The organism is Demequina aestuarii (genome assembly GCF_000975095.1).
Classification (GTDB): Bacteria; Actinomycetota; Actinomycetes; order Actinomycetales; family Demequinaceae; genus Demequina; species Demequina aestuarii.
In genome coordinates this window covers 108,287-162,498 of record NZ_BBRD01000001.1, presented here as the reverse complement: position 1 = coordinate 162,498, position 54,212 = coordinate 108,287, and the positions used below count along the sequence as shown (strand labels likewise).

Sequence of the window (54,212 nt, the reverse complement as noted above, 5' to 3'; positions counted from 1 at the left end):
GCATCCACGACGCCGCCCGCGTCGGCGAGCTGAAAGGCTCCGTGGGTCTCGACGCCTTCCTCAGCCTCGAGGACACCTACGAGGAGGAGGAACTGTTCGACAACCCGGTGTACGTGGCTGTCAACGACGGCGCCGTCGTCGGCTTCATCGCCGCCTCCAGCCACGAGATCACCTGGCTCTACGTCGACCCCGCCTTGCAGCGCTCCGGGATCGGCAGCGCACTCGTGGCGCACGTGCTCGCGCTTGGCGGCGACCGGATCGAACTCGAGGTGCTCGACGGGAATGTCGCCCGCGACTTCTACGAGCGCATGGGGTTCGTGCACGCTGGCACGACCACCGGCAAGCTTGCCGGCAACGCGAACTTCACCGCCACCGGTCACACGCTGGTCTGGCACCGGCCAGCGACCGTGGCACAGTAGCCGACGGAGGCACGGAGGTCCCGCGGACTCGAGGCGGCCAGGGCCCGCATCGGCCCTCTCCGAGCACCGCGGCCGGCTGCATGAGCGAGGGGAGCTCGTCGTCACCTCTGGCGCACCAGGAGATCGCCGACCTCGCACTCGAGCGCGTCGCAGATGGCCGCGAGCGTCGAGTACCGGATCGCCCGAGCGCGGTCGTTCTTCAGCACGGAGAGGTTGACGACGGACACGCCCACGCGCGCGCTGAGGTCGGTCAGGGTCATGCCCCGATCCTCGAGCAGTTCGTCGAGGCGACAGTGGATGCCCGTGCCCTCGGCCTCCGGCTCGGCGGGACTCATACGAGTCCCTCCGTCTCCCGCTGGAGTCGCTCTCCGACCTGCAGGGCCGCACCGATCCCGGCGATCACGAGGATGGCGAGCGCCGGCGCGAGGTCCACCTCGAACGTCACCGACTCATAGGTGTAGTCACTGATCGCCGACATCGCGCCGTTGGTGGACATGTTGGAGAGGATCTGGGAACCGACCCACCCGACCGTCACCACTGTCGCGCCAGCGATCGCGAGCCTCGACGCGCCGGACGTGAAGGCCCGCCCCCGGGCGAGACGCAAGAAGAACATCGCCGCGATCACGAGCCCCACGGAGATCACTGCGGCGAGCCAGAGCGGCTCCGCCCAGAGCGCGAAGAGCGTCGCGGGCGCGGGGTCGGCGACCACGACGGTCGCGACGTCGATGCTCCCGTCGATGGGTGCCCCGTCGGGGCCGAGCGGCAGCGCTGCGGTCTCTCCGCTGAGCGGCACTGTCACCGGAATGTCGTGGCCCGAGGCGACCTCGCGCACGCGATCGACCGCAGCGGCGATCGCGATGCCGGCACCGACCATCACCATGACGACAGACAGATACATGCCGATGCGGTCCGACCGATCGAGCTGAGTGCGTTCGTCCATGTTCTTCTCCATGATGGTGTTCTCCATATCGATCTTCGTTGTTATCGACAAACGATACGCAACGATAGTCGATATGGCAAGCGGGTCCCTCGGTGCCGCTCGCGCATCGGCCGTCTGTCACGGGCAGGTCACAGCCGTCACGCCGGTGGCGAACATGGGCATGAGGACGCTCATGGCCTCGTTAGCCTGGACGCAACGCCACAGGAGACTGCGGCGAACCCGGCCCTGCCGGACGATACGAGGAGGATGACATGTTCGAACGGTTCACCGATCGAGCCCGACGCGTGGTGGTGCTCGCCCAAGAAGAGGCGCGCATGCTCAACCACAACTACATCGGGACGGAGCACATCCTGCTCGGCCTCGTCCGCGAGGGCGAGGGCGTCGCCGCCAAGGCCCTCGAGGCCATGGACATCTCCCTGAACGGCGTGCGCGAGCAGGTCCAGGAGATCATCGGCGAGGGCTCGCACGCCCCCTCCGGCCACATCCCCTTCACGCCGCGCGCCAAGAAGGTGCTCGAGCTGTCGCTCCGCGAGGCGCTTCAGCTGGGTCACAACTACATCGGCACCGAGCACATCCTGCTCGGCCTGATTCGCGAGGGCGAAGGCGTCGCAGCCCAGGTGCTCGGCAAGCTCGGCGCCGACCTCGGCGGCGTGCGCCAGCAGGTCATCCAGCTGCTGAGCGGCTACGAGGGCAAGGAGCCCGCGACCGCCGGTTCCGGCGGGCCTCAGGAGGGCACCCCCTCCGGCTCGACCGTGCTCGACCAGTTCGGCCGCAACTACACGCAGGCCGCGCGCGAAGGAAAGCTCGACCCCGTCGTGGGCCGCGAGCTCATCCAGGAGCGGGTGATGCAGGTGCTCTCGCGCCGCACCAAGAACAACCCCGTCCTCATCGGCGAGCCCGGCGTCGGCAAGACCGCCGTCGTCGAGGGCCTCGCTCAGGCGATCGTGCGCGGCGACGTGCCCGAGACGCTCAAGGACAAGCACCTCTACACGCTCGACCTCGGCTCGCTCGTGGCCGGCTCGCGCTACCGCGGTGACTTCGAGGAGCGCCTCAAGAAGGTGCTCAAGGAGATCCGCACCCGCGGCGACATCATCCTGTTCATCGACGAGATCCACACGCTCGTCGGCGCAGGCGCCGCCGAGGGCGCGATCGACGCGGCGAGCATCCTCAAGCCGATGCTCGCACGCGGCGAGCTGCAGACCATCGGCGCGACCACCCTCGACGAGTACCGCAAGCACGTCGAGAAGGACCCCGCTCTCGAGCGCCGCTTCCAGCCCATCCAGGTGCCGGAGCCGGAGCTGTCGCACGCCATCGAGATCCTCAAGGGACTGCGCGACCGCTACGAGGCTTTCCACCGCGTCACCATCACCGACGAGGCCATCGTGGCCGCGGCGACGATGGCGGACCGGTACATCTCCGACCGATTCCTGCCCGACAAGGCGATCGACCTGATCGACGAGGCGGGAGCGCGCCTGCGCATCCGTCGCATGACGAGCCCGCCCGAACTGCGCGAGCTGGACGACAAGATCGCGAATGTGCGTCGCGACAAGGAGTCGGCCATCGACGAGCAGGACTTCGAGAAGGCCGCGAATCTGCGCGACGTCGAGCGCCGCATGTCCGAGGAGCGGGCCGAGAAGGAGGAGGCCTGGAAGTCGGGCGACCTCGATGTCGCCGCCGTCGTGGACGAGGACCTGATCGCCGAAGTGCTCGCGATGTCGACCGGCGTGCCGGTCACCCGCGTCTCCTCGGACGAGTCCTCGCGACTCCTCCACATGGAGTCGGAGCTGCACAAGCGCATCATCGGTCAGGAGCAGGCGATCAAGGTGCTGTCGCAGTCGATCCGTCGCACCCGCGCCGGCCTCAAGGACCCCAAGCGTCCCGGTGGCTCGTTCATCTTCGCCGGCCCCACGGGAGTCGGCAAGACCGAGCTCGCCAAGGCGCTCTCCGAGTTCCTGTTCGGCGACGAAGAGGCGCTGATCTCTCTCGACATGTCCGAGTACGGCGAGAAGCACACGGTGGCTCGCCTGTTCGGTGCCCCTCCCGGCTACGTCGGCTTCGAAGAGGGTGGCCAGCTCACCGAGAAGGTGCGCCGCAAGCCGTTCTCCGTGGTGCTGTTCGACGAGGTCGAGAAGGCCCACCCGGACATCTTCAACTCACTTCTTCAGATCCTTGAGGACGGCAAGCTGACGGATGCCCAGGGCCGTGAGGTCAACTTCAAGAACACCATCATCATCATGACCACGAACCTCGGTGCCGACACGATCTCGCGCCGTCAGGCCACCGGGTTCTCGGTGCAGGCGGAGTCCGGCCACACCTATGACGAGATGGTGAAGCTCGTCAACGGCAAGCTCAAGGAGCACTTCAAGCCCGAGTTCCTCAACCGCGTCGACAACGTGGTGGTCTTCCCGCAGCTCACGCAGGACGAGATCGTGGAGATCGTGGACCTCATGGTCGCCCGTCTCGACGAGCGCATGAAGGACAAGGACATGGGCATCGAGCTCACGACCGCAGCCAAGCGACTGCTGGCCGAGAAGGGATACGACCCCGTGCTGGGTGCGCGACCACTGCGCCGCGCCCTGCAGCGCGAGATCGAGGACCCGTTGAGCGAGAAGATCCTGTTCGGTGAGGTCACGTCCGGTCAGATCATTCGCGTCGACGCCGAGGGCGAAGGCATCCTCGGGGAGTTCACGTTCGAGGGCATCGACCGCGACGCCATCGTCGGAGAGCCCATCGCGGCCGACCCCGAGGTCAAGGTCGGCGGCGGCTCGGATGAGGGCACCGACGTGAACAAGGGTGACGACGAGCCCCCCACCCAGCACGCCCCGGGCGAGTAGCCCGCACGCGCACGTCACGAAGGCCCGGCTCTCCTGGTGGGAGCCGGGCCTTCGTGCGTTCGGCGGGCGCCCCCGCGTGCTGGAGGGACATGGGTGCAGGTTCCAGCGGATTCTCGACGCTCATGTCCCTCCAGCGCGCAGGGGGTGCCGCGCAGACCACGCCCGCCCGCGCATCGGGCCTAGGCTGGCCCCATGACCCATGACCCGTACCTCGCCGACGCCACCCGCTACGACTCTATGCAGTACCGCCGCGCCGGGAAGTCTGGACTACGACTGCCCGGCGTGAGCCTGGGACTGTGGCACAACTTCGGGGGCGCCAACAACGTGGACACCATGCGCGAGACGATGCGCACGGCCTTCGACCTGGGCGTCACGCACTATGACCTCGCCAACAACTACGGTCCGCCGCCCGGAAGCGCCGAGGAGAACTTCGGGCGCATCTTCGCGCAGGACCTGGCGCCCTACCGCGACGAGATCCTGGTGTCCACCAAGGCGGGCTACGACATGTGGCCGGGGCCGTACGGCGACTTCGGCTCGCGCAAGTACCTGCTGGCCTCGCTCGACCAGTCGCTGAAGCGCATGGGCCTCGACTATGTGGACGTGTTCTACCACCACCGCCCGGACCCGGACACTCCCCTCGAGGAGTCGATGATGGCGCTGGACCACGCGGTGCGCTCCGGCAAGGCGCTCTACGCGGGCATCTCCAACTACGGGCCGGATGCTACGCGCGCCGCGATCGACATCCTGCGCGACCTCGGCACCCCGCTGCTGATCCACCAGTTCTCGTACTCGATGTACGAGCGCGGCCCCGAGGAGGAGCTCATCGGCGCGCTCGAGTCGGAAGGCGTGGGGTCCATCGTGTTCTCGCCGCTCGCGCAGGGTCTGCTCACGGACCGCTACCTGAAGGGCGTTCCGGAGGGTTCGCGGGTCACGCACTCGCAGTTCCTCAACGAGAACCAGCTGTCGCAGACCTATCTGGACCGCACGCGGGCGCTGAACGAGATCGCCGCCGGGCGCGGGCAGTCTCTTGCGCAGCTCGCGATCCAGTGGGTGCTGCGGGGCGATCACATCACCTCCGCGCTGGTGGGCGCCTCAAGCGCTCAGCAGCTCCGGAACACGGTCGCCTCACTCGACTTCCCGTCGCTCACGGACGACGAGATCGCGGCGATCGAGCCGCACGCCGTGCACGGCACGCACCGCGGCGCATAGCCAGGCGAGTCCTGGCCTTCCTCCCTTGAAGGGGGCGGGCAAGGGGCAGATGCGCTGGCCGGTTCACAGCGCGTAGGCGCCTCGGTCCTCCGAGACCAGGGTCACCAGGCCGTCGACGACGAGCGACTCGAGGCAGCGATCGAGCTGGCCAGGTGCCACGTCCTCGAGCGACGCGTGGCCGGTCACCGTGACCGGGCCCTGCGCGGCGCGCAGGAGAGCCAGCACGCGACCGCGCACCTGGCGGTCGGTGCCATGCCACGCCTGGGTGCGGCGCGGCGCCTGGTCGAGGCCCGGCGCTCCGGCCGCCACCCACGCGCACGATGGCGCGAGCACGCACGCCTCGCAACGCGGGGCGCGAGCCGTGCAGACCAGTGCGCCAAGCTCCATGGCCCCCGCGTTCCACAGCGCCGATGCGCGAGCGCCCTCCGGCACCAGGCTCGCGGCATGGTCACGCTCGGGGCGAGTGAGGTGCGCGGCCGGCAGCGGCCGAGCATGCCACGCTCGACCGATCACCCGGCGCACGTTGGTGTCCAACACGACGTCGTGCTCCCCGAATGCGAACGCCCTGACGGCTGCGGCGGTGTACTCGCCGATGCCGGGGAGGGCACGCAGCTCGGCGGTGGTGCGAGGCACCTCGCCAGCGTGGTCAGCGACCAGGGCGATCGCACAGTCCCGCAGCCTCATCGCGCGGCGCGGATACCCGAGCCGGCCCCACGCTCGGACCGCCTCCGCTTGGGGCGTCGCCGCGAGGTCCGCCGGGGTGGGCCAGCGCTCCATCCACTCGCGCCACACCGGATCCACACGCACGACGGGCGTCTGTTGGAGCATCACCTCGGACACGAGCACTCCCCACGGAGAGCACTCGGGGGATCGCCACGGCAGGTCGCGCGCCTCCTGCCCGAACCACTCGACGACGGCACCCACCATCGCGGTGTCGGACAGATGCGGCATGGCTCCATTGTTCCAGCGCCCGGCGGGGCTACCGTCGTTCAGAGGAAGGAGCCTCACATGGACGGAATGCGCAGACCCGTCGGAGACCAGCCACCTGCCGTCTACTGGCGTCGAAGGCTCGTGGTCGTCGCCGCTGCGGCCGCGCTGGTGCTCTTGCTATGGTTCCTGATCTCCGCGACCTTGGCCGGCAGTGGTGACGGCGAGGAGCCGGACACGGGGTCCAGCACCCCGACCTCCCCGGAGGCCCAGGCCGTCGACCCCGACGACCCGAGCCGCGAGTGCACGTCGGATGACCTGACGCTCACCCTGGCCGCGTCTCCGCCGGAGGTGACCGTGGGGTCCATGCCCGCGTTCGACGTGGGTGTCGAGCACACAGGCGCGACCGCCTGCATGCTGTCGACGGCCACCGCAGGCACGGATGTGACCATCCGCTCGGGAGAGCAGATCTACTACTCGACCACCTGGTGCTCCGACGACCCCGCTTTCCCCAGCTCGGAATGGATACTCCAGCCCGGCGACAAGGAGGCGCTGCAGGCCACGTGGACCGGACAACGCGTCGACGACGGCTGCGAGGTCATCCAGGACCAGGCGGAAGCCGGCTACTACTGGGCCGCCGTCGCGATCGGCGGCGTGCCCGCGCCTGAGGTCCAGTTCCGCCTGATCGAGAGCTGACTCGCCGCCGTCAGCCAGCCGTGAGGCGCGGCAGCGCCACGCCGACCGCGTCTCGGAGGCTCCCCACCGCGTGCGCCGTCACCCCGGCGGGCGCCTCGACGGCCGATGCGCTGGCCGGCACGATCACTTCGGTGAACCCGAGCCGCGCGGCCTCCGCCACGCGCTGTCCGATGCCGTGGACCGGCCTCACCGCACCCGACAACGCCACCTCACCGATGGCCACCAGTCCCTCGCGGACGGGAGAGTCGCCTCGTGCCGAGGCCAGTGCGAGAGCCAGCGCGACGTCTGCGGCCGGCTCCGTCACGCGCGCGCCGCCGATGGTCGACACGTAGACATCGTCGGCCGCCACAGCGACCCCCACTCGCCGCTGCAGGACCGCAAGGATCATGGCGACGCGGGAGGAGTCGATCCCCGACGTCGCGCGCCGCGGATTGCTCAGTGCGCTGGGGGCCACGAGCGCCTGGATCTCTGCCGGCAGGGGCCGCTTGCCGTCGATGGTGATGGTGGCGCACGTGCCCGCGACATGCGCGCCCTCGCGCGACAGGAACAGCCCGGACGGATCAGAGACGCCTTCGATGCCGGTGTCGACGAGCTGGAAGCAGCCCACTTCATCGACCGAGCCGTAGCGGTTCTTGATCGCGCGCAGCAGGCGCAGCTGCGAGTGCTGCTCCCCCTCGAACTGACACACCACGTCGACGAGGTGCTCGACGAGTCGGGGACCCGCCACTGTGCCCTCGCGGGTCACGTGTCCCACCAGCACCATGGGGAACCCGCGCAGCTTGGCGGCCTGAATCAATGAGGACGCCACCTCGCGCACCTGGCCCACGCCGCCCGGCGTGCCGTCGATGGCTGACGAAGCGATGGTCTGGATCGAGTCGACCATCAGCAGCTGCGGCTGCACCTGATCGATATGCGCCAGGACGGCACCCAGATCGGTCTCTGCCGCGAGCAGCATGCCGGTGTCGAGCGCCCCGATGCGCTCAGCCCGCAGGCGCACCTGCCCCGCGGACTCCTCTCCGGTCACATACAGGACCCTGGAGCCCGACCGCGCGGCGCGCGCGGCGACGTCCAGGAGCAGCGTGGACTTGCCCACCCCTGGCTCGCCCGCGAGCAGCACGACCGCACCGGGGACCAAGCCGCCGCCGAGCACCCGGTCGAACTCGCTGACCCCGGTCGCGCGGCGCTCCGACGCCGTGGCCTCGACCTCGCCGATGGGACGAGCAGGCGTGCTCGTCGAGGTGGCTCTGGTGGACGAGCCCACGGGGGCGGCACTCGCCTCGATCACGGTTCCCCACGATTGGCACTCGCCGCACTGTCCCACCCACTTGGCAGCCGTCCACCCGCATTCGGTGCAGCGGTAGCCGGGACGGGCGGTGCGAGTGCTGGTGGCCATGCGGACACGCTATCCCGGGGCTCAGACACGCGGCGCACCGCGCCTTTCCTGGTCGTGTCGGCCTGCCCGCCGTAGGCTGACCCCATGGCGACGCAGAACTCGGGTGAGACCCGGAACCCCTGGCTTCCGGTGCACGGCGACGACGCCGGCCGAGGGTCGGTGGCACCCTCGAAGCCGTCCATGCCGTCGTCCCGTCTCACTGCGCCGCGGCCCGAGCCGATCGACATCGGCGACGCCGACGTCATCGCGCCCGTCGCCCTGCCGCCGCAGCATGAGATCCTCCCGCAGGCTCCATCGGCACCGACGGCCCCCTCGATGGGTCACGAGAGCCGCGCGGAGCCCGACCGCGACACCTTCAGCGCGCTTGGCGACTCCGCGGTGCGCAGCGCGTCGCTGTCGGCATCTGGCGCGCCCACTCCGCTAGGAGGCGTTCCCATGGTCACCCCGCTCACCCGCGACTCGAGTCCCTCGGAGGGAACTGCGCAGGACGGCGCCCCTGTCGCGCAGCGACCGCCATCGCCGGTCGTGAACGACGGCGTTCCCGCCTACACACCGCGCGTCAGCGCTGGCTCTCCTCCCGACCCAGACACGCAGCCGAGCGCCGACGGTGATGGCAGGGACGGCGACCGCCCTGCGGCTGCGGCGGCGCCGTGGTGGCGCTCCGTGCCAGCCCTCATCATCGCCGGTCTGCTCGTCATGGGCGGCGTCGGCTACGTGCTGTACCTCGCGCTGTGGCCCGAGGATCAGGTGGAGCTCACGCCTGCGGTGATCGTGGCGCCGCCAGAGGTGGCGGCGCTCGACCCCGTCGTGCTCGAGGACCCCACCGATTTCCAGTCCGCCATGCCAGGCATCGTCGGCCTCTACGCCATGACGGAGCTCGAGGCGCCGGCAGTCGTGACGCTTGACCTCGAGGCCCGCGCCGCCGAGGTCGCCGTCCTCACCTACGGCGATCAGACGACCACGCTCACGGTGCGCGCGATTCAGCACTTCGACGAGGAGGCCGCGGTCGCTCAGTTCGAGGCGCTCGCCGCGGACGGCTCCGGTCGCGAGCCCGTGAATGCCGGGGGCACCCAGGTGGGCGAACGCGCCACCGTAGCGGCGGACGCCGGACAGACGGTGGTGTGGCGCAACGGCACGGTCGTGTTCGAGCTGACCGGGCCGGCCGACGCCGTCGAGGACTTCTACGCGATCTTCCCGCTGTAGCCGCGCACAGGTGCGCGTCAGGGCTGGGAGCCAGCGGTCGCATCGGCCGTCCGAGCGATCAGCTAGCCTGACGGGATGAGCGAAGAGACGACGACGTCCACGACCGAGACGCCCCGCGTCGCCGTGATCGGCGGCGGTGTGATGGGCGGCACCATCATCACCGCGATCAGGGTGGCCGGCTGGCCCGTCGAGGGGATCACGGTCGCGGAGAAGGACCGGGACCGCGCCGGTGCCCTCGAAGAGGCACACGGCATTCGCACCTCCCAGTCCATCGCCGAGGCCGTCGACGGGGCCGAGGTCATCGTCATCGCCGTCAAGCCTCAAGACGCCGACGCTGCGCTCGCGCAGATCGCACCGGCCTACAAGCCGGGCGCCCTCGTCGTCACGGTGGCGGCCGGGCTGCCCACGTCGTTCTACGAGAGGCGACTGCCCGAGGGTGCGCCGGTGGTGCGGTGCATGCCCAACACCCCCGCCATCGTCGCGCGTGGCGCGACCGCCATCGCCGCCGGATCGCACGCCTCGACCCAACACCTGGGGATCACTGAGTCGATGCTGCGCGCCACCGGCCTGGTGGTCACCGTCGCCGAGGACGACCTCGATGCGGTGACCGCCGTCTCCGGGTCCGGGCCCGCGTATTTCTACGCCGTGGTCGAGGCGCTCACCGAGGCGGGCGTCGCCCACGGCCTCGACCGCACCCTCGCCACTCAGCTCGCCGCCCAGACGTTCGTGGGCGCCGCCCAGTTGCTGATGGAGTCGGGAGACGCCCCGCAGACGCTGCGTCGACGCGTGAGCTCCCCGGGGGGCACCACCATCGCGGCCCTCAATGCGATGGAGCACGCCGGGCTGCAGGGAGTCGTCTCAGCCGGGGCGAATGCCGCAGCCGCGCGCTCCAAGGAGCTCGCTCAGGAGCTCGGCGACTAGCGCGCCTCGCCGTCGCCGATGACGACCCTCGTCACGGACGCCCACGCCGCGGGGTCCGTCACATTGCGGCCGTCCACGAGCACGCGGATGCCGGGAAGGTCGTCCGGGACGAGAGCGGAGTACTCCGCGTGGTCTGCCTGGAGGACCGCGGCGTCCACCGCACCGCCCATCGTGTAGGGAATCCAACCGAAGCCGGCGATCTCCTCGTCGGTGTACATCGGGTCGTGCACGAGCACGCTCGCCCCTCGCGACTCGAGCGCCGCGACCGTCGCGAAGACGCCGGAGAAGGCCGTCTCCTTGACGCCGCCCCGGTACGACGCGCCGAGCACGACGACCGTCTGGTTTGCCAGTGACCCGCCCAGCGCAGCCGACGCCAGATCCACGGCATAGTGCGGCATGGCTGCGTTGGCCTCGCGCGCGGCACGCACCACGGTGGCGTCCGGGTCGTTGAACAGGTAGAGCCGTGGGTACACCGGGATGCAGTGGCCGCCGACGGCGATGCCGGGACGGTGAATGTGGCTGTACGGCTGAGAGTTCGACGCCTCGATCACCTTGTAGATGTCGATGCCGTTCTGGTCCGCGAACCGGGCGAACTGATTGGCCAGCCCGATGTTCACGTCGCGGTACGTGGTCTCGGCGAGCTTGGCAAGCTCCGAGGCCTCCGCGGTGCCGAGGTCCCACACCCCGTTGGGGCGCTGCAGGTCTGGGCGCTCGTCGAAGTCGAGAACGGCCTCGTAGAACTCCCGCGCCCGACGGGTGCCCTCATCCGACAGGGCGCCGATCAGCTTCGGATACCGGCGGAGGTCGGCGAAGACACGGCCCGTGAGGACGCGCTCGGGGGAGAAGACCGCGTGGAAGTCGGCGCCCTCCTGCAGGCCGGAGATCTCCTCGATCAGCGGAACCCAGCGAGTGCGCGTGGTGCCCACGGGCAGAGTGGTCTCGTACGAGATGAGCGTGCCCGGAGTCAGGTGCTCGGCGAGCGATCGCGTCGCGCCGTCCATCCAGCCGAAGTCGGGCTGCCAGGTCTGGTCGTTGACGAACAGCGGCACGACGATGACGACGGCGTCGGCACCAGGAACGGCCTCGGCATAGTCCGTGGTGGCGCGCAGGCGACCTGCGGGGACGAGCTCCGACAGCTTCTCCTGCAGGTGCGCTTCACCCGGGAACGGCTCGGTGCCCTCGTTCACCAGCTGCACAATGCGTTCGTTCACGTCGACGCCGACGACGTCGTGGCCCTTCGAGGCGAACTGGACGGCCAGCGGCAGGCCGATCTTCCCCAGCGCGATGACGGCGATCTTCATGAGGTGCTCCTCGCTCGGCGCGGCCCGGTCGACGCGAGCAATCGCTCGCCTGCGTACCACCGGTCGCGCGTCTGTCTACAGTCTGATGGTGGTATTGGTGCGGGCGGATTCGAGCACGGCCTCGGCCACGGTCACCGTGTTGAGACCGTGCTCCATGGTGACGATGTCCGACTCCAGCCCGAGGACGGCGTCACGGAAGGCCTCATGCTCCACCTTGAGCGGCTCGGGCTTGGCGAACGCGTAGCGCACCATGTTGCCTTCGCTCACTCCGCGGAATCCGGCGACGGTGTCCCACTCCGTGGCGACCGTACCGTTCGAGTAGAAGTAGAGGTCCGCCGTCAGCGTGTCCGCCACGAAGGCTCCGCGCTCGCCGGTGACGACTGAGACGCGCTCCTTGATGGGCGACAGCCAGTTGACCAGGTGGTTCACCACCGCGTCGTTGTGGAGCCGGCCGGTCACGGCGATCAGGTCCTCGTGCTCGCGGCCGCTCTTGTGGCCCGCCTGCGCGGACACGGATGCGTAGTTGGACTGCGTCACCCACGCCGTGAGGTCGATGTCGTGCGTCGCCAGGTCCTTGACCACGCCGACGTCCGCGATGCGTGCGGGGAACGGGCCCTGGCGTCGCGTGACGACCTGGTACATCTCTCCGAGGTCGCCCTGTTCCAGGCGCGAGCGCAGCTGCTGAAGCGCCGGGTTGTAGCGCTCGATGTGGCCGACCGCACCCACGAGGCCTGCGTCCGTGAACGCCGCGGCCACCCGAGCAGCCGCCTCCGGCGATGGCGCGAGCGGCTTCTCCACGAGCGCGTGAACGCCGGCTGCGGCCGCCTTCAGTGCGAACTCCTCGTGGAGTGCCGTCGGGACGGCGATGACCACGTAATCGAGGCCCATCCCCAGCAGCCCGTCGATGTCCTGGTGAAGCTCGAGTCCGCCCGCCACTCCGTGAGGGTCTCCCCCAGCGTCGGCGACACCGACCAGGTCCACGCCCTCGAGCGATCGCAGCACACGGGCGTGGTGACGCCCCATCATTCCGACTCCGACGAGTCCTGCTCGCAACGTCGCCATCACGCACCTGCCTTCGAGATCGTGTTCACAGCCACGGCGATGCGCTCGAGGTCGTCCTCGGACAGCGAAGGGTGAACGGGGAGAGAGAGCACCTCGGCGCACGCGCGACGGGTCTCCGGAAGGTCGAACTCCAAGTTGAAGGACGGCAGCTCGTGATTGGGGATCGGGTAGTAGACGCCCGAGCCCACGCCGTGCTCGTCGAGCAGCGCCTTCGCGAAGCCGTCGCGGTCTCCCTCGACCCTGATCGTGTACTGGTGGTAGACGTGCACCGCACCGTCGGCGACCGCAGGCGTCGATACGCCCTCGAGGTGGGCATCGAGGTAGGCCGCATTCTGCTGGCGCTGTGCGGTCCAGCCGGGAAGCTTGCCCAGTTGCACCCGGCCGATCGCGGCGTGGATGTCGGTCATGCGCGCGTTGAAGCCCACGACCTCGTTCTCGTAGCGACGCTCCATGCCCTGGTTGCGCAGCAGCCGCAAGGCTCGTGCCACCTCGGCCGAGCCGCAGGACACCATGCCGCCCTCACCCGACGTCATGTTCTTGGTGGGATAGAGGCTGAACATTGCAAAGTCGCCGAAAGAACCGACCGGAGCGCCCTGCCACTGCGCACCGTGGGCCTGGGCAGCGTCTTCGTACAGCGCGATGCCGTGCCGATCCGCGATGTCTCGCAGCGCTGTCATGTTCGCCGGGTGACCGTAGAGGTGCACCGGCATGATCGCCTTGGTGCGCGGTGTGATCGCGGCCTCCACCGATGCGGGGTCGAGGCAGAAGTACGTGGGCTCGATGTCCGCGAACACCGGGGTCGCCCCGGCGAGCGCGACGGAGTTGGCGGTGGCGGCGAAGGTGAACGAGGGGACGATGACCTCGTCTCCGGGCCTCACCCCCGCGGCGAGGAGCCCGAGGTGGAGTCCGGACGTGCCAGACGACACCGCCACGCACTCGTGACCGTCCACCAGTCTCTCGCCGAACTCGCGTTCGAACGCGGCCACTTCCGGACCTTGAGCGATCATGCCCGAGCGCATCACGCGATCGACGGCTTCGCGCTCGTCGTCACCGATGATGGGCTTGGCGGCAGGGATCGTCTGAGCTGTCATATGGTCCTCCGGCGCGTGGCGCGCCCGTGTTAGGGGTTACGAGGGGGACGATTCGTGCACCAGTGTATCGTCGCGTTCGCGGTAGAGGTCGCCGGTCTCCGGGCAACGCCACAGGTTGTCGCCCGAGGCCTCGAGGGGAACGCCCGCCTTGCCCACCCAGCGAATGCGCCGAGCGGGGACTCCTGCGACCAGGGCGTACGCGGGGACGTCCTTGGTGACGACAGCACCCGCCGCCACCGTCGCCCAGGCCCCGATCGTGACGGGAGCGACGCAGACGGCTCTCGCGCCAATGGACGCGCCGGTCTCGATCGTGACGCCCACGGGTTCCCAGTCGTGTGCCGACTTGGGGGTGAGGTCTGCATTGACGGCTCTCGGGAAGTGGTCATTCGTGAGCACGACCGCGGGACCGATGAACACGCCGTCGGCGAGCGTCGCGGGCTCATACACGAGCGCGTAGTTCTGCACCTTGCAGCCATCGCCCATCGTGACGCCCGTGCCGATGTAGGCGCCTCGACCCACCACGCAGTCGCGGCCGAGCACGGCGCCCTCCCGCACCTGCGCGAGGTGCCAGACGGATGACCCGTCGCCGATCTGCGCGCCTTCAGCCACGTCTGCGGACTCCACGATTCGCACGGACATCGGGTGTGCTCCTGTTCTCGTCCCCGTGGGACGGGTCGTCTGGTCGTGCGCACGGACGTGAGCCGGCGCGGCTGGTCGCTGTCGCGGCCCCCCGCACACTGTATTCCTCCGGATCGAGCAGGAATGGCGTTCCTCGTCAGGCGGCCGGTCTTCGTGAGGGGGCCGAGCGCCCCCCAGGATCCACATCCACTCATCGGCCGCACCTGAGGGCGGGGCAGCGTCGACCATTCAGGCGAAGGCCGCTATCGCCTCGCGCGTCAACAGCGACCGCTTGATGTCGACGCCCCACGCGAACCCCGTCAGCGCACCGCCGGCGCCTCCCACCCGATGGCACGGGACGAAGAGGGCGATGGGGTTCGCCCCGCAGGCTCCGCCGACGGCGCGGCTCGCACCGGGTGAGCCGAGCTCCGCCGCGATCGACCCGTACGTGCGCGTCTCGCCCAGCGGAATGCCGCGGAGCACGTCCCACACCCGCCGCCGGAACGCCGTACCGCGGGGGTCGAGCGAGACCCCCGCGAGCGCATCGGCTCTCCCCTCGTAGTAGCCGCGCACCGCCGGGGCCGATGCGCACTCACCGAGGACGGAGCCGGACAGTCCTGCCCGCGCGGCCACCGCATCGGCGCTGTCGCTCCACCCGGCGGCGACCACGGCACCGTCGTCCTCGACCACGGTGAAGGGGCCATCGGGAGTGTCGATCGTGGTGTGGATGAGCATCAGGACTCCTTGCGGTTCGGGGCGGAGGCGGCGGCGCTCCACAGGTGGATCATCAGGTAGCTTCGCCAAGGCCGATGGCGCTCCGCGTACTCCGCGAGGCCGCGCGGATCCGACGGGATCCCGAGGGCACGGGCGCCCGCACGCACAGCGCTGTCGCCGACGAGCAGGATGTCGGGGTGCATCAGGACGCGCAGCGCCACGTAGTGCGAGGTCCAGGGGCCGATGCCGGGGATGGCTTCGAGCTCGGACGTAGTCTCGGCAAGCGTCCGACCGGCATCCAAGACCAGGTCGCCCGTGGACACCGCCGCCATCGCGGCGGCGAGCGCGCGCGTGCGACTCGAGGGCCCGCGCACCACCTCCCCCGCCCGTGAGGCGATGGTCGCCGCTGACGGGAACGCCATCCTCACCTCGGCAGTGGCAATCGAGGCGGGCAGCGGCTTTCCGAGCGCGTCCACGAGGCGCTGCACCGCCGTCCGCGCCGACGTGACCGATACCTGCTGGCCAAGGATCGCGCGCGCGAGCATCTCCGTGGGGTCGACGGTGCCCGGGAGTCTGCGCCCAGGTGCCGCGGCGACGGCGGCGGTGAGGCGCGGGTCCGATGCGAGCGCGGCGTCGACGGCCGCTGGGTCTGCGTCCAGATCGAACAGGCGCCGCAGCATCGCGAGCAGCTCTGGCAGGTCCGCCAGATGGGCGAGGGTCGCCGTCACCCGCACATGGTCCGTGGCCGGCGTGGCGGTGAATCGCGCAAGGCCGGTGGACAGCGCCACCGCACGGGTGAACGAGTCCGCGTCCACGCGCTCGAGGCCGTCGATCGCGCGCGCTGCCAGCCACGCGATGACGTCGGACCCGCGAAAGGGGTCGCGCGCCTGGAGTCGCAGGCTGATGGTGCCGGGCGAGGGGGCATCGGCCGAGCCCTGGAACTGCTCGGACCGCAGGGCGCGCTCGCGCAGCTGCGACGGGGTCGTCGCGAACACCTCCGCAACCGTGTCGTTGAACTGCCGGATGGAGTGGAAGCCGGAGGCGAATGCCACCTCGGCCGCGGGCATCGAAGTCGAGACCAGCAGCTGGCGGGCGGTCTGCGCGCGCTGCGCCCGTGCGAGCGCCAGCGGCCCCGCCCCCAGCTGCGCGGAGAGGATGCGGCCGAGCTGGCGCTCCGAGTACCCCATCCGGGTCGCGAGGCCCGCCACGCCCTCACGATCCACCACGCCGGCGCCAATGAGGCGCATCGCGCGGGCGGCGACGTCCTCGCGCAGATTCCATGCGGGGCTTCCCGGCACGGCCTCCGGCAGGCACCGGCGACAGGCCCGGTAGCCGGCCACGTGTGCGGCGGCGGAGGTCGAGTAGAAGGTGCAGTTGGCGGGCTTGGGGGTGCGCGCGGGACACGAGGGGCGGCAGTAGATACGGGTGGACCGTACCGCCACCACGAACTGTCCATCGAAGCGGGGGTCGCGCGTGGACACCGCGGAGTAGCAGCGGTCGAAGTCCAAGGTGGGCGCGGTCACCTGTCCAGAGTGCCCTGGACGCGGGCGCGGCGCTAGCGGGTTTCGGACGTCGCCGTCGACGCCCGCGATGCTGGCTGGCGAAGCATGGTCCGGAGCCTCTCGGGCGGCGTGCGGCGCAGGTCGCTCGGGTAGATCTCATGATGACGGCCCGCAAGCGCCAGGCCCGCGCGCCGCGTCGATCATCCCCGGCGGCACCCACGCGGGGATCATCAGCAGCAGCGTCGAGCGCTACTGCGTCGTGTCGCGGGCGGTGGCGAACGACGTCGTGCCGTCGGCCCACCACAGCGCCTCCAGGGGTGGCGCCACGTAGTCCGTGTCGAGTTCTCGCTTGGAGGCGAACTTGATCGCGAAGGCGAACGGGTTGAGGGACCCGATCGCCGTGGCGAAGGCCTTGGCCTCAGGCCCGCCATCCGCGTCCACCGCCAGGCAGCGCGCAGGTGGCACGTCGACCAGATCGATTCGTCCTCGTACCGCGCTGTAGGCCGCGAGCTCCTTCTTGAGGTCGACCTTCACGGCGGGTTCAGCCGATCTCGCTCAAGAAGTCCGTGACGTGCTCGTAGAGCCGGTGGGAGGCCTCAGAGTCGTACTCGGGCCACCCCTCGAAGGCGAACAAGTGGCCGTCGCCCTCGTAGACGAACGTGTCGCACTCTCCGTCTGCGAGCGAAAGGAAGGCCGCGTTCTCGTCCGCCTCGACCCAAGGGTCCTGGGACGCATAGTGGAGTTGTGCGACGAGACCGTCCGGCCAGGCGTCGACCCCGAACCAGGCGGGAGACATCGCTCCGTGCACCACCACGAGCCCCACGGCGTCAGGCCGAGTCAGCGCCAGGATCTCCGCGACCGCTCCCCCGAGGGAGAAGCCCATGTAGACACGGGGGCCGTCGAGGTCGACCGTCTGGGACAGCACAGCATGAGTGAAGGCACTGGGCCCACCCTCTGAGTCGACGAACGCCACCCCAGTGTCGAGGTCGTGAAACGTCTCACCACCGAACATGTCGGGCGTGACCACGTGATGACCGTCTGCTCGGAGCGCATCCGCCCACTCACGCACGTGATACGTGAGCCCGAGCGCGGAATGGAGGAGGACCACCGTCGTCATGAGACGAGGCTAGCCCTCGTCCCCGCTCAGCGCGCGCTCGTGCCCAATGGCGTCTGCATCTGCGTCAGGCGAATGAGGTCAGTGACCTGCTCACCGAACGTGCAGGTCATCAGGTCCATGGCGGCGGGGTCGTCCTGCGCATCCGGCATGCGCATCGCGAGCAGCACGGTGGTGAGCATCCCCTGCGCGAAGAAGTCCGATGCCTCCTGCGCACTCATGCCGGCCTCGTCCCTGGTGACGCGGTACACGTCTAGGAAGCAGGCGCGACCCAGCGGGCCGAACGTCTCGTCATGGCCGAGAGAGAACAGGTGCAGGAGGGTGAGGAGCGTGCCTCGGTCAGACATGAGGTTCGTGTAGGCGAACCCCAGCGCCATGCGCTTGTCATGGATGGTCTCGTCCCCGGTGAAGCCGGCGGCCGTCGTCCGGAATGCTTCGAGAACCAGACGGGATGCGCGCTCTGCCGCCTCCCTGAACAGGTTCTCCTTGCCGCCGAACATGCGAACCACGTAGGCCTGCGACACGCCTGCCTCATGCGCGATCGCGTCGGTGGTGCCGCCTGCGTAGCCCCGTTCACCGAAGACCACGGACGCGGCGGCGAGGATCTGCTCGCGCCGATCCTCGGCACTCATGCGGCGGGCTTCGTCGTCAGACATGTTGACATGTTATCAATCGATAACTATCGTGCGGAACTGTAGTAATCACTCGATTACAACCGGAAGGAAGGTCCCCATGTCTCCGTCGCCCCGCCGAGCACCACTCGGCCTCGTGATCCTCGCAGCGTCCTTGCCCATGTTCATGGCGATGCTCGACAACCTCGTCGTCACGAATGCCCTCCCCGTCCTCGCTGTCGAACTCGATGCGTCACTCGAGCAACTTCAGTGGTTCATCAACGCATACTCGCTCGCGTTCGCCTCGTTCATCCTCATGGCAGTGGCCCTCGGCGATCGGCTCGGGCGGCGCCGAGTCTTCATGTGGGGCGTCACGCTCTTCACCACCGCCTCCCTCCTGTGCGCGGTCGCGACCACTCCTGAGCTCCTGATCGGCGCCCGAGTCATCCAGGGCATCGGTGCGGCGGCGCTGCTGCCACTGTCACTGGCCATCCTGTCGACCAATGTGGAGCCGCGTCAGCGCCCCCTCGCGATCGGGGTGTGGGGTGGCGTGGCGGGCCTCGGCGTCGCGCTGGGCCCCGTCATCGGCGGAGCCGTCGTCGATGGATTCAGTTGGAACGCCATCTTCTGGCTCAACGTGCCCGTGGGAATCCTCGCCCTGCCGTTGATCCGGTACGCCCTCAAGGAGACCTACGGCGACCGCGTGCGCCCGGACGTCGCGGGCCTGCTGCTCGGCATGACGGGGGTATTCGGCGTCGTGTTCGGCATCGTGCGGGGCAACGAGGCAGGGTGGGCCAGCGGCCAGGTCCTCACCGCATTGATCGGTGGCGCAGCACTCCTGATCGCCTTCGTCCTGTGGGAGCGGCACACCGCGGCGCCGCTGCTGCCACTCGCCCTGTTCCACGACCGCTCGTTCACCGCCGCCAACGCGGTCGGGCTGATCTTCAGCCTCGGGATGTTCGGCGCGGTCTTCATTCTCATCCAGTTCCTGCAGGTCGTTCAGGGCCATTCGCCGCTGCGCGCAGGAGTGTTGACGATGCCGTGGACCCTCGCGCCGCTGTTCATCGCGCCGATCACCGGAGTGCTGACGCCCCGGGTGGGCACACGGGTGTTGATCGTGTCGGGCCTCGCCGCACAGTCGGTCGGACTGGCGTGGCTCGCCACGGTCCTGAACCCGAGTGTCCCGTACGGCGAGCTCGTGCCCGCGTTCATGCTCTGCGGCATCGGCATGGCGCTGGTGTTCGCGCCGTCAGCCACGGCCGTACTTGCCAACATGCGGGACGCTGACCACGCGAAGGCCTCCGGCACCAACTCCACCCTGCGGGAGATCGGCGTCGCACTAGGAATCGCAGTGCTGGCTGCGGTCTTCACCGCCGCCGGAGGCGAGATGACTCCGACGGGGTACACGGGCGCGGCACGTGACGCCGTCTACGTCGGAGCGGGCGCTCTGGCGCTGGCCACGATCGTGGGACTGCTCCTGCCGTCGAAGGCGCAGGCGGAGGCGACATCCGCAGCGCGCGAGCTGGAGGTCGCCGAGCGAGATCTGGTCACCGTCCCCGCACGCTGACCGCGCGGTGTCGGCGATCAATCGGGCCAGTCGATGCTCGGAAGCGCCTCGAGTGCGGGCTTGGCGAAGAGATATCCCTGCATGTAGCGCACGCCCTGGGACCTGAACCAGGAGTACTCGTCGTAGGTCTCGATTCCCTCCGCGACGACGTCGACCTGGAGCTTGCGGCACATGTCGATCACGGCGCTCACGACGACCTGGCGCACGGGATCCGCGTCCACGGCGCGCAGCAGGCCCATGTCGATCTTCACGACGTCGGGCTGGAAGTCCACCAGCAGCGAGAGGCCGGCGTAGCCGGCCCCGAAGTCGTCGATTGCAGTGATGAAGCCGCGGTCGCGGTAGTCGGTGAGGATCGACGTCAGGTGGCGCTTGTCGACCATGTCCTCGGACTCCGTCACTTCGAACACGATGCGCTCGACGGGGAAATCGAACCGCTCGGCCGCCGCGAGCGTGGCGCGAATGCAGGCCGCCGGCTCGTAGACGGCATTCGGAAGGAAGTTGATGCTGAGCCGGCACTCGATCCCCAGGCGAGCCGCCAGTGCGATCGCGGTGGTGCGGCACGCCTGATCGAACCGGTAACGGTTGTCCTCGGTGACCCGATCCAGGATGTGCGCGGCGCCCGCGCCGTCCGTCCCTCGGACGAGCGCCTCGTACGCGACGACCTTTCTCTCCTGGACGTCGACGACGGGTTGGAAGGCCATGGTGAACTCGAAGGGCAACGGATCGCCGCTGCGGCACTGCTCGCACTTCAACAGGTGATCCCGGACCGGTGTATGCATGCGGCCACCGTAACCGGTCGACTACCGCCCGTTCGGAGACGGCGGCACGGGAATGGAGTCCTCCTGCAGCGGAGAGGAGGCTGACATGCCGGCCGGGCAGGTGGCCAGCACGGCGACGAACGGCGACGCCATCGCCCGCAGCAACGCGCCGTAGTCGACACCGAAGCGCATCTCTGTCCCGGCGGCGATCACCGTGGATGTCTCGAGGACCAGATGATCGCTCGTGGCGCCGAGCACGCTCGCACCCGCCGGAGCCGTGAGTCCGTCCGGATCCGAATCCTGCCGGCCGAGCGCCACGATGGTCTGGATCCGACGGGCGCGCCCGGCGCGGACCGCAGGCGCGGACTGCCCGGCATGGGCCGCGCGCGCGGCGATCGGCGCCAGCTCGCCCCAGGGTGCGGTGGGCTTCTCCCGGGATTCGATCACGGCACCCACGACGGTGAACGCATCCGTGCGGAGCCCGTCGATCGGGAGCGCCGTGAGGGGGTCGAGACCCAGCAGCATGGCTTCGCCGAGTCGCAGATCGTTCACCGCGCCGACCGGACCGCGCCCGAGCGCCCACGGCAGGTTCGCGGAGTTGCCCCCGCTGACACGCAGGTCCGGCAGACCGAGCCGGGTCGACACGAGCGACGCGAGCGCCGACAGGTCGCGCATCTGCTCGGCACCGGGAATCACACCACTGAGGCACGCGAGGTTCGCTCCCACGCCGACGAGCTTCACGCCATCGACAGCGGCGACCTGGCGCGCGGTGGTGAGGAGCTCGCCAGGCATCAGCCCCTCGCGAAGGTCACCGAGCTCGACCATCAGCACCACGCCGTGGCCGCCTCCCACGGCCCGAGCCGCCTCAGCCAACGAGCGCACCACGTCGATGTCGCTCACCAGAGACACATCGGCGGCGAGGATCGCCCGCGGGGCCTGGGCCGGCGCCGGCGAGCGCAGCAGGGTCAAGGGGGCGGTGATGCCGGACCGCCGGAGTCGTTCAAGGTTCTCGATGCGGGAGTCGGCCAGGCGCGTCACGCCGCCCCGCAGCATCGCTCGAGCGACCTGTGGCGAACCGAGGGTCGCCTTCGTCACGCCCGTCACGGTGATGCCCGTGGGTGCCAGGCGCGCCACCAACGTCCGGGCATTGTGCTCGATCGCGGCGAGGTCGACCTCGATGCGCGGCGCGGTCATGAGCCGACCGGCGTGGCCTCCGGCGCGAGAGCTGGATACGCCTGCAGCACCATGTCGACCAAGCGCTCGGCACCATCCCACAGTGGGTCTGCGGCGGGGATGCCGAGTTCGAACTCGTAGAGCGCAGCGGAGGCGGCGACCTCGGTGTGGCCCATGCCTTCGTGGTTGATCGCGAGCCCGATGACGCGGGTGCGGCCAAACAGCTCGATGAGCGCCAGTTCGTCCGCGGCCTGGGGCATCGCGACATCCGGGTAGTCGCTGAGCACGGTGCGACCGGGGGCATGCTGCAGGATCACGGCCTGGGGGCGGCTGGCCCGGAGCACCACGGTCGAGCTGAGATATGCGGGGTGGCTGAGCGCTCCTTGGCCTTCGACGACGATGACCTGCGGGCGCTCGGCCTCCCAGGCCGCCACGACCGCGCCCTCGAGCTCGCCGACGCCGAACTGCGCCGGAATGGCGTCGAGTGCGACACCGTACTTCGCGCCCTGCATGAGGCCCGTCTGCCCGGTGCCGACCATGACGGCGTGCACGCCGGCGTCCTTGAGTGCTGCGGTCAGCAGGGTCGCGGTGGTGCGCTTGCCGATTGCCCCATCGGTGCCGAGAATCGCGATCCGCAAGCAGTCCACGCCATCGATCGCACCATCGAACATGCGCAGGTCGCGCGTGGGGCGCGGGCGGCGGATGTCATGGAGCGCGACACCGGCCTTCTGCGCATGGGCGGAGATCTCGGCGTCGTCCTCAAGGAACTCGTGCAGGCCGGACACGATGTCGAGCCCGGCGCCGATGGCCTCGATCACCGCCGCGCGGTCCGCGAGGCTCATGAGCCCCGACAGCGGCGCCAGGCCGAAGATGAAGACGTCGGGCGTGGGAGTCGGGACCGGTGCGGCAAGCGACTCGAGCGAGTCGCGTGGAGCAGGGGCCGCGACCGCAAGCGCCGCGGAGAGCGAGTCCACGACGGGAATGCCTGCGGCGACGTCCCCGAGTGCGAGCCCGGCATCGGCGCCGTCGATCGTGCTGTCGATCACGGCGACGATGCGGTATCGCTCGCTCGAGCGAACCAGCCCGTTGGCCGTCTTCCCATCGATCCTGGCGAAGTTGCCTTCGCAGTACACGACGGCCGTGGGACGTGAGTCTGCGCTCGTGGGCGCGGGCAGGGCGGAGACGGGTGGCGGAACGGGGCGCATGACAAGACCTCGAGTCGATGCTCGGAAGGAGGCGCCAGGGACGTTGCGGCCAGGAGGCCGGTGTCAACGAGAGGTCCCCACCAAGAAGGGGGTGAACGCTCAGTCTACGCCGGTTCCCACCACCTCACTTCTGCCCGGGGAGGAAGTCAGCTCACCTCGACCCTGCCCGCCACGTCCCCTCCCGCGACACTGCCGTCGGGCACCCGTCCGGCGAACGCCGCCTGAGGGGCCTCGAGGTGGCGACGCAGCGTACGCGCCCAGCGGTGGGACGGAAGGTCGGGACGCAGTGCGGCGAGCGCGGTGCAGTACTTGGACACGCGGGCCGGCCGCACGCCGACGGACCACAGGGCACGGTCAACGGCGCCGGCACGTGCCGATGCTTTGACTTCGACGATCAGCAGATCTCCGAAGCCAGCCTCGCGGCCATGGTTGTCGCGCCCTCGCACGTGCGCATCGACCGTGACCCGCGCATCGGACGTGAGGAGCGTGGCACGCTCGTAGGCCGTGGTGAGCGTCTCCGCGAGGCGCCCCACCGCATCGGCCGTCTCCGGGAAGGAGGCTACGAACCGTTGCGCCTCCGCGGGGAGTCGGGGCCCTCCGCAGCGAGCCGCGCCCGGGGTCAACCACTCGCGATGCTTGACCGTCTCCCCAGTGCGAGAGCGGAGCTTCACCTCGATCGCCATGGTGCCGACGTCGATGTAATGGCGCGTCCGCACCTTGTAGCGCAGCGGCCGTCGTCGCGCGGCCATGCGGTACGAGTCCAGGTCCGGGGTGTCGTAGTACGTGGACTCGTAGCGGAACGTGCGGCGGCCGTCGATGTCGAGCACGCGCGGGGCGGCTTCCAGGGAGGCGAGCGCCAGCGCCCAGGTCTCGGGGCGCAGCACGTACTTGCGGTCGGTCCTGGTCTGCAGGGCGGCGATGGCGTCCAATTCCTCGAGCGTGACGGACGCAAGCTGACCGATCACGCCCGGCCACGCTCCGGTGACGGTCATCGGTGCGCACCCGTCGCGACCGGCTCGGACGCGGGTGCCGCGTGCGGCAAGGGAGTCACGGCCGGCGCTGGCGCAGGGTTCGCCGCCTCTTCGCCGCGAGGCACACCGAATCGGACGTCGACCACCGTCGTGTCGGTCACCATGTCCACCCGGCGGATCTGCACCCGATGCACCGGCCCGCCGAGGAGCGCTCTCAGGTGAGCGACCGCATCGGCCTCCCGGGTGAACGCGCGGTCAAGGGTCATGGTCTGCTGACGCGATCGTGAGAACAGCGCCGGGTGGTCGCCGATCGCGATCACCGCCAGCAGCACCGCCATGAGCGTGAAGCTCACCGACGGCGAGATCGACGGGAATCCGCCCAGCAGACCCAAGGCGATCGCCGTGAAGTAGTAGGCGATCTCGGCGTGATCCATCTCCGTCGATCGCAGCCGGATGATCGACAGCACCGCGAAGATGCCCAGGCCGAACCCGAGCGAGATCTCAGCGTTGGTCATGGCATACGTGACGCCCATGACGCCCACGTTGATGGACAGCAGGGCGACGATCATGTCGCGGCGGCGGTGGCGGTGGCGCGGGAAGTACAGGCCGAACACCATCGCCCCGATGGCGATGAGGTCGGCGGCGATGAAGGCTGCAATGGGCACGGGTCACCTCTGAGCTGAGATCGGGCCCGCCCCGGTCATGGCTCGGTGAGAGCCGTCGGGGATCGAGCGGTGGTGATCTCCATCGCACCGCGCCCGCCTGGGAGAACGCTGAGAGCCACAGCACAGCCGCCTGTGACTTGAGCTGAGCGTCCTGCCAGGGCGTTGCCAGCAAACTCCGAGGCCCAGGTGTGAGACTGAGACCATGCCCACACGCACGATCCTCGTAGTCGACGACGAGGACAACCTCCGCACCATGCTCGTCGCCGCCCTCCGGTACGAGGGCTACACCGTCCACCAGGCCGTCGACGGTGCGGACGGGCTGCGCGCGGTCAAGGAGCACCGTCCCGATCTGATCGTGCTCGACGTGATGATGCCCCACGTCGACGGGTTCGCGATGTGCCGGCGGCTGCGGGAATCCGGCGACCGCACCCCGATCATCTTCCTGACGGCGCGCGACAGCGCGGCGGACAAGGTCGAGGGGCTCACGATCGGCGCCGACGACTACCTCGACAAGCCGTTCAACCTGGACGAGCTGGTGGCTCGCGTGGAGGCGGTGTCGCGACGGGTCGAGCGCTCGCCAGGCGCGTCCGAGGTGTACGCGGTCGCGGACCTGATCCTGGACGACGTCGCCCACCGCGTGACGCGCGGCGGCGTGGAGACGCCGCTGTCCCCCACCGAGTACCGCCTGCTCCGTCACCTCATGCGTCACGTCGGGCGAGTCATGTCGCGCGGGCAGCTCCTCGAAGGCGTGTGGGGCTACTCGCCCGACGACGATCCGGGCGTGGTCGAGACGTACATCGGGTATCTGCGCCGCAAGGTCGATCAGGTCGAGCCCCACCTCATCCACACCGTGCGCGGAGCCGGCTACACCCTGAGGGCGCCGTGAGCACCGACCAGGCGCAGACACCGTCCCCCATGAGGGCGCGCCTCTCGCTGCGGGACCGTGTGCTCGTGGGGTTCGCCGCGGTCGCCGTCATCGCGATCGCCATCGCTGTCGCGGTCACCGCCACCACGCACCAGTACCAGATGGCACAGCTCGACCAGCGACTCGAGTCGTTCGCGGGACCCTTCGTCGTCGACCAGCCGATGCAGCGCCTGCCGCGCAACCCCAGCGAGGACCTCTCCCGCCCATCGGACGCGCTTCGTGGCTTCCTCGCAGCGGATGGGGAGCTGCACGTGGTGCTCGCACCCACCGTCGAGGGCGCGGACGATGCGGTGCCGGTGATCGATGCGGACGAGCTGTCGCCGACCTTCGCGACTCTCCTGACGGCACCGTCGTCGGACGGCTCAGGCGACTTCCGTGTGCTCGCACGTCCCGCGGATGACGGGTGGGACGTGACGGCGCTCTCGATGGACTCGGTGCAGAGTGCGACTCAGCGCCTCGTCGCGATCGAGATCGCAGGGATCGCGCTGATGCTCGGCGGTCTTGGCCTGGTCGCCTGGTGGATGATCCGCATGGGCATCACGCCGATGCGGCGCATGATCGACGCCTCGTCCCGCATCGCGGCCGGCGACCTCGATGTGCGCCTCGAGGGCGCCGGTCGCGGAAGCGAGACCGCGGAGCTGGCAGGTTCGCTCAACGCGATGATCGCCACGCTCACTGACTCGCTGCGCGAGCGAGAACGCTCGGAGACGAGGCTGCGGGAGTTCGTCGCGGACGCCTCGCACGAGTTGCGCACACCCCTCACCACCGTGCTGGGGTACTCGGAGCTGCATCGCCGCGGCGCACTGCGGCGGAAGGCTGACCAGACCGACGCCTGGGCGCGTACCGAGGCAGAGGCCGGCCGGATGCGGAGGCTGGTGGACGACATGCTCGAGCTCGCGAAGTACGACGCGGAGCCGCGACTCGCGCAGCAGCCCGTCGCTCTTGGGCGGCTCGCGCGGGATATCGTGACCGACGCATCGGCCGCCTTCCCCGAGGCCACGTTCACTGCCACCGGCGATGAGCTCACCGTCACCGGGGACGCGGACCGGCTGCGACAGGCGCTGCTCAACGTGATCTCGAATGCCGCACTTCACGGCGGCGCAACGGTCGCGGTGGTCGTCGAGCGCGAGGACGGCCGCGCGCGCGTCGCCGTCATGGACGACGGGCCCGGCATGGCGCCCGAGATCGCGGCGCGAGCCACGGAACGGTTCGTCAGAGGCGACTCGTCGCGGCGGCGCTCTACGGGCGGGGCGGGGCTCGGGCTCGCCATCACCGCGGCGATCATCGAGGCGCACGGTGGGGCCCTGGACGTGTCGTCGATCCCGGGAGAGGGCACGAGAGTGACGATCAGTCTGCCGCTCGCCGCCGACCCACCCGCCACCGCCCGCCGTGCTGGGCCACCGTGAGCCGGTGGCGACCCCATGACCAAGCCCGTCTCGCCGTCCTGGTCGACGCCGACAACGCCCATGCCAAGCACGTGGACGCGCTGGTCGTCGAGATCGCAAAGCATGGCACCGCGAGCGTGCGCAGAGCATACGGCGACTGGACCACGAACCAGTTGAGGCCCCGGATGGACAGCCTGCTGCACCACTGCGTCAAGCCGGTCCAGCAGTTCAGCTGCACGTCGGCACCGTCGGCGGGCTCGGCCTGATATCGAGCGACAGCGAGATCACACGCCTGGCGTCCGACGTCGACTTCCGCCTAAGAGATCACCCCGCAGGCGTCGGCGACGTCAGCTGTCGCAACCAGCAAGCGGCGTACCTGCCCAGGGTCAGGGTCAGGGTGCCGGCTGCGGACACCTCGAGGGGCTCCGCCACGCCCGCGCCCGTCGCGAGTTGATCTCTCACCATGGTGCCGCGGGGAAGCCCCGTCGTCAGGGTGACCTCGACCGGCGCCTCACCCAGGTGGTGGACTGCGATCACGGACTCACCGTCGAGCTCCGCCCGATGCGCGAGCACGGAGGGCGCGTCGCTCTCGAGCCACTCGATGTCTCCCCACCCGAAGTGAGGCATCTCCCGGCGGTGCCCGGCGAGCCGCGACATGTAGGTGAGCAAGGAATCTGGATCCCCCCGCTGCGCCTCGACGCTGATGTGATCAGGGCCGAACGGCCGCGCCGGCATCGGCCGGCGCATCTGCTCGACACCCGCGGTGGTGAAGCCACCCGTGGGACCCGGCTCCCACTGCATCGGGGTCCGCACCGAGGAGCGACCCGGGACGTCGAGGTTCTCGACCATGCCGATCTCCTCGCCGTAGAACAGCACCGGGGTGCCGGGGAGCGAGAACAGCAGCGAGTACACCATGCGCATGCGCTCCTGGTCGCCCTCGACCATGCTCGGCAGGCGGCGTCGCAGCCCGCGCCCGAAGACCTGCATGTCGGGCTCCGGGCCGAATGCCGCGAACACCTCGTCGCGCTGCTCGGGAGTCAGCTGGTCGAGCGTCAGCTCGTCGTGGTTGCGCACGAACGTCGCCCACCGGGTATCGCGCGGGGCCAGCGGACGCGACGCCATCGCCTCCCGCATCGGCCGTGCATCCTGACGTGCGAGCGCCAAGAACATGACCTGCATGCCCGGGAAGTCGAACGAGAGATCCAACTCGTCGCCACCGTCACCGAAGAACCGCATCAGCTCCTCGTAGGGGACGTTCACCTCGCCGAGCATGATCGCGTCGCCGGAGCGCCTCGTCATGAACGAGGACAGGGCGCGCATGTACGAGTGCGGGTCGGTCTCGACGTCAGCGCCCTGCACGTGAGACGTCGTCAGCAGGTACGGCACCGCGTCGACACGGAAACCTGACAGCCCCAGTTCCATCCAGAACCCCATCACACGCGCGATCTCGTCGCGAACGTCGGGATTGGAGATGTTGAGATCGGGCTGGTGACGGTAGAAGTGATGCAGGTAGTACTGATCCGTCGCCTCGTCGTGTCGCCATAGGCTGTCCTCCTCGTCAGGGAAGATCACGGCCTGCGGAGCACCCTCCGGGGGCGAATCCCGCCACACGTACCAGTCGCGCTTGGGGTTATCGCGCGACGACCGCGACTCCTGGAACCACGGGTGCTGGTCCGAGGTGTGATTGACCACCAGGTCCGCGATCACCCTGATGCCGTGGTGGCGCGCCGTGCGCATCATCTCGACGAAGTCGCCGAGCGTGCCGAGCCGTGGGTCCACCGAGTAGTAGTCCGCGACGTCGTATCCGTCATCGCGGTTGGGTGACGGGTAGAACGGCATCAGCCACAGACAGGTGACGCCGAGCCTCGCCAGGTGATCGATCCGCGAGGTCAGCCCACGGAAGTCCCCGATCCCGTCGCCGTTGGAGTCCTGGAACGTCTCGACGTCGAGGCAGTAGACGGTGGCGTTGCGCCACCACACATCAGCTTGATCGGCGGGTCTCATGGCTGGGCAACGGGTCGGGGGCTCCGCTTATGCCCCGGGGGCATGGTGACGACGCTCGCGGTCTTCCTACCCGACGCACGACGAGCGCATTCTGTGTACAGAACCTTCCTACAGCGGGGTGTCGAGAAAAGAGCCCTCGAGCCGCCACTCGCGGGTGGGCGCCAGCGACGCGACGAACGCGGCATCGTGGCTGACCACCACGAGCGCCCCTCGGTAGGCCTCGAGAGCGGCGATCAGGTGCGATCGCGACGCGAAGTCGAGGTTGTTCGTCGGCTCGTCGAGCAGCAGCAGCTGCGGTGCGGGCCTCGCCAGCAGCAGCGCGGCGAGCGTGGCCCGCAGTCGTTCTCCGCCTGAGAGGGTGGCCGCGAGCGCATCGCCCGCGTCCCCTCGGAAGAGGAATCGCGCGAGACCGGCACGCACGTCGTGCGGCGTCGCTCCGTGCGCCTGTGCGCGCACGTTCTCCACGACGGTCAGTGCGGGATCGAGCACGTCCAGACGCTGCGGCAGGTACCCGACGGGCACCAGCGCCGATGCGGTCCCCGCCAGTGGCGCGACCTCGCCCAGCAGCGTGCGGAGCAGGGTGGTCTTTCCGCTCCCATTGCGTCCGCGGATCACGATGCGTTCGGGACCCTGCACCACCGCGTCGATGGCCGCTCCCGTCGGCAGCACACAGGAGTCGAGGCGAGCGACGTCGCGCCGCGCCGGCACCTCGGTGTCAGGCAGCTCGACCCGGATCTCTCGGTCTCGCTCTGCGGCCTCCTGGGCATCTCCCAGCCTCGTCCGCGCGTCGCCGAGCCGGTCCTCGTGCACCCCGGTGACGCGCGCCTCCGCGGTCTGCGCCTTGCGCTTGAGCTCGCCGGCAATGACCTTGGGCAGGTTCGCGTCCTTGGCCTTGCGCGCTCCGACACGCTGCCGCTTCGCCGAGCCCTCCACGTGCGCTCGGAGTTCGCGCTGCTGCCGCGCGACGTCGGCTCGGGCGCTGCGCACCTCCTGGTCCGCGGTCGCGCGCTCCGCCTCGAGCGCCTCCTCGTAGGCGTGGATGTCGCCGCCGAACCACCGCAGCCTCCCGCGGCGCAGCTCGCCGATGGTGTTCGCCCGCGTGAGCAGCGCTCGGTCGTGGCTCACCGCCAAGGTCGGCTCGCGTCGCTGGGCCAGCGCCTCGACCACCTGCGCGATCGCGGCCGAATCGAGATTGTTGGTGGGCTCGTCGAGCAGCAGCACGTCGGGACGGCGGTGCAGAGCCGAGGCGAGCGCCAGACGGGTGGTCTCCCCTCCAGACAGCTCGCCGACGGTGCGGTCGAGCGTGTCGGGGGGAAGACCCAACGACGCCAACGTGCCCGATGCGCGCTCCTCGGCGTCCCAATCGTCGCCGACGATGTCGTAGTCGCTGGGGTCGACGGAGCCACCCTGAATCGCGCGAAGGGCGGTGCGAATGCGCGTCAGGCCCATCACCGCATCGGCTCTCACCGAGGCGTCCAGAGCGACGTCCTGAGGGACGTGCACGAGCGACGCCGTGCGCAGCACCGTGCCCGAGGCGGGTGGCAGGTCGCCCGCGAGCAGACTCAGCAGCGTGGACTTGCCGGCGCCGTTGGCGCCGACGATGCAGGTGAGGCCGCTGCTCACGGCGCCGGTCGCATCGGCGATCACGGGCGAGCCGTCGGGCCACAGAAAGGTCAGGTGAGAGAAGGACAGGGAAGACATAGGTTCTCGCAATGCGTCTGGGATGCGGGGGTGCGCGTGGCCAGACGTGAGCGTCTGGCGAACCTAGATCTTCATGTCGCGTGAGTCTCCTGTGTCGGGATCGATGACCACAGAGATCATACGCGCCGACCTATACTCCCCGCATGTCGCTCCGCGTGCCCCTCGCTCTTGTCGGCGCGCTCGTCGCCGGCGTCGTCATCTCGTTCGGACAGACCTTCTCCCCTGATGTCCTCGCGCCGCTCTTCAACTCTGCCGCTCCGGTCGTCGCGCTCGCAGCCGCCGTGTCGATGGCAGCCCGTGCGGTGTGGGCGCGGATGGTGATGGGTGCCACAGCCGGTCCGCTCGCCATGGTCGGGTACTACGCCACATCCGCGCTGAGGGGCTACGGCGTGAGCACCTCGATGGTGCTGATGTGGTGCACGGCTGGCGTGATCGCCGGGGCCGCGATGGGATTCGCGCTGTGGACGCTGCGCCACTCGGACTCGTGGCCACTGCGCGCGGTGTCTGCGGCGGTGTTTCCTGGAGTCGCGCTCGGGGAGGCGGGGCACGGGCTCCTCAGGGTCGCAGACACCACGCCCGTCGCCTATTGGTGGTCGGCCGCGGCCGCCGGGGTGGGAGTGCTGACGTGGCTCTCCCTCACTCGACTCCGCACCATGCCCGGCATCCTCCTGGCCTGCGCGACCACGGCTGTCTTCGCGGGTGCACTGTTCTTCATCTACGGAGTGGCCTGAAGGCAGGGGACGGCGCCGTGGCCCGGGCGGGCGCGCAGCGGGGCCGACTCGCCGGGGACGTGTCAGCCGCCGGAGCAGACGGCCGATGCGCGAGTCACCAGGGCATGGGGATGTCGGTGGTGCGACGCGAGTCGTCGGGAACGTGCGGCAGAGCGTCGCCGTCCCCCCGGATGCAGAACCACGTGAGAGGACCCTCGGACTCGGGCACGCATCGCCAGGTGCGCAGGACTCCCTGACCCACGCGGATCGCGGTGCCCGGCCCGACGTCGACCACGTCGTCGCCCAGGCCCATCTGGCCGCGGCCGGTGAGGAAGATGTACAGCTCCTCGTCGGAACTGTGCGCGTGCCAGTAGCCGGCCTCCTCGCCCGGGACCATGGAGTTCGCCGTGACGCCGATGAACTGCATCGGCAGTTCGTGGTCGAGCACTCGGCGACCGTCGCGCGAACGGTCGGGCACGAATCCGCCGAAGTGCTCGCGCCACTGGTCGCTGGGGCCGATCTCGATGTGCTGGTAGTCGCTCATGATCCGCAAGCATGCCAGAGTCCACGGGACCGCGCGACGGTCACGCCGAGGGGCGCGAGCTGGGGGCGAAGACCCGATGGGCGCCGACCTCGCTCACCCGAAGACCTGACCCTCGAGGCGGGCGTAGCTGGCCTCCATGCCCGCCACCATGCCTGTGCCCAGCACGATGTCGCGCACCTCGGCGTTCGGATAGGTGATGACGAGTGAGAGCAGGGTCCCGCCGTCGACGGGCGTGAGGGTCAGCTCGTTCACGTTCGGCTCGCCCTCCACGCCGATCATGGACTCGGTGGTGACCTCGCGAAACGGGGGCTCGGCCTCGAGCAGCTCGCCTGTGAAGCCGAACCGGTTCTCACCGTTCTCGTCCTCCCACTCGTTGCGGTAGGTGTCGCCCACCTCGTGCGCGATCTCGCACACCGGCATGGTCCAGCCGTCGGGCCCCAGAAGCCAGCGCTTCATGAGGTCGGGGTCGTGGTGGGCCTGCCAGATCTGCTCGGGGGTGCCGCGGATCACGCGGGAGACGCGCACCTGGGTGTCGGAGAGGGTCTGGGCCTCCGCCACGCGGCTGGCCGCGAAGGACTCGAGGTCCGCGAGCACGTCGTCGATCTGGCCCATCGCGGAGGTCATGCCCTCCTCCATGCCCATCTCGATCAACTGCTCGAGCTGGTCGAGCGAACCGAAATGCGTGGTGGTGATGAGGCGAGACCCACCGTCGGTCTCCTCGAACTGGAACGTCATGCGCATCGACGGCATCTCGGCGTTCTCATCGCCGCTCTCGTCAGCGAAGCCGTCGCGGACCTCGAAGGAGTGGCCGGGGTCCACGGCGAGGAACTCCCAGAAGCCTCCCGACCTCTCCCCATCCGGCCCGGTCATCACGTAGTGGCTGCGCCCGCCGGGGAAGACGTCGTGGCGGGTGAAGGTCGCCGGCCACTCGACCGGACCCCAGAACTTCTCGATCTGCCGGGGGTCGGTGTACGCCTCCCAGAGGCGCTGGCGGCTTGCGGTGAAGTCGGCGATCACGGTCATCGTGAGCCCGTCGAGGTTCTTGTCGACTGAGGTGATGGACATGGCGAAGGCCTTCCTACGGTGGGCTACTCGGGGGCGTCGGCGAGCAACGCATCGAGCCGGTCGACGCGTGCGCGCCAGATCTGCTCGTAGGCGTCCAGCATGGCTTGCGCGCGCCGAATCGCCTGGGGATTGCCACGCACCTTGCGCTCGCGGCCGCGGGGATGCTTGGTCACGAGACCGGCTCCCTCGAGGATCGCGACGTGCTTCTGGACCGCCGCGAAGGACATGTCGTACGCCCGCGCGAGTTCGGACACCGAGGCCTCGCCTGCGAGGCTCCGGCGCACGATGTCACGGCGCGTGGAATCGGCGAGTGCCCGGAAGATCCGGTCCACCTCGTCGTCGGAGAGTTCAGCTTCCACAACCATTTGGTTGTAGGTTATGACCGGCCGATGCGGGTGTCAAGAGATCGGCACCGCTCCCGTTCGCCCGCGCTAAGCCGGGGGCGCGGCGGAGTCCGCGGCGACGCGCGCGATGACCTCGGCGTACTGCGTGGTCTCGACGCAGCCAGGAATCGCGAGTCGCCCGCCGACCACGGTGAAGGGCACTCCGGTGGCGCCGAGCTCTCGCGCCTGCGCCTCATCGGCACGCACCGCGTCCGCGAACTCCTCGCCGGCGAGCACCTCCAGCGCGCGCTGGCGCGCCATGCCCGCGGTGGCGGCGGCCTCCGCGAGCGCGCCGTGATCGGAGATGTCGACCGTGCCGTCGAAGTGCCCGCGCTGGATCGCCTCTCGCACCTCCAGGCCGCGACCGTCGACGGCTGCAGCCGCGATGAGCCGGTGGGCATCGAAGGTGTTCGCCGTCACGCGATCCGACGAGTACGGGAGGCCCTCGGCGCGAGCGAGGTCGGCGACGCGCCCATCCATCTGCGCTGCCTGCTCCGGCGAGGCGCCGAACTTGCGCGACAGCATGTCGATCACGCGCTCGGGATGGGAGTGGGACGGGTCGAGCTCGAAGGCGTGCACCACCAGCTCGACGGGAGTGGAGCCGTCCTCGGCGGCGGCCCGTAGGCGCGCCTCTCCCACGTAGCACCACGGGCAGACGATGTCGGCCCAGGTGTCGATGCGGAGGGCGGCGGGAGCAGCGGTGTCAGTCATGGCGGGGCAACGCGCCCGTCGGGCCTGAGATTCCGGGTCACTCGCTGTACGCCTCGTCGGACTCCCGCACACCCACCGCAGCGTCCATGATCCGATAGGCGTTGGCGATCACCGTGAGCACCGGGTTCACGCCCCCATTGGTCACGTGAACCGAGGCGTCGACCACGCGCAGGTTGTCGTGACCCCACACCCTCCCCAGCGGATCCACCACCGACGTCCGCGGGTCGCTGCCCATCCGACAGGTGCCGGCCTGGTGCTGCCCCACGCTCGGGCCGGAGCCTGCAGCGCGGGGCGCCATCGGCACCACCGTGGTCGCGCCGGCGGACCGCAGCCACTCCTCGGCGCGGTCGGTCAGGAACCGCTGAGCCCGCAGGTCCTCGGGGTGAACGTCGCCGGAGAGCCTCGCCACCGGCATCCCCGTGTGGTCGGTGACGCGTGCGTCCAACGTGACGCGCGCATCGGCCGTCGTGACCTCGTGGACGGGCCCCACGACTCGCTGCATGCGCGGCGCCAGATCCCGCAGCCCGCTCACGATGCCGGGACCCGCGTGAGGGAGCAGGCCGGCGTCCTGCAGATACCCCAAGGCAGACGCGGGGGTGGGCACGAAGTCGTTCGCGAGCATCCCGCCGCCGACGACGCCAGGATTGCCGTGACGGAAGTCGTTGGTGGCGATCGCCGGCCCCGGACCCGTGCCCTCCTCGACCCGGTCCGCAAAGATCCCCAGCGCCCCCGCGTAGACGTGCGCCTGGAGGTGTCGCCCCACCTGGTCATGGACGTTTCCCACCCCATTGGGCTCGAGGGCGTGGGGGCTTGCCAGCAGCAGCCGGGCGCTCTCGACCGCGCCCGCGGCGAGCACCACCTGCTCCGCCTCGACGCTGGCGTGCCACGGCTGTGCAGGGTCAGCGCTGCGGAGCTCGACTCCGGTGATGCGGCCGGTGCGATCCGTCGTCAGCCTCACCGCCTGTGCGCCCGCCAGAATGCCGAGGCGTCCGGTCCGGGCCGCGCGTCGCAAGGTCGTGTTCTGCGCTCCGGCCTTCGCTCCGACCGGGCATGCGAAGCCCACGCACTGAGCGCAGCGCACGCATGCCGCCCGCCCCCGGTAGGGCTCCGAGTTGACGAGCAGCGGCACGGGCAAGGTCTCCCAGCCGAGCGCATCGGCCCCTTCCTTGAGGCGTTGCGCGCCGGGCGTGCGCGGCATCGGCGGCAGTGGGTACGGACTGGAACGTGGGCCCTCCGTCGCCGGGTCGCCCGGTGCCCCGGACACCCCCCACTCGAACTCCGCATGGGCGTAGTAGCGCTCCATGTCCTGGTAAGACACCGGCCAGTCGGCCAGGGTGCTCCCTTCGGGCACACCGTAGGTGGTGGCCATCCGGAAGTCATTCGGCGACAGGCGCCACGCCTGGCCGCCGTACACGCGCGTGCCACCGCCGAGCGTCATCGCGTTGTTACCCCAGCGTGAGTCGGCGGACGTCACCACCGTGCCGTCTGCAAGCACCCGAGGATTGCCGACGACGGGGGGTCCGGTCAGCACGTCGAGCCCTGCGTCGGCACGCGGATTGCGAAGGTGGTCACGGGCGAGGGCGCGAGTCGGCGGCGCGCCGCCGCGCTCGATCACGAGCACCCGCAGGCCCGCCTCCGCATACTCCTGGGCGGCGACCGATCCCCCGGCACCGGACCCGACCACGATCGCGTCGTAGCGCGGCTGCAGCTCCGCGTGTCCCACGAGCGACGCCATGACCTCGTCGGCGATGTCGGACCCTTCCGGCACGGACACGGGGGCGGGGCGCCAGCCCAGCCCGAGCCAGGTCCTCGAGTCAGCCAGGTGCACCCGCGCCGCGAGCCGCGAGAACCACCGGACATCGGGATCGTCCTGGGAGGTGGCCGCACGCGCCGCGGGGATGCGGCCCGCCATCGCGGCGAATCGGGAGGCACCGCCTGGGTGATCGTCGGCGAGGATCGCGCTCAGACGAGCCGTCAGTGCGGGCGCGGACACGGCGGCGGCCGCCTCCGGCACCACGGCAGCCACCCATGCGGCCAGCACGTCGTCATCGACATGGGTCATGCATCCAGCCTACGGCCGCCAGATGACGCCGCTGTTTCGCCGGCGGGTGCGGCGGCCACGGCTCCATCGCGGTCGCAATGTCAAGAACTCTTGACACCATGTCACGAGTCCCTTACATTCGTGGTGTCAAGAACTCTTAACATCGGAGACGCGCATGACCTTCGAGCAGAAGACACCATGGTCGTACGGCTTCGCCGCCGAGGCCAACGACGTGCCCGCAGTCTTCGGCGCCATCGCGAAGGCGATCGCCGGCGTCAGGGGAGCGTGAGCACCATGGAGTTCTCCCAGCGCCACACACTGGTGGGCACGGCGATCAGCGTCACCACCATGGCCACCTACGTCGCCATCGTCGTCGTGCGGGCCCTCACCGACGACCTCCCCCTCGCTGGCGTCGCGTGGCAGGGACCCATGCTCTGGTGCGTGGGCGTGGGCGGTGCCGTGTACGCGGCCGCCTACGCCGTGATGCGCTCCCGCCACCGTGGTGAGCGCGTCACGGATGAACGCACCGACCGCATCGAGACGCAGGCGGAGTTCGCGGCGTCCGGTCTCACGAGCCTCGGCGTCCTCGCCGCGCTCGTGATGCTGGCGCTCGACGCGGACCCCTTCTGGGTGGCGAACACCCTGCTCATCGTCACATGGCTGGGATCGCTCGTGGGCGCCGGCGTCGCCATCGAGGCGTATCGGGAAGGTCTGGACCGATGAGCCGCCACGAGCTGCGCGCGCCCCACGACGACGAGCGCGCGCCCATGACCGTGGAGGAGCGCGCCGTCTGGGTCTACCTCGCCGTCTTCCTCACCACCTCGATCGCCTACGCCGCCGTGGTGATCCCGCGCGCCCTCAGTCAGCCCATCGAGGAGGTCTCGTGGGTGGTGCCCATGCTGTGGGCCATCGGCGTGTCGATCGCGGGCACCATCGTGGGCTCGATCCTCGCCGCGATCGGCGCGGCGATCGGGCTCGCCGTCCGCGGCAGGGACCCGGAGATCGAGCTCGGGTCAGACGAGCGCGACAAGGCCATCGAGCGGCTCGGCAACCGCGCCACCTACGGCGTGGTCTCGGCCGGCATGCTCGCCGTGCTGGTGCTCGCGATGCTGGATGCCGACTCGTTCTGGATCGGCAACGCGGCGTTCGCCGCCGGCTTCGTCGGCGCGTGCGTCGAGGCGGTCGTGAAGATCCGCGCCTACCGGCGGGGGTTCTGATGGGCCGCCCGTCGAAAGCCAGTCCCACCAGGGTCACCAACGCGATCCGCGCGCTGCGGTTCGCGCACGGTGAGATGACCCAGGCCGATCTTGCGGCGCGCATCGGCGTCACCCGCCAGACGGTCATCGCCATCGAGCAGGGACGGTACTCACCGTCGCTCGAGATGGCCTTCCAGATCGCGCGGGCCTTCCAAGTCCCGCTCGACGACGTCTTCCAGTATCCGGAGGAGGACCCGGCCTAGCGAGGGGCGCCCCCGAGCGCCGCCCGCCTGCGCATCGGCCGCCACCCGGCCCACGCGCATCCCCAGCGCACCGCGGTCACGCGACGTGACCTCTCTTCAGTGCACCCATACGAGAGTTCAGCGCGCCCGGCGACGGGCGCAGAAGGAGACACCATGACCACCACCGACACCGTCCGGACGGCGCGCGCCGCCGGACTCGCATACCTGGGGCTCGCCGTCACCGGCATGCTCGGCTTCCTCGTCGTGCGTCCACAGCTCTACACGGCCGATGCGGCCGAGACCCTCGCGAACCTCGCCGGCGAGCAGTCGCTGGCCCACACGGCGGTGCTGCTCGAGATGGGCGTCGTCGTCACCCAGGCGCTGGCCGCCGTGTGGTTCTACCGCCTGCTGAGGGACGTGCGCCCCGTCGCCGCATTCGCCATCGCCGCATTCGGGCTCATGAATTCCGCCGCCATCATGGCGTCCGGAGCCTTCATGATCGCCGCCACAGCCATCGCCGGCGATCCGAGCATCGTCGCCGGCGCCGATGCGGCGGGAACCGTGGGAGCGCTCGGCGCGCTGAGCACGGCGACCTGGGGCATGGGCACCGTCTTCTTCGGGCTGTGGCTGATCCCGATGGGTTGGGCGGCGTTGACCACGCGGAGGTTCCCCGTCACGCTCGGGTGGCTGCTGATCGTGGGCGGCTCGGGATATCTCATCTCCGGCCTGGTCGGCTACGGATTCGCCGGCTCACCGGAGTGGCTCGTCACTGCGCTCGGGCTTCCGGCCACCGCAGCGGAGTTCTGGATGATCGGGTATCTTCTGGTCGCCGGCATCCGCCCGCGTGCGCATGCCACGGTCGCCGCCGCGCCGGCGACGGTGGGTGCGTGATGCGCCCCTCCGACGCACGGGTCGAGACGCCCTCCTCGGACCTCCCCGCGACGATGGCCGTGATCGCCCAGCACCGCTATGGCGAGGCGGACGACCTCGCGGCGACCCGGCTGCCCGTTCCCACCCCCGGGCCGCGAGACGTACTCGTGCGCGTCGCGGCGGCGGCGCTCAACCCCGCGGATGTGTTCCTCATGCGCGGACGGCCGAAGGTGCTGCGACTCGCGGCGGGAGCGCGCCGCCCCAAGGTCACCGTGCGCGGCTCCGACGTCGCTGGAGAGGTCGTCGCAGTGGGCGCGGACGTGGCGCATTGGCGTCGAGGCGACCGCGTGTTCGGCGAGGCGTCCTCCGGGTCCCTCGCCGAATACGCGCTCGCCAGGGGCGACCGCATCGCGCGAGTCCCGGAGGGCGTGCCGTGGGTCGATGCCGCGGCGTCCGTCATGGCGGCGCTCGCGGCTCGCGACGGGCTCGTCGCGGGAGGTCTCCCGCCGGACGCCGATGCGAACGGCAAGCGCGTGCTCATCATCGGGGCCTCAGGCGGCATCGGGTCGTTCGCGGTGCAGCTCGCCACGCACGCGGGCGCCCACGTGACGGCCGTGTGCTCGGGCCGCAATGCGGACGCCGTCCGGGCCCTGGGTGCGCACGCGATCGTCGACTACACGCGCGAATCCGTGGCGGACCTCCCCGCGTGGTTCGACGTGATCTTCGACAACGTGGGGGCCACCCCCATGGAGGAGCTCCACGCACTCACCTCTGCCACGGGCGTGGTGCTGCCCAACAGCGGCCTGCCCGGCCCTGACGGCGGGCCGCTCATGCGCGTCGCTCGTTGCCACGCGCGGCGGGTGCTGCTGCGCCGACGGTATCGAGCGTTCTTGTCGACGCCGTCGACGGCGGCGCTCGAGTCGATCGCAGGGGCGCTGCGCGACGGCACCCTCTCACCGCTGCTCGACGTCGTCCTTCCTCTCGAGCGCGGCTCGGAGGCCATGGCGCGGGTCGCGTCCGGGCACGCGCGCGGCAAGGTCGTGGTGACGCCATGAGGGTCGTCACGTAGGACCGCTACGGCGGGCGGGAGACCCCCGTGCTCCGTGACGACGAGCGGGACCCGGCTCCGGGAAAGGGAGAGGCCCCGGTCGGGGTCGCTGACGCCGGCCTCGAGCCCTATCACTGGCACATCTACCGGGGCGACCCCTGGCTCGCGCCGTTCGCCTTCGTGCTGCGGGGCCCCGGTCATCGCGTCGTCGGCGTGGGGCGCATGACCGTGCCGATCGCTGGCAGGACTGTCAAGCCCGACGTCTCTCTGGTCGCCGCCCGGGACGCCGGCTCGGGCCCGAGCGCGTCAGGGCCGCGCCCTGCGGCGGCTAGTACTCCCACTGCCGCCAGAAGGCGCTGTCGCGCTTGGGCCGCCATCCGTGCGCGCGCAGGATGCGGAACACCGGCACCTTCGCATCGGCCGGGACGAGGCGGATCGAGCCCGAGGACGCTGTTCCCGCCGGGCTGTCGACCTGCCCCGCGGCCCACACCTTGGTCACCGAGCCGGCGCCCATCGACTTCGCCCGCGACCAGCTCCTGGCTCCGGTCAAGGACGCGCTCGCACCTGACCCGACCAGCGTGGAGGTCGACGCCAACTCCGTGAAGGTGTAGCGACCCGTCTCGCCGTCGAGCTTCACGAGCATGCGCCACCGCATGACCTGCCGCCCGCGTGTCAGCAGGGTGCGCCAGCGGAGCTCCTCGGTGCGCCACTCGACCGTCACCGTGGCCTTGTGTACATCACCGTCGACCGCCACCGAGTACGGAAGGTCGAGTTCGTTGAGACGCACCAGAGCGTCCGTGACCTGCTCCATGCTGGCCCGGTGGGTCGAGCGCGGGAGTTCCCCCACCACCGAGTCGAGGCCTTCGATCTCGATGCTTTCCTGCATGTCGATGACCTCGCGCGAGCCACGGGCCAGCATTCGCCAGGCCACGAACGGGAGGATTACTGCGAGGGCCGCGGAGATCACATTCACGACCGTCGGCAGCCAATCGACGGAATCGATGAAGGAGAACAGGACCCAGAAGAACACCATGATCCACATGCCGAAGGCGAGGATGCCGACGCCGATCGCGCCGATCACCGTCACTTGGGCCCACTGCAACGGCTTGCGCGGAATCGTCTCAGGCATGCGCCCACGCTAGCGTCCTGCTCACGCTCACCGGGCACTCGAACCGCGCCTCGGCGGCCTGCGACCGACGTAAGTTGGTGGCATGTCTCGCCTCGCCGCACACGGCCGCACACCATGAGCCGTACGTTCGCGTCACTGCGCTACGTCAACTACCGGCTCTGGTTCGCAGGCGCACTCGTCTCCAACGTGGGCACCTGGATGCAGCGCGTGGCCCAGGACTGGCTCGTGCTGACGGTGCTCACCAACGACTCCGGCGTCGCCGTCGGAGTCGTGACGGCGCTCCAGTTCCTCCCCTTCCTGATCCTCGGCCCATGGGCCGGTGTGCTCGCGGATCGCATGAACCAGCGGGCGCTGCTCATCGCCACGCAGGGCGCCGCCGCGATGCTGGGTCTCGGTCTGGGGGCCCTGGTGCTGCTCGGACAGGCGGAACTGTGGCACGTGTACGCCTTCGCCTTCGGCCTCGGCATCGTCAGCGCGCTCGATGTCCCGGTGCGCCAGACGTTCGTCGCGTCGCTCGTGCCGCCCGACGGCCTCACCAACGCCGTGGGGCTCAACAGCGCGTCGTTCAACGCCGCCCGACTGATCGGGCCGGGGGTCGCCGGACTGACCGTCGCGTGGATCGGCATCGGCTGGGTGTTCGTGGTCAACGGGCTCACCTTCATCGCGACGATCGTGGCGCTGCTGCTCATGCGGTCGTCTGAACTCGTTCCGCTCGAGCGCGCCCCCCGCAGCCCCGGACAGATCCGGGAGGGGATCCGCTACGTGCGGGGACGGTCCGACGTGATCGTGGTGATGATCGTGGTCTCCGTGGTCGCGGCCCTCGGCCTGAACTTCCAGATGACCAGCGCGCTGATGGCGCGCATCGAGTTCGATCGCGGTCCCGAGGACTACGGGCTGATGGGCTCGGTGGTGGCGATCGGCTCTCTCGCCGGTGCTCTGCTAGCGGCGAGGCGCAGCCAGGTGAGGCTGCGGCTGATCCTCGGCTCCGCATTCATGTTCGGCATCGCGAGCGCCCTGATGGCGGTGATGCCCTCGTACGAGTGGTACCTCGTGGTATCGGTCGCGGTCGGCTTCTTCGCCCTCACCATGCTGACCTCAGCGAACGCGGCGATCCAGACCAGCACCTCGACCCACATGCGCGGGCGAGTGATGGCGCTGTACTCGATGATCCTGCTGGGGTCCACGCCGTTCGGCTCGCCGCTGGTGGGGTGGATCGGCGACGCCAACCCGCGCTGGGCGATCGGTGTGGGCGCCATCGCGGCGATCGCGGTGGCACTGGGCGCGACGCTGTGGTCCGTGCGTCACTGGAACCTCGAGGTCACGTACCACCGGCATCGGCCGTTGCTGGAGTTCACCTACCCCACCCAGACCAACGCCCGCGAGGACGCCGTGCTGCGATTGCGGGCTCAGCAGATCGAGGACGCCAGCGGGCAGCCCTGATGCACCGCCCCCAGACGCACGTCGGGCCGCGACCGGTGAGGTCGCGGCCCGACGTGGGTGAGTGAGGGGGGGGAACGATCAGCTGTCGATGTTGCGACGGTGCTCGTCGACGTGCTCTTCCTTGACCTCGCGGTGCGTGGTGTTGGCACGCTGACGGTTCAGGACGAGCGAGATGATGATGCCGACCACACCAGCGCCCATGAGGATGTACCCCACGAGCTCCAGGTCGACCGCGTCAACGCTCTCATTGAGCGCGAAAGCCATGATCGCGCCGAGCGCGATCAAGAAAATGCCGGAGCCTATAGCCATTGGTACTGCACCTCCCGAGTAGGCGATGCCGCGCGCCGCGTTGTGCGACGGGGACTCTCCCTGGGCGACACCTGCACCAGTGCCAACCGCCCCTCAACTGGCGCTATTCCCACTCGGCTCGAGGATCGCCGATCTACCAGCGACGACCCTCCCCTTCCCGAAGGGCCAGAAGTCACGCAGCTCGATCGTGCACGCTCACGGCCCATCCGTCGCCACCAGTCTCCCGGGGCACGACCACGTGACGCGGGGACGGTCATCGCTGCCCGCCGATTCCGTCCGACTCGCTCCGTGCGGCGCACTGATCGACCAGCGCCTGGAGTGCCTCCTGCGTGGCTCCCTCGGCGCGGTACTCGACGGTGACGCTCTCGCCCCCCACGTCGTAGGAGGCGGTGAAGACGAATGTCTTCTTCGACTCCGCCAGCGCGTGAGCGTCGCACCGAGAGGCACGGATGGTGACCGGCACGGCCGTCCGCTCCTGACCGGCCTCGAGGGTCACCGGGATGGAGCCATCCGCCGGCTCCAGAGCGAAGATCACGTTGCCCGAGAGCGCCGTGAGCGTCGCCTCGGCGCGCGAGGAGCCGCGCTGGAGCACCACGGAGGTCTGCAGCGCGTCACCGCTGACCACTGGCTCGGTCGCGAACGAGGGTGCGGCGGCGTCGGTGGCGAGGCGCTGACGGCACTCGGTCGTGTTGATGTCCCGGAGTGCGCTGTCCTCGAGCGTGACCTCGCGCTCCGCGACGTCCACGCCTTCGTACGCACGCACCTCCACCGTCGCCACGGACGAGCCGGAGCCGGCGGGACACAGCGCAGGGCCGAGCGGCACGCGGAGCCGCGCGATCCACCCGGGTTCGAGCAGCACGTTCGTGGGGACGGTGCCCGACTGTCCGAAGTACGGCGAGTCGAGCGCGACCGACACGACGATGCCGCGCTCATCGCCGGGAGTCTCGACCTGCACCTCGACCAGGCGGTCGGCCTGAAGCGTGCGAGGGAACGCCGTCCCGCCCACGGCCGCGACGGGTGGCGGCGACACCCCCGCACTGGGCGACGGCGAGGGAGTCGCAGGCGAGCCATCGCAGGACGCGAGCGCGATCGCGCACACGATCGCTGATGTGGCCCACCGCACCCCCGCCATGAGGACATTGTGCCCCGCATCGAGCCCGCAGCATCGGCCTCAGCCCAAGGATCGCCACACCGGTTGGCGCATCGCGCGAGACCAGGGCCGATGCGCCACAATGGGCACCATGGCTGACACCTCCACGCACCCCAGGCCCGTGATCGAGAACGACCGCTGGCGCATCGGCTTCGCTCCCGAGATCGGCGGCTCGATCGCCTTCGGCGAGGCGCGCATCGGCGATGCATGGCACGACGTGCTGCGCCCCACGCCCGAGGGCGCGTCTGGCCCGAACGAGACCGCGTCCTACCCCTTGGTCCCGTGGTCCAACCGGATCCGCGACGGAGTGCTGAGGTGGGGCGACCGCTCCTTCCAGCTCCGCGTCAACTGGCCCGATGGCACCGCGATCCACGGCGCCGGCTGGGACTACCCGTGGACGGTGGCCGAGCACTCCTCCGACCGCGTGGTGCTGGAGTTCACCTCCCGCGACGTGTACGGGGTGAACTGGCCGTGGACCTTCACCGCGCGCTTCACGTACGCGCTCGAGGGCGACCGATTCGTGTGGACCTACTCGGTGACGAACACGGGCCACGAGACCTTTCCCGCCGGCTTTGGCCACCACCCCTACTTCTTGCGCTCGGTCGCGGGCTCGGCCGATGCGCGGCTTCAGATCGAGGCGGACCAGGGCTACGACCTCGAGGCGTGCATGCCCGATGCGGGCGCGGGCGACATTCGCGCGGCGGCGGACTTCCGCGAGGCACGCGAGCTCGGCGACCAGTTCGTCGACGACTGCCTGACGGGTCGCCGGGGCGAGCGCCTGGCGACGATCGAGTGGCCGGGCGCCGTGACCCTCGACGTCGAGGCCGACGCTCTGCTCGAGCACGCGGTGCTGTACATCCCCGAGCATGAGCCGTTCTGGGCGTTCGAGCCGGTGTCGAACGCGAACGACGCCTTCACCCTGGACGCGAAGGGTGTCGAGGGCACCGGGCTGTTCCTGGTCCAGCCGGGAGAGACGCGCACCGCGTCGTTCTCGCTGATCGCTCGGGACGCCTGACCGGCTCGCGCGCTTCGCCGCATTTCCCGGCGGTGGAGCGCGCGGCTACTATGGGTGTCCTGCACCGCTGACGGCGGTGCGCGCGGGTGTAGTTCAATGGTAGAACTTCAGCTTCCCAAGCTGATAGCGCGGGTTCGATTCCCGTCACCCGCTCCATTCCCCCGGACGGGAGCGCGAACGCTAACCGTCCTGCGGCACTCTTGAAGACGCGGTCCAGTCCTCCACTCCGCCCAGCGTCCCATCCTCCAGGTACCACGTCAGCGTGTACGGGGCCTGGTCGACGTCATCGATCAACGGCAGGCTCGGCCACCACGCCGCGAAGTAGCCGTTCGAGACCGTGGCGTCCACCACCACCCCATTCGAGAGCGTCACCGTGACCCGCTCGACGTCATCGCCGGCGTAGCCCCAGGAGTCGGCCCAGTTCATGCTCCAGCCTCCGCCGAACCACTGGATCTGGTCCGAGGCAGGTGACGGCACGGTGCCACCGCTGCCGCCACCAGCGCTGCTCATCTCCTGGGAGTGCGGGTCGAGCGGCCGCAGGCATGTGAAGCTCGCTTCGACGCCGCCGGTCTCGGCCGTGAGCAGGGTGTACGTCCAGTCGCCGCGCCGTTCCGCAACAACCGGCACGAGATCATCAAGACGGAGCAGTTCATCACGCGCACCGTCGGGATCACCGGTTCGCGCCATGTCGAGACACGCCGCCGACTGCGCCTCGGCGTCGCCCGGAGTCACGGGCTCCGGCACCGCTCGCCAGCTCGCGTAGGCGGCGGGGATCCAGGTGGCGTCCGAGTCCGGCCACATCGTGACGCCGACGACTCCCGCCGCGGTGATGGCGGCAGCTGCCCCGATTCGCGTCGAGAGACGGCGACGGGCCGACCTCCGCGCGAGAGGGACCACCGCGCCATCGCTCGCAGCTCGGGCGACCTCTTGCGCCTCTCCGGCGGCGCGGACGACGGCCATCACCCGTGCGCGAGTAGCGGCAAGCGCTTCGGAGTCCGTGGACGCGGGCGCGAGGCGCCTGAGTTCGGTGTCCACCGTGTCTGTTCTCATTGGTTCCTCCAGGACAGTCGTGGCGTGGTCAGTGGGCCGGTGGGGGGTTCCGGCGACGGTGGTGTCGGCGGTTCGTCAGGCCGTTCGGCCGATGCGCCGGCGAGCGGCTTGGTGGGAGCGAAGCGCTCGGAGGCGTGGATCAGGCTCGCGATCCTCTTCCGCGCGCGATGAAGCCGCACGTGGAAGGCCGTCGTAGAACACCCCACTACGAGGGCAGCCTGGGCCGCACCCAGACCGTCCCACGCGGTGAGGAGCAGCGCCTCACGCTCGACCTCGGTCAGGCTCGCCATGCCGAGCAGCATGGCCTCGCGTTCGACGACCACGTCCTCAGGGTCGGACGCCGCAGGCGCTGCGACCTCCGCCAGCCGCGCCAACACGGACTCGAGGTTCTGCGCCCGACGCTCAGTCCGACGGGCGACGGAGATGGTGTTGCGGGCGACCACGATGAGCCACGGCAGCGGCTCGGGTGGCACATCATCCAGGCGTCGCCACACCACGAGGAAGGTCTCGGCGACGATCTCCTGCGCAACCTCGGGGCCGACGTGCCGGGCAGCGTAGGCACTGATGCGATGCGCGTAGGAATCCCAGAGCTGCTCGAATCGCACAGCACTGTCCGACGGTGCCTGCGGGCGGGCGCCCAGATGGCCATCGCACAGCTCGTTGTTTCGCTCCATATCGGGAATTGTCCAGGGAGGCGCAGATCCTTACGTCCTCATTTCAAGCAAGCGCACCCCGGCGCCCCTCAGACCGGCACGCGCCGACCCCCCGTGCCCGCATCGGCTGGCCTGCCCTAGGCTCGTGTCCATGAGTGCAACAGGACTTTCACAGGCCCAGGACAAGATGCGCGCCGCTGGCGTGGACCAGGCGGCGATCGACGTCTTCAGCCACTACTACGGCGAGCTCGAGGCTGGCGCGACGGGCCTGATCCGTGAGGACACCATCGAGCCGCTGCTCGAGCCCGACCGGCTCGACGCGGTGGACGTCGACGACGAGGCCCGCCGCGAGGCGCTGGCCAAGACGGCGATCATCAAGCTCAACGGTGGGCTGGGGACGTCGATGGGCATGGACCGCGCCAAGTCTCTGCTGCCAGTGCGCGACGGCAAGAGCTTTCTCGATCTCATCGCCAGCCAGGTGCGGCTCGCGCGCCAGGCGACGGGAGCGCGGCTGCCCCTGGTCCTCATGAACTCGTTCCGCACGCAGAGCGACTCGCTGCGCTCGCTCGGCGCGACCCCCGGAATCCAGGTCGACGGGCTGCCCCTGGACTTCCTGCAGAACCGCGAGCCCAAGCTCCGCGTCGACGACCTCACCCCCGTCGACTGGCCCGCCGACCCCTCTCTCGAATGGTGCCCCCCGGGCCACGGCGACATCTACACCGCGCTGCTCTCGTCGGGAGTGCTCGAGAAGCTGCTGGACGAGGGCTTCCGCTACGCGAGCGCCTCCAACTCCGACAACCTGGGCGCCGTGCCCAATGCGCGCATCGCGGGCTGGTTCGCGCAGTCGGGCGCGCCGTACGCCGCAGAGCTGTGCCGCCGCACCGCCGCCGACCGCAAGGGCGGCCACCTTGCGATCCGCAAGGCCGACGGCCAGTTGATCCTGCGCGACACCGCCCAGACCGCTCCGGAGGAGATGGACTTCTTCACCGACGAGCACCGTCACCCGTTCTTCCACACCAACAACCTCTGGTGGGACCTCGAGGCGCTGCATCAGGCGCTCACCGAACGCGGCGCGGTGCTGGGGCTGCCCCTGATCCGCAACCGCAAGACGGTGGACCCCACGGACCCGACCTCACCCGAGGTGTATCAGGTCGAATCCGCGATGGGAGCGGCGATCGAGGTGTTCGACGGCGCCACGGCGATCGTCGTGGGTCGGGACCGGTTCCTGCCGGTCAAGACCACCAATGACCTGCTGACGCTGCGCTCCGACGCCTACCGGCTGGCCGACGACGGCGCCCTGCGCCTCGATGTCGACGCGGCGCCGCTGGTGGACCTCGACCCGGCGTACTTCAAGACCATGGAGGCGTTCGACGCACGGTTCCCGCACGGTGCGCCGTCGCTGCGCGAGGCCACGTCGCTCACCGTTCGCGGGGACTGGACCTTCGGTGCCGACGTGGTGGTGCGGGGCGCGGCGACGCTCGACGATGCGGGTGAGCCGTCACACGTCGCGGATGGCACCGTCCTCGAGGGCTGACGCCCGTCCGCGCATCGGCCGTGCTGGGTATCGACGGTCAGGAGGATGCGGGGCACAGGCCCGGCGCCATCCCTGACGTCGCCGTGTAGGAGAAGGCCGACTCCTCGCCGCCCTCGTACGAGATCTCGAGGCACCACTCGGACGCTCCGGATCCGGCGATGCCCAGCTCGCGCGCAGCGGTGAGCTGGGCGGGAATCTCGTCACCACCCACGGCGTACCCGCCGTCGGTCTGCGTGACCTCGGGCAACTCGCCGGTCTGCACCGCGAGAGTGGCTGCGGCTGCACCGACGGCGCTGACGTCCTGCTGAGCCTGGACGTCCACGTCGGCAGCGTCCACGGGGGCTGCGACGAGGAACCACACCCCGACCGCGGTGACGATGAGACCGACGTAGCCGAGGAACAGGCCGGCAATGGCGAAACTGCGGTGGTCCGCTCTCCCGCGCTTGGCCGCCGAGAGGCCCAGGTGACCGAGCACGATCGCCACGAGGCTCAGGAGCAGGGCACCGGCGATGAAGGCGGACACGCCCATCCAGGTGCGGTCAGTCGTCGGGGTGTCACCGGGCGCTGAGTCAGGTGCGCCGGCGTCATCGTCGTGGTCGCTCGCGTTCGAGGGCGGCGGGCCCGTGGGCACGGCGACGAGGTCGGGCTCCGGAGCGGGGACCTCATGCATCACCTCCGTGGGCCGTTCGCCCACGGGGTCGAGCAGCTGCGTCTCGTCCTCACCTGGCGCGCTGGCGGATGACGCGGGCTCGGGCTCCGGCTCCGGCGGGACAGCGACCGTCGCGGCCTGCGGCGGCGGGACCGCCGCCCACGGCGCAGTCGCGTCAGGCTCCTCGGCGGCCGATGCGCCCGAGGGTGGCGTCGACGGCGTCGCGGGCGAGGCCGGGGTGGGGGTACTGGTCACCGGGCTGGCGGCTAGGTAGGGGGAGAAGCGCGCAGGCGGCTGGTCCGCGGGTGCGTTCTCCTGGGGCGACTCGTCGCGGCCGTCGGACACCGGCATCGTGGGCTCCCTCGTGGTGGACATCGCTTGCCCTCACAACGTACCCCGCGGTGACGCGCGTGCCGGGGCGGCGGCGCTGACGACACGTGAACCGGGCCGATGGGAGTGCCGCCCGGTGCGGCGACGTCACATGACAGGGCGTGTCGCCGCAGTGCTGAAGCGCGGCTCGCCTACCGTGGACATCAGGACCGCTCGCGGTCCCGGCAAGGCGAAGGCCCCCCGAAGTAAGCGTTCGGGGGGCCTTGCCATGACCGGAGAGTTTTCACGAACTGGGGATAACTCCTCAGTCGTGACGGCCGCGATTGACGATGCGGCAACACCGCCTCGCAAGGCGATGACCTCTCGGTCGATGCATCGGGCCGCCAGGCCCCTGTGCCGTCACCCACAGTTCTCGGAGACCACCCGAAGGTGGCCCCGTCGACGTGGACCGACGTTGTCCGACGCATCCGTCACCTCAGCCCACCGATTGATGACTTACCAGGGGCTTTGGCCCGGTTGACCCGAGCCGCGCACCTGGAGCGCCAGCCCCCGAGGCGATCTCGCGACCTCCCGAGGCGGTGGAACCGAAGTTCCGATGGGACTAGTCGTACTCGCCTCTCCACTGCGCTGCAACCGCTCCGGGGGACTTTTTTTCGTCCACCTCTTCCCCACAGCGTTATCCACCGGATCTACGCGTCGTTCACTCGATGTTCACATGCCTGTGGACAAAATCTGTGGATAACCTCAGGCGTCGCGATCGCGCCTGGCGGTCTCCGCCAGCATGGCGTTGTAGGCGCGCAGCTCGGCGTCGTCATCACGATCGGCCTGCCGGTCCTTGCGTCGCGCCTCGCGCGTGTCGGCCATTCGCCAACCCAGGATCACACCGATGGCGAGCAGCACCACGGGCAGCTCGCCGATGCCCCACGCGATCTGACCGCCGTACTGCTGATCGGTGATCGCATCGGGCCCCCAGTCGCGGCCCATCAGCCCGAACCACCGCGGCGCCAGCAGCACCGTGGAGCTCATCAGTGCGACCCCGAAGAAGGCGTGGAAGGCCATGGTCGCGAAGAGCAGGACGATCCGCATCGGGTACGACGGGCGCTTGGGCACCGGGTCGATGCCCACCAGGGCGTTGGCGAACAGGTAGCCGGCGAGGGTGAAGTGGACGATCATCCACAGGTGCCCCACGTGGTTGCTCAGTGCGAACTCGAACAGCGGGGTGTAGTAGAAGACCACGAGCGAACCCGCGAAGTTCACGGCGGCGACAACGGGGTGGGACAGCACGCGCAGCAGGCGGGAGTCGACGATGCCGCGCAGCCATTCGCGGGGCCCGCGCGAGCGGTCCGTGCGCGCGGGCAGCGCCCGGAGGGCAAGGGTCACGGGGGCGCCGAGCGCGAGTGGGATCGGGGCCACCATCACGAGCAGCATGTGCTCCACCATGTGGCCGGAGAAGGTGACCATGCCGTAGATGGTGGGCGCGCCCTGCGTGATCCACGCGAGCACCGCGAGACCAGACAGGAAGGAGAACGTGCGATACCAGGGCCAGCGATCGCCGCGACGGCTCAGACGCACGGCCCACCGCAGGTAGACCACGGCCGCCGTCCCCACTGCGAACGCGGTGAGGATCTCGAGCCTCCACAGCGCCAACCAGTTCAGGGCCGACGGTGCCGGCGGCAGCGCGTAGCCGGTGAGGGAGTACGCCGGGGTGGGATCCTCGAGGGCCTCGATCGGCACGGGAGGGGCGCTCCCCGACAGCACCACTGCGACGCCGACCACCGCGACGAGCGCGCCCACGTCGACGGCCATCACGCGCCAGAAGCGTTCCCGCACGTCGCGCTCGGACAGGCGCGGCAGGCTCGCCCTGCGGTGCCACGCCGCGAGCGCGACCGCGACCGACATCAGGACCACCTTGAGAACGAGCAGGCGGCCATAGGTGGTCGTGACGAGGTCGGTCGGCGAGCCCAGGCGGACCCAGGCGTTCGCGATGCCGGAGACAATGATCGCCACCGCAGCCCACAGCGCGATCCGGGACCCCCGCTGGACGGCGGCCTTCGCGTCACTGCCCAGCGGGCGGCGCATCAGGAACAGGACTGCGATCACCCCGAGCCACACCGCCGACGCGGCGAGGTGCAGGAACATCGCGCTCACCGCAAGGTGGTGGTCGGCGGCGCCCGCGGCGTGGCCGGTCTGCGCCTGCCACCCCAGCGCCCACACCATGGGCACCAGCGTCCACGCCGATGCCTGCGGACTGCGGACGACTGCTGCGAGCACGGACACGACGATCGCCGCGAGCGCCATGTGCAGGTAGGCCTGTCCCAGGTCGATGGTGGTGACGAACGACCACACCTCTTCGACGAACCGCTCCGGCGCGACGTCCTCGTTGCGGATCCGCGCGTAGGCCGCGAAGACGTACGCGAGCGCGGATGCGGCCCAGGCCGTGGAGGACCAGCGCGCCACGGCGGCCGCGCGACCAGCAGCGGCATGACCCGCCGGCAGCATGACGGCGAGTGCGATCAAGCCTCCTGCAGTCAATGCGAGAGCGACGTCCCGAAGGCCACCGAGAATGGCGACCAGGGCATCGACGGGCATAACGGAATCGTACGCGCGAGGACAGGCCCTCCGGCTCCGCCCCCGGGCGTGACCCGGGCATACACTCCCCCCCATGACTCGCATGAAGCGCCGCGACGCAGTCGAGAACCACGAGCGTCTCCTGGTCGCCGCCTTCGACATCCTTGCCGATCGGGGACCCGACCTTTCGGTCCGCGAGACGGCGCTGCGGTCGGGGCTCGGCGTTGGAACCGCCTACCGCCACTTCGCGACCCACGAGGACCTCATCCGTGCGGCGTACGACCGTGCGCTCACGCAGGTGGGTGCGGTCTTCATGCAGGACACGTCCGCAGACTCGGCGTGGGGCGAGCTCTGCATGCGGCTCGAGGCCGTCACTCTCGCCATCGCCGACGTGCCGGCGGTGCGGACCGTCATGCGCCTCATGCACGAGATCGATCCCTCCTACTCACCGGCCAACGCCGCCGCCGTCGTAGTCGAGAGAGTGATCAGGGCCGCAGAGGAGGAGGGCGCGCTGCGCGCCGGCGTCGCGCCTGCAGACCTGGCCGTCACCGCCTTCGCGCTGGCCAGCCTCGTGGGACGTCCGACCGAGCTCGAGCGCGCGATGCTGCGCCGGCACCTCGCGATCGTCCTCGACGGCCTGCGCGCCGACGGCCCCGCGGGCGAGCTCCCGCCGAGCCCCATGAGCATCGAGGAGTTCCACACGTTCGTGCACCGCGCCAACGGCCCCTCCTTGGACTACCGCCCGCCGGGCGGGGGCGCCTAGACCCGCGACTGGGCCCTGTGGGACAGTGGTCGCCATGAGAACCCTCACCCGCGGGCTTGCGCTCGCCGTCGTGTCCACGCTCGCCCTCACCGGATGCGTCCGAGTCGAGATGAACGTCACCCTCGACGAGGACGACACCGCCAGCGGCGACTTCATCTTCGCCATGTCCCAGGAACTGCTGGAGATCGCTGGGGAGGAGAGCCTCGACGACCTGCTGGGTGGCGAGGAGACCATTCCCGGCGGCACCACGGAGCGCTACGAGTCCGAGGATGAGAACGGCGACGGCAGCCCCGACTTCGTCGGCACCCAGACCACCTTCTCGGGCCTCCCCCTGGAGGAGTTCGACGCGGCCGGCGACGGTCTGCGCATCTTCCGCGACGGCGACGACTACGTGGTCTCCGGCACCGCTGACGACCTCACGGATCAGACTGGCGGCGAGGAGCTGCCCGAGACCGCCTCCGCCACCATGTCCGTGACGTTCCCCGGCACGGTGTCGGACCACAACGGCGAGCTCGACGGCACCACGGTGACGTGGGACCTGCTCGAGCAGAGCGGAGAGCTCCAGGCCCGCGGCTCCGCAAGCGCCGACGGCGGCTTCCCCCTGTGGCTGATCCTCGTGATCGCCGCCCTCGTGGGGATCGGCGCAGGCGTCGCCAGTGTGCTGATCGTGTCGAGCCGACGCAAGTCGGTCGATGAGTCTCAGGTCTCCTCCCCCGAGGCATCGTTCGAGCCCGGCACCGATGCGCCGGCCGGCGACCCCATCGACGCTCCTCCGGTGGTCGCACCCACGCCCGCCGCAGACCCCACGGACCCTGCCGACCCCGCCACCGCATCGGCCGTCCCCGAGACGACGGACGCCGCTCCCGGTGACGCCGCTGACGCGTCGTCCACCGACGACGCAGTCCAGGCAGACGACGCACCGCAGGCCGACGACGAGACCGACGGGGAGGCGCACCGGCCGTGACCACGGTGCTGCGTTGGTCGGGAGCCGCCGCGATCGCGGCGCTCGCCCTCACGGGGTGCGTGCGCACCACCGTCGACACCACGATCGGGGCCGACGGCACGTTCTCTCAGCACTCCGTCGTGGCGTTCTCCGATGACGTCGCGGCGCAGATCGGCGACCAGGCGGGCATGGACATCGGCGCGCTGTTCGAGGACCTGGACAGCTCTCCTGAGCTCGCGGCACTCGAAGAGGAGTACCCGGGCCAGGTGCTCGTCGAGCCGTACGACGACGGTGAGCTCGCTGGTGTGGAGCTCACCCTCACGGACCTGCCGCTCGAGGAGTTCAACGCCGCTGCCGAGCAGACGGCCTCCGGCATCGGTGGCGCCGCCACCCTCACCGAGACCGATGGCCAGTTCATCGTCGAGATGATGTCCCCCGAGGGCGTGGACCTGGACTCGCTCGGCGTCTCCGAGTCGCAGTTGGGGCTGCTCGAGTCGAGCGTCGAGGTCGCGATCACCTATACGTTCCCTGGGCTCGTCGAAGAGGCCACCGCCGGGGAGATCGAGGGCAACTCGGTCACCCTGGGCCTGACGGATCTCGCGAGCGGCCAGGACATCCGCATCGTCGCAGGCGCTGACGACCAGTTCGATTGGGGCCCACTGCTGAAGTGGGGCGGGGTCGTGCTCGCCTTCATCCTCGTGGTGGGCGGCGCCGCCGCGCTGATCATTCAGGACCGGCGCACGCATCGCCGGAGCGCGCTGCCGCCGCCCTCGACGACCTCGGACCCGCACGGGCCCGGAATGCTCGGCGACGCGACGCTCGACGACACGGCCACCGAGGACGACGGGGAACCACGCCCGTCCACCTGACCCCCCGCGCGGTGAGAGCATATGGGGGTGCTCGCCCCGTATCGCACCATCCTTCAACACCCAGGCGCGAAGGCGTTCGCCTTCGCGGGCC

Annotated in this window: 55 protein-coding genes and 1 tRNA gene (2 of these 56 running past the window's edge); 24 read left to right on the top strand and 32 right to left on the bottom strand. The window is 70.0% G+C overall.

Annotated elements, in window-relative coordinates; all coding sequences use genetic code 11:
- Nucleotides 1-419, top strand: the 3' portion of a protein-coding gene (locus AOP72_RS00745; protein WP_062131026.1) for a GNAT family N-acetyltransferase. 52 nt of this gene lie to the left of the window's left edge; only the last 419 of its 471 coding nucleotides appear in the window; its start codon lies beyond the left edge, outside the window; it ends in the stop codon at nt 417-419.
- 101 nt (nt 420-520) lie between these two features.
- Here the strand turns inward: AOP72_RS00745 and AOP72_RS00740 are convergent, their stop codons facing one another.
- The gene (locus tag AOP72_RS00740; protein ID WP_062131023.1) at nt 521-754 is read right to left on the bottom strand and encodes a helix-turn-helix domain-containing protein; all 234 of its coding nucleotides are present in this window, start codon (nt 752-754) and stop codon (nt 521-523) included.
- A complete protein-coding gene (locus tag AOP72_RS00735; protein WP_062131020.1) occupies nt 751-1,386 on the bottom strand; it encodes a hypothetical protein in 636 nt (211 codons plus the stop codon). Before AOP72_RS00735 ends, AOP72_RS00740 begins: the two co-directional genes overlap by 4 nt.
- Before the next feature lie 224 nt (nt 1,387-1,610).
- Here AOP72_RS00735 and AOP72_RS00730 point away from each other — a divergent pair, with 224 nt between their 5' ends.
- Nucleotides 1,611-4,193 (top strand): ATP-dependent Clp protease ATP-binding subunit, encoded by a 2,583-nt coding sequence (locus AOP72_RS00730; protein WP_062131017.1) that lies wholly within the window; start codon nt 1,611-1,613, stop codon nt 4,191-4,193.
- Nucleotides 4,194-4,385: 192 nt separating this feature from the next.
- The gene (locus tag AOP72_RS00725) at nt 4,386-5,402 is read left to right on the top strand and encodes an aldo/keto reductase (RefSeq protein WP_062131014.1); all 1,017 of its coding nucleotides are present in this window, start codon (nt 4,386-4,388) and stop codon (nt 5,400-5,402) included.
- Between the two features lie 63 nt (nt 5,403-5,465).
- On the opposite strand, the gene AOP72_RS00720 is transcribed toward AOP72_RS00725, so the two are convergent.
- The gene (locus tag AOP72_RS00720; protein WP_062131011.1) at nt 5,466-6,353 is read right to left on the bottom strand and encodes an HhH-GPD family protein; all 888 of its coding nucleotides are present in this window, start codon (nt 6,351-6,353) and stop codon (nt 5,466-5,468) included.
- A 57-nt stretch (nt 6,354-6,410) separates the two neighbouring features.
- Here AOP72_RS00720 and AOP72_RS00715 point away from each other — a divergent pair, with 57 nt between their 5' ends.
- The gene (locus AOP72_RS00715) at nt 6,411-7,025 is read left to right on the top strand and encodes a hypothetical protein (protein WP_062131008.1); all 615 of its coding nucleotides are present in this window, start codon (nt 6,411-6,413) and stop codon (nt 7,023-7,025) included.
- A gap of 10 nt (nt 7,026-7,035) precedes the next feature.
- Here AOP72_RS00715 and radA read toward each other — a convergent pair whose 3' ends face one another.
- Nucleotides 7,036-8,418 (bottom strand): DNA repair protein RadA, encoded by a 1,383-nt coding sequence (gene radA / locus AOP72_RS00710; RefSeq protein ID WP_062131004.1) that lies wholly within the window; start codon nt 8,416-8,418, stop codon nt 7,036-7,038.
- 84 nt (nt 8,419-8,502) lie between these two features.
- Here radA and AOP72_RS00705 point away from each other — a divergent pair, with 84 nt between their 5' ends.
- Both AOP72_RS00705 and proC read left to right on the top strand, forming a co-directional pair.
- On the top strand, nt 8,503-9,621 hold the full coding sequence (locus AOP72_RS00705; protein WP_062131001.1) for a hypothetical protein: 1,119 nt from the start codon (nt 8,503-8,505) through the stop codon (nt 9,619-9,621).
- A 75-nt stretch (nt 9,622-9,696) separates the two neighbouring features.
- Entirely contained in the window at nt 9,697-10,542 is an 846-nt protein-coding gene (gene proC / locus AOP72_RS00700) for a pyrroline-5-carboxylate reductase (RefSeq protein WP_062130998.1), read from the top strand.
- Here the strand turns inward: proC and AOP72_RS00695 are convergent.
- The 9 genes from AOP72_RS00695 to AOP72_RS00655 all read right to left on the bottom strand — a co-directional run bounded on the left by AOP72_RS00695 (nt 10,539) and on the right by AOP72_RS00655 (nt 18,600).
- On the bottom strand, nt 10,539-11,843 hold the full coding sequence (locus AOP72_RS00695; RefSeq protein WP_062130995.1) for a nucleotide sugar dehydrogenase: 1,305 nt from the start codon (nt 11,841-11,843) through the stop codon (nt 10,539-10,541). The two genes, proC and AOP72_RS00695, sit on opposite strands and share 4 nt — an antisense overlap.
- Nucleotides 11,844-11,918: 75 nt before the next feature.
- Nucleotides 11,919-12,905, bottom strand: coding sequence for a Gfo/Idh/MocA family protein (locus AOP72_RS00690; RefSeq protein WP_062130992.1), 987 nt, complete (start codon nt 12,903-12,905; stop codon nt 11,919-11,921).
- The gene (locus AOP72_RS00685) at nt 12,905-13,996 is read right to left on the bottom strand and encodes a DegT/DnrJ/EryC1/StrS family aminotransferase (protein ID WP_062130990.1); all 1,092 of its coding nucleotides are present in this window, start codon (nt 13,994-13,996) and stop codon (nt 12,905-12,907) included. The genes AOP72_RS00690 and AOP72_RS00685 overlap by 1 nt, the downstream gene beginning before the upstream one ends.
- Before the next feature lie 36 nt (nt 13,997-14,032).
- Nucleotides 14,033-14,635, bottom strand: a complete 603-nt coding sequence (locus AOP72_RS00680; protein ID WP_062130987.1) for an acyltransferase — start codon at nt 14,633-14,635, stop codon at nt 14,033-14,035.
- A 228-nt stretch (nt 14,636-14,863) separates the two neighbouring features.
- Nucleotides 14,864-15,349 (bottom strand): methylated-DNA--[protein]-cysteine S-methyltransferase, encoded by a 486-nt coding sequence (locus AOP72_RS00675; protein WP_062130984.1) that lies wholly within the window; start codon nt 15,347-15,349, stop codon nt 14,864-14,866.
- Complete coding sequence (locus tag AOP72_RS00670; RefSeq protein ID WP_062130981.1) at nt 15,349-16,851, bottom strand: DNA-3-methyladenine glycosylase 2 family protein; 1,503 nt, start codon at nt 16,849-16,851, stop codon at nt 15,349-15,351. Before AOP72_RS00670 ends, AOP72_RS00675 begins: the two co-directional genes overlap by 1 nt.
- A 228-nt stretch (nt 16,852-17,079) precedes the next feature.
- A complete protein-coding gene (locus tag AOP72_RS13925) occupies nt 17,080-17,364 on the bottom strand; it encodes a hypothetical protein (RefSeq protein ID WP_062130978.1) in 285 nt (94 codons plus the stop codon).
- Between the two features lie 7 nt (nt 17,365-17,371).
- A complete protein-coding gene (locus tag AOP72_RS00660; RefSeq protein WP_062130974.1) occupies nt 17,372-17,947 on the bottom strand; it encodes a dienelactone hydrolase family protein in 576 nt (191 codons plus the stop codon).
- A gap of 26 nt (nt 17,948-17,973) precedes the next feature.
- Entirely contained in the window at nt 17,974-18,600 is a 627-nt protein-coding gene (locus AOP72_RS00655) for a TetR/AcrR family transcriptional regulator (RefSeq protein WP_062130971.1), read from the bottom strand.
- A 76-nt stretch (nt 18,601-18,676) separates the two neighbouring features.
- Here AOP72_RS00655 and AOP72_RS00650 point away from each other — a divergent pair, with 76 nt between their 5' ends.
- Nucleotides 18,677-20,122 carry a DHA2 family efflux MFS transporter permease subunit gene (locus AOP72_RS00650; RefSeq protein ID WP_062130968.1) on the top strand — a complete coding sequence of 482 codons (1,446 nt, stop codon included), beginning with the start codon at nt 18,677-18,679 and terminating at the stop codon, nt 20,120-20,122.
- 17 nt (nt 20,123-20,139) lie between these two features.
- On the opposite strand, the gene AOP72_RS00645 is transcribed toward AOP72_RS00650, so the two are convergent.
- The 5 genes from AOP72_RS00645 to AOP72_RS00625 all read right to left on the bottom strand — a co-directional run bounded on the left by AOP72_RS00645 (nt 20,140) and on the right by AOP72_RS00625 (nt 24,894).
- The gene (locus AOP72_RS00645; RefSeq protein ID WP_062130966.1) at nt 20,140-20,901 is read right to left on the bottom strand and encodes an EAL domain-containing protein; all 762 of its coding nucleotides are present in this window, start codon (nt 20,899-20,901) and stop codon (nt 20,140-20,142) included.
- Nucleotides 20,902-20,922: 21 nt separating this feature from the next.
- Nucleotides 20,923-22,074: an alanine/ornithine racemase family PLP-dependent enzyme gene (locus AOP72_RS00640; protein WP_084631066.1), complete on the bottom strand. Its 1,152-nt coding sequence runs from the start codon at nt 22,072-22,074 to the stop codon at nt 20,923-20,925.
- Nucleotides 22,071-23,258 carry an N-acetyltransferase DgcN family protein gene (locus AOP72_RS00635; protein WP_084631064.1) on the bottom strand — a complete coding sequence of 396 codons (1,188 nt, stop codon included), beginning with the start codon at nt 23,256-23,258 and terminating at the stop codon, nt 22,071-22,073. Before AOP72_RS00635 ends, AOP72_RS00640 begins: the two co-directional genes overlap by 4 nt.
- A gap of 146 nt (nt 23,259-23,404) precedes the next feature.
- Nucleotides 23,405-24,250, bottom strand: a complete 846-nt coding sequence (locus tag AOP72_RS00630; RefSeq protein WP_062130964.1) for a polyphosphate polymerase domain-containing protein — start codon at nt 24,248-24,250, stop codon at nt 23,405-23,407.
- Entirely contained in the window at nt 24,247-24,894 is a 648-nt protein-coding gene (locus AOP72_RS00625) for a DUF4956 domain-containing protein (RefSeq protein ID WP_152650197.1), read from the bottom strand. Before AOP72_RS00625 ends, AOP72_RS00630 begins: the two co-directional genes overlap by 4 nt.
- A gap of 202 nt (nt 24,895-25,096) precedes the next feature.
- On the opposite strand from AOP72_RS00625, the gene AOP72_RS00620 reads away from it, so the two are divergent.
- From AOP72_RS00620 to AOP72_RS00610, 3 genes are read left to right on the top strand one after another with little or no spacing between them, the layout of a single operon-like run.
- A complete protein-coding gene (locus AOP72_RS00620; RefSeq protein ID WP_062130962.1) occupies nt 25,097-25,780 on the top strand; it encodes a response regulator transcription factor in 684 nt (227 codons plus the stop codon).
- Nucleotides 25,777-27,225, top strand: a complete 1,449-nt coding sequence (locus AOP72_RS00615; protein WP_062130958.1) for a sensor histidine kinase — start codon at nt 25,777-25,779, stop codon at nt 27,223-27,225. Before AOP72_RS00620 ends, AOP72_RS00615 begins: the two co-directional genes overlap by 4 nt.
- Entirely contained in the window at nt 27,222-27,470 is a 249-nt protein-coding gene (locus AOP72_RS00610) for an NYN domain-containing protein (protein WP_062130956.1), read from the top strand. The genes AOP72_RS00615 and AOP72_RS00610 overlap by 4 nt, the downstream gene beginning before the upstream one ends.
- Before the next feature lie 58 nt (nt 27,471-27,528).
- On the opposite strand, the gene AOP72_RS00605 is transcribed toward AOP72_RS00610, so the two are convergent.
- Nucleotides 27,529-29,208, bottom strand: coding sequence for an alpha-amylase family protein (locus tag AOP72_RS00605; RefSeq protein WP_062130954.1), 1,680 nt, complete (start codon nt 29,206-29,208; stop codon nt 27,529-27,531).
- A gap of 108 nt (nt 29,209-29,316) precedes the next feature.
- Nucleotides 29,317-30,909 carry an ABC-F family ATP-binding cassette domain-containing protein gene (locus AOP72_RS00600; protein ID WP_062130952.1) on the bottom strand — a complete coding sequence of 531 codons (1,593 nt, stop codon included), beginning with the start codon at nt 30,907-30,909 and terminating at the stop codon, nt 29,317-29,319.
- Nucleotides 30,910-31,052: 143 nt separating this feature from the next.
- Here AOP72_RS00600 and AOP72_RS00595 point away from each other — a divergent pair, with 143 nt between their 5' ends.
- Nucleotides 31,053-31,640, top strand: a complete 588-nt coding sequence (locus tag AOP72_RS00595) for a DUF6518 family protein (protein WP_062130950.1) — start codon at nt 31,053-31,055, stop codon at nt 31,638-31,640.
- A 94-nt stretch (nt 31,641-31,734) separates the two neighbouring features.
- On the opposite strand, the gene AOP72_RS00590 is transcribed toward AOP72_RS00595, so the two are convergent.
- The 5 genes from AOP72_RS00590 to AOP72_RS00570 form a co-directional block, all read right to left on the bottom strand.
- On the bottom strand, nt 31,735-32,163 hold the full coding sequence (locus AOP72_RS00590) for a cupin domain-containing protein (RefSeq protein ID WP_062130949.1): 429 nt from the start codon (nt 32,161-32,163) through the stop codon (nt 31,735-31,737).
- A gap of 93 nt (nt 32,164-32,256) precedes the next feature.
- Complete coding sequence (locus AOP72_RS00585; RefSeq protein WP_062130946.1) at nt 32,257-33,228, bottom strand: SRPBCC family protein; 972 nt, start codon at nt 33,226-33,228, stop codon at nt 32,257-32,259.
- Nucleotides 33,229-33,251: 23 nt separating this feature from the next.
- The gene (locus AOP72_RS00580) at nt 33,252-33,593 is read right to left on the bottom strand and encodes an ArsR/SmtB family transcription factor (protein WP_062130943.1); all 342 of its coding nucleotides are present in this window, start codon (nt 33,591-33,593) and stop codon (nt 33,252-33,254) included.
- Between the two features lie 66 nt (nt 33,594-33,659).
- A complete protein-coding gene (locus AOP72_RS00575; protein WP_062130940.1) occupies nt 33,660-34,322 on the bottom strand; it encodes a DsbA family oxidoreductase in 663 nt (220 codons plus the stop codon).
- A 37-nt stretch (nt 34,323-34,359) separates the two neighbouring features.
- The gene (locus AOP72_RS00570) at nt 34,360-36,384 is read right to left on the bottom strand and encodes a GMC family oxidoreductase (RefSeq protein WP_152650196.1); all 2,025 of its coding nucleotides are present in this window, start codon (nt 36,382-36,384) and stop codon (nt 34,360-34,362) included.
- 273 nt (nt 36,385-36,657) lie between these two features.
- Between AOP72_RS00570 and AOP72_RS00565 the strand changes: the two genes are divergently transcribed.
- From AOP72_RS00565 to AOP72_RS00545, 5 genes are all read left to right on the top strand, one after another.
- Nucleotides 36,658-37,086 (top strand): hypothetical protein, encoded by a 429-nt coding sequence (locus AOP72_RS00565; RefSeq protein ID WP_062130937.1) that lies wholly within the window; start codon nt 36,658-36,660, stop codon nt 37,084-37,086.
- Nucleotides 37,083-37,580: a hypothetical protein gene (locus AOP72_RS00560; RefSeq protein ID WP_062130934.1), complete on the top strand. Its 498-nt coding sequence runs from the start codon at nt 37,083-37,085 to the stop codon at nt 37,578-37,580. Before AOP72_RS00565 ends, AOP72_RS00560 begins: the two co-directional genes overlap by 4 nt.
- On the top strand, nt 37,580-37,822 hold the full coding sequence (locus tag AOP72_RS00555; RefSeq protein ID WP_062130931.1) for a helix-turn-helix transcriptional regulator: 243 nt from the start codon (nt 37,580-37,582) through the stop codon (nt 37,820-37,822). The genes AOP72_RS00560 and AOP72_RS00555 overlap by 1 nt, the downstream gene beginning before the upstream one ends.
- A 153-nt stretch (nt 37,823-37,975) precedes the next feature.
- A complete protein-coding gene (locus AOP72_RS00550) occupies nt 37,976-38,692 on the top strand; it encodes a DUF4386 domain-containing protein (protein ID WP_062130928.1) in 717 nt (238 codons plus the stop codon).
- Nucleotides 38,692-39,726, top strand: a complete 1,035-nt coding sequence (locus tag AOP72_RS00545) for an NAD(P)-dependent alcohol dehydrogenase (protein ID WP_062130925.1) — start codon at nt 38,692-38,694, stop codon at nt 39,724-39,726. The genes AOP72_RS00550 and AOP72_RS00545 overlap by 1 nt, the downstream gene beginning before the upstream one ends.
- A 321-nt stretch (nt 39,727-40,047) precedes the next feature.
- Here the strand turns inward: AOP72_RS00545 and AOP72_RS00540 are convergent, their stop codons facing one another.
- Nucleotides 40,048-40,848 carry a hypothetical protein gene (locus AOP72_RS00540; protein ID WP_062130922.1) on the bottom strand — a complete coding sequence of 267 codons (801 nt, stop codon included), beginning with the start codon at nt 40,846-40,848 and terminating at the stop codon, nt 40,048-40,050.
- 114 nt (nt 40,849-40,962) lie between these two features.
- Here AOP72_RS00540 and AOP72_RS00535 point away from each other — a divergent pair, with 114 nt between their 5' ends.
- The gene (locus AOP72_RS00535; RefSeq protein WP_062130921.1) at nt 40,963-42,288 is read left to right on the top strand and encodes an MFS transporter; all 1,326 of its coding nucleotides are present in this window, start codon (nt 40,963-40,965) and stop codon (nt 42,286-42,288) included.
- Between the two features lie 78 nt (nt 42,289-42,366).
- On the opposite strand, the gene AOP72_RS00530 is transcribed toward AOP72_RS00535, so the two are convergent.
- A complete protein-coding gene (locus AOP72_RS00530; RefSeq protein WP_062130920.1) occupies nt 42,367-42,597 on the bottom strand; it encodes a DUF6458 family protein in 231 nt (76 codons plus the stop codon).
- A 253-nt stretch (nt 42,598-42,850) separates the two neighbouring features.
- Nucleotides 42,851-43,729 (bottom strand): hypothetical protein, encoded by an 879-nt coding sequence (locus tag AOP72_RS00525; RefSeq protein WP_062130919.1) that lies wholly within the window; start codon nt 43,727-43,729, stop codon nt 42,851-42,853.
- Nucleotides 43,730-43,838: 109 nt separating this feature from the next.
- Between AOP72_RS00525 and AOP72_RS00520 the strand changes: the two genes are divergently transcribed.
- Nucleotides 43,839-44,762, top strand: coding sequence for an aldose epimerase family protein (locus AOP72_RS00520; RefSeq protein WP_193746328.1), 924 nt, complete (start codon nt 43,839-43,841; stop codon nt 44,760-44,762).
- A gap of 82 nt (nt 44,763-44,844) precedes the next feature.
- A tRNA-Gly gene (locus tag AOP72_RS00515) sits at nt 44,845-44,918 on the top strand.
- A gap of 24 nt (nt 44,919-44,942) precedes the next feature.
- Here AOP72_RS00515 and AOP72_RS00510 read toward each other — a convergent pair.
- Together AOP72_RS00510 and AOP72_RS00505 are read right to left on the bottom strand one after the other, a co-directional pair.
- Nucleotides 44,943-45,812 carry a hypothetical protein gene (locus tag AOP72_RS00510; protein ID WP_152650193.1) on the bottom strand — a complete coding sequence of 290 codons (870 nt, stop codon included), beginning with the start codon at nt 45,810-45,812 and terminating at the stop codon, nt 44,943-44,945.
- Nucleotides 45,809-46,486 carry an RNA polymerase sigma factor gene (locus AOP72_RS00505; RefSeq protein WP_084631060.1) on the bottom strand — a complete coding sequence of 226 codons (678 nt, stop codon included), beginning with the start codon at nt 46,484-46,486 and terminating at the stop codon, nt 45,809-45,811. The genes AOP72_RS00510 and AOP72_RS00505 overlap by 4 nt, the downstream gene beginning before the upstream one ends.
- 130 nt (nt 46,487-46,616) lie before the next feature.
- Between AOP72_RS00505 and AOP72_RS00500 the strand changes: the two genes are divergently transcribed.
- Complete coding sequence (locus tag AOP72_RS00500; RefSeq protein WP_062130914.1) at nt 46,617-47,999, top strand: UTP--glucose-1-phosphate uridylyltransferase; 1,383 nt, start codon at nt 46,617-46,619, stop codon at nt 47,997-47,999.
- 37 nt (nt 48,000-48,036) lie between these two features.
- Here the strand turns inward: AOP72_RS00500 and AOP72_RS00495 are convergent, their stop codons facing one another.
- Both AOP72_RS00495 and AOP72_RS00490 read right to left on the bottom strand, forming a co-directional pair.
- Complete coding sequence (locus tag AOP72_RS00495) at nt 48,037-49,023, bottom strand: DUF4190 domain-containing protein (RefSeq protein WP_062130911.1); 987 nt, start codon at nt 49,021-49,023, stop codon at nt 48,037-48,039.
- A gap of 699 nt (nt 49,024-49,722) precedes the next feature.
- The gene (locus AOP72_RS00490; RefSeq protein ID WP_062130907.1) at nt 49,723-51,567 is read right to left on the bottom strand and encodes a bifunctional copper resistance protein CopD/cytochrome c oxidase assembly protein; all 1,845 of its coding nucleotides are present in this window, start codon (nt 51,565-51,567) and stop codon (nt 49,723-49,725) included.
- Between the two features lie 73 nt (nt 51,568-51,640).
- Between AOP72_RS00490 and AOP72_RS00485 the strand changes: the two genes are divergently transcribed.
- The 4 genes in view from AOP72_RS00485 to AOP72_RS00470 are tightly spaced (at most 34 nt apart) and all read left to right on the top strand, a layout consistent with a single transcriptional unit that may run on beyond the window.
- Nucleotides 51,641-52,309: a TetR/AcrR family transcriptional regulator gene (locus tag AOP72_RS00485; protein WP_084631056.1), complete on the top strand. Its 669-nt coding sequence runs from the start codon at nt 51,641-51,643 to the stop codon at nt 52,307-52,309.
- 34 nt (nt 52,310-52,343) lie between these two features.
- Nucleotides 52,344-53,273, top strand: a complete 930-nt coding sequence (locus AOP72_RS00480) for an LppM family (lipo)protein (protein WP_152650192.1) — start codon at nt 52,344-52,346, stop codon at nt 53,271-53,273.
- Entirely contained in the window at nt 53,270-54,121 is an 852-nt protein-coding gene (locus tag AOP72_RS00475) for an LppM family (lipo)protein (RefSeq protein ID WP_062130897.1), read from the top strand. The genes AOP72_RS00480 and AOP72_RS00475 overlap by 4 nt, the downstream gene beginning before the upstream one ends.
- A 27-nt stretch (nt 54,122-54,148) precedes the next feature.
- Nucleotides 54,149-54,212, top strand: partial view of an MFS transporter gene (locus AOP72_RS00470; RefSeq protein ID WP_193746327.1) — the start only. 1,205 nt of this gene lie beyond the right edge of the window; the window shows 64 of its 1,269 coding nt (coding positions 1-64); it begins with the start codon at nt 54,149-54,151; its stop codon lies off the right edge, out of view.

Excerpts from the sequence above, each read along its gene's own strand:
- AOP72_RS00565 (WP_062130937.1), top strand. The coding sequence starts at position 36,658 with ATGGAGTTCTCCCAGCGCCACACACTGGTGGGCACGGCGATCAGCGTC.
- AOP72_RS00490 (WP_062130907.1), bottom strand. The coding sequence starts at position 51,567 with ATGCCCGTCGATGCCCTGGTCGCCATTCTCGGTGGCCTTCGGGACGTC.
- AOP72_RS00530 (WP_062130920.1), bottom strand. The coding sequence starts at position 42,597 with ATGGCTATAGGCTCCGGCATTTTCTTGATCGCGCTCGGCGCGATCATG.
- AOP72_RS00675 (WP_062130984.1), bottom strand. The coding sequence starts at position 15,349 with ATGCTCATCCACACCACGATCGACACTCCCGATGGCCCCTTCACCGTG.
- AOP72_RS00605 (WP_062130954.1), bottom strand. The coding sequence starts at position 29,208 with ATGAGACCCGCCGATCAAGCTGATGTGTGGTGGCGCAACGCCACCGTC.
- AOP72_RS00715 (WP_062131008.1), top strand. The coding sequence starts at position 6,411 with ATGGACGGAATGCGCAGACCCGTCGGAGACCAGCCACCTGCCGTCTAC.
- AOP72_RS00540 (WP_062130922.1), bottom strand. The coding sequence starts at position 40,848 with ATGCCTGAGACGATTCCGCGCAAGCCGTTGCAGTGGGCCCAAGTGACG.
- AOP72_RS00510 (WP_152650193.1), bottom strand. The coding sequence starts at position 45,812 with ATGAGAACAGACACGGTGGACACCGAACTCAGGCGCCTCGCGCCCGCG.
- AOP72_RS00645 (WP_062130966.1), bottom strand. The coding sequence starts at position 20,901 with ATGCATACACCGGTCCGGGATCACCTGTTGAAGTGCGAGCAGTGCCGC.
- AOP72_RS00570 (WP_152650196.1), bottom strand. The coding sequence starts at position 36,384 with ATGACCCATGTCGATGACGACGTGCTGGCCGCATGGGTGGCTGCCGTG.
- AOP72_RS00705 (WP_062131001.1), top strand. The coding sequence starts at position 8,503 with ATGGCGACGCAGAACTCGGGTGAGACCCGGAACCCCTGGCTTCCGGTG.
- AOP72_RS00655 (WP_062130971.1), bottom strand. The coding sequence starts at position 18,600 with ATGTCTGACGACGAAGCCCGCCGCATGAGTGCCGAGGATCGGCGCGAG.
- AOP72_RS00630 (WP_062130964.1), bottom strand. The coding sequence starts at position 24,250 with ATGACCGTCACCGGAGCGTGGCCGGGCGTGATCGGTCAGCTTGCGTCC.
- AOP72_RS00500 (WP_062130914.1), top strand. The coding sequence starts at position 46,617 with ATGAGTGCAACAGGACTTTCACAGGCCCAGGACAAGATGCGCGCCGCT.
- AOP72_RS00680 (WP_062130987.1), bottom strand. The coding sequence starts at position 14,635 with ATGTCCGTGCGAATCGTGGAGTCCGCAGACGTGGCTGAAGGCGCGCAG.
- AOP72_RS00600 (WP_062130952.1), bottom strand. The coding sequence starts at position 30,909 with ATGTCTTCCCTGTCCTTCTCTCACCTGACCTTTCTGTGGCCCGACGGC.
- AOP72_RS00620 (WP_062130962.1), top strand. The coding sequence starts at position 25,097 with ATGCCCACACGCACGATCCTCGTAGTCGACGACGAGGACAACCTCCGC.
- AOP72_RS00580 (WP_062130943.1), bottom strand. The coding sequence starts at position 33,593 with ATGGTTGTGGAAGCTGAACTCTCCGACGACGAGGTGGACCGGATCTTC.
- AOP72_RS00730 (WP_062131017.1), top strand. The coding sequence starts at position 1,611 with ATGTTCGAACGGTTCACCGATCGAGCCCGACGCGTGGTGGTGCTCGCC.
- radA (WP_062131004.1), bottom strand. The coding sequence starts at position 8,418 with ATGGCCACCAGCACTCGCACCGCCCGTCCCGGCTACCGCTGCACCGAA.
- AOP72_RS00595 (WP_062130950.1), top strand. The coding sequence starts at position 31,053 with ATGTCGCTCCGCGTGCCCCTCGCTCTTGTCGGCGCGCTCGTCGCCGGC.
- AOP72_RS00495 (WP_062130911.1), bottom strand. The coding sequence starts at position 49,023 with ATGTCCACCACGAGGGAGCCCACGATGCCGGTGTCCGACGGCCGCGAC.
- AOP72_RS00740 (WP_062131023.1), bottom strand. The coding sequence starts at position 754 with ATGAGTCCCGCCGAGCCGGAGGCCGAGGGCACGGGCATCCACTGTCGC.
- AOP72_RS00485 (WP_084631056.1), top strand. The coding sequence starts at position 51,641 with ATGACTCGCATGAAGCGCCGCGACGCAGTCGAGAACCACGAGCGTCTC.
- AOP72_RS00535 (WP_062130921.1), top strand. The coding sequence starts at position 40,963 with ATGAGCCGTACGTTCGCGTCACTGCGCTACGTCAACTACCGGCTCTGG.
- AOP72_RS00650 (WP_062130968.1), top strand. The coding sequence starts at position 18,677 with ATGTCTCCGTCGCCCCGCCGAGCACCACTCGGCCTCGTGATCCTCGCA.
- AOP72_RS00685 (WP_062130990.1), bottom strand. The coding sequence starts at position 13,996 with ATGACAGCTCAGACGATCCCTGCCGCCAAGCCCATCATCGGTGACGAC.
- AOP72_RS00545 (WP_062130925.1), top strand. The coding sequence starts at position 38,692 with ATGCGCCCCTCCGACGCACGGGTCGAGACGCCCTCCTCGGACCTCCCC.
- AOP72_RS00695 (WP_062130995.1), bottom strand. The coding sequence starts at position 11,843 with ATGAAGATCGCCGTCATCGCGCTGGGGAAGATCGGCCTGCCGCTGGCC.
- AOP72_RS00720 (WP_062131011.1), bottom strand. The coding sequence starts at position 6,353 with ATGCCGCATCTGTCCGACACCGCGATGGTGGGTGCCGTCGTCGAGTGG.
- AOP72_RS00525 (WP_062130919.1), bottom strand. The coding sequence starts at position 43,729 with ATGGCGGGGGTGCGGTGGGCCACATCAGCGATCGTGTGCGCGATCGCG.
- AOP72_RS00505 (WP_084631060.1), bottom strand. The coding sequence starts at position 46,486 with ATGGAGCGAAACAACGAGCTGTGCGATGGCCATCTGGGCGCCCGCCCG.
- AOP72_RS00480 (WP_152650192.1), top strand. The coding sequence starts at position 52,344 with ATGAGAACCCTCACCCGCGGGCTTGCGCTCGCCGTCGTGTCCACGCTC.
- AOP72_RS00725 (WP_062131014.1), top strand. The coding sequence starts at position 4,386 with ATGACCCATGACCCGTACCTCGCCGACGCCACCCGCTACGACTCTATG.
- AOP72_RS00640 (WP_084631066.1), bottom strand. The coding sequence starts at position 22,074 with ATGACCGCGCCGCGCATCGAGGTCGACCTCGCCGCGATCGAGCACAAT.
- AOP72_RS00550 (WP_062130928.1), top strand. The coding sequence starts at position 37,976 with ATGACCACCACCGACACCGTCCGGACGGCGCGCGCCGCCGGACTCGCA.
- AOP72_RS00590 (WP_062130949.1), bottom strand. The coding sequence starts at position 32,163 with ATGAGCGACTACCAGCACATCGAGATCGGCCCCAGCGACCAGTGGCGC.
- proC (WP_062130998.1), top strand. The coding sequence starts at position 9,697 with ATGAGCGAAGAGACGACGACGTCCACGACCGAGACGCCCCGCGTCGCC.
- AOP72_RS00575 (WP_062130940.1), bottom strand. The coding sequence starts at position 34,322 with ATGACTGACACCGCTGCTCCCGCCGCCCTCCGCATCGACACCTGGGCC.
- AOP72_RS00585 (WP_062130946.1), bottom strand. The coding sequence starts at position 33,228 with ATGTCCATCACCTCAGTCGACAAGAACCTCGACGGGCTCACGATGACC.
- AOP72_RS00520 (WP_193746328.1), top strand. The coding sequence starts at position 43,839 with ATGGCTGACACCTCCACGCACCCCAGGCCCGTGATCGAGAACGACCGC.
- AOP72_RS00660 (WP_062130974.1), bottom strand. The coding sequence starts at position 17,947 with ATGACGACGGTGGTCCTCCTCCATTCCGCGCTCGGGCTCACGTATCAC.
- AOP72_RS00735 (WP_062131020.1), bottom strand. The coding sequence starts at position 1,386 with ATGGAGAACACCATCATGGAGAAGAACATGGACGAACGCACTCAGCTC.
- AOP72_RS00560 (WP_062130934.1), top strand. The coding sequence starts at position 37,083 with ATGAGCCGCCACGAGCTGCGCGCGCCCCACGACGACGAGCGCGCGCCC.
- AOP72_RS00690 (WP_062130992.1), bottom strand. The coding sequence starts at position 12,905 with ATGGCGACGTTGCGAGCAGGACTCGTCGGAGTCGGAATGATGGGGCGT.
- AOP72_RS00555 (WP_062130931.1), top strand. The coding sequence starts at position 37,580 with ATGGGCCGCCCGTCGAAAGCCAGTCCCACCAGGGTCACCAACGCGATC.
- AOP72_RS00635 (WP_084631064.1), bottom strand. The coding sequence starts at position 23,258 with ATGCGCCCCGTTCCGCCACCCGTCTCCGCCCTGCCCGCGCCCACGAGC.